The organism is Tardiphaga sp. (assembly GCF_044336785.1).
Taxonomy (GTDB): Bacteria; Pseudomonadota; Alphaproteobacteria; order Rhizobiales; family Xanthobacteraceae; genus Tardiphaga.
On the sequence record NZ_JBIIOT010000006.1, the window covers coordinates 57672 to 102685 of the forward strand.

The following is a 45014-nucleotide window of genomic DNA, read 5'->3' on the forward strand; positions in this document are numbered from 1 at the left end:
GCAGAATCTCGCCGTCGTGCCCGACATGGGTGAAGCGACCGTCCTTGATGGCGACTGCATTCGCGACCGGATTGGAGCGATCGAGCGTCGTGAACAAGCCGCGGTGAAGAATGAGATCGGGGGTCTGCGGCTCGGTCATGGAGTTCTCCTTGAGTGCGGGAATATCGAAGTCATCGTAACGGCGGCTGTACTATCCGCCGGCAGGCGGCTGCGGCGTCTTATCGGCAGCGATACGCGCATCGGAGCGCTGGCCTTTCGGCAGATGGCCGAACATGTGCGGCTTGACCTGATCGATCCACGAATGAATCACCGGCTCTTTCTGCCAGAGGCTCCGCACCAGCGGCGGCAGCTGCTCGCCGACAAGAATGCCGAGCAGACCGACCAGCGCCACCACCGGTGGCGCCGGAGAGCGCACATTGATCAGACTGTAGATGACGCCAACCAGCAGGCCTGCGCCCAGCGAGATCATGTGCGCTTTCATGTCATTGTCCTGTTTTGAATAACGTGGCGGCTTACTTGGCCGGACCGCCTTCAGAGGCGTGCTCGCCCAGTGCCCACTTCGAGAAGCGGATCTGGATGCCGTAAGGCGAATGCGCCTTCTGGATGTCCATCATGCCGTCATAGGTCTCGCTGCGGGCCCAATCCTGCTGCAGCTCATAGGCATATTGCGACGACGTGATCGGCACGGCGCCGGCCTGGATCGCACGCTGCATCGATCGCTCGTGCGCCTCGGGCGAAAGATCACCGCAGGCATCGGCGGCGATATAGATCTCATAGCCTTCGCGCAGCATATCGAGAGTCGGGAAGATCACGCAGGCTTCGGTCCAGAGACCGGCGATCACGAACTTCTTGCGGCCAGTGGCGGCAACAGCCTTGCGAAAGTTCGGATCGAGCCACGAATTCATCGAGGTACGATCGATGATGTCGTGGTTCGGAAACAGCTCGGTGACTTCCGGAATGAACGGACCAGAGAACGAGTCCTTCGCGACAGTCGTGAGCACGGTCGGAATGTTGAAGAGTTTTGCAGCCTTGGCCAGGATCTGCACATTGTTCATCGTCACCAGACGGTCGTGCGACTGCACGCCTTGGAACATAGCCGGCTGATAGTCGATCAACGCAATGGCACTGTTCTGCGGCGTGAGCATCTCTAGGAACGACATCGTTAAATTCTCCGTGGAAGGTTGTGACGACTGCAAGACCGCTCGCAGTGCTGTGGCTGTGATGTGAGCTGCTGGGCAATGATTGTCGTTGGCGACCAACGGGCCCGCAGACCACGAAGCCGCGCGGCTAGGTGCACCCAAACCAAGGGCGGCGTCTTGTCGGGAAGTCACTGGCTTTGAATGATCGGCCACCGCGGGCCATGCCACGCGATTTGCCGCAGCCGGAGTTCTTTGCCGAACTTCACAGCTCGATATCTCGCAATCGAACTGTCGTGGTCCGCACCTGCGTGGACCTTATTGGCAGACTTGCCCGTCAGGCGGAGGAGGGCGCTGATCCAATGGCGCTTTGAGACAGCAGCTTGAAGGGCGATTTTTCGCCATGAGCTGCTATCTCCAAAATTTGCTACAGCGATGAAGCCCTGATTTCAGTCACCGAGAAACGCGGACAACTCGGCGAGGGTTTCTTCAGGGTTTTCTTCTTGAAGCGTGTGCCCGCAATCGAATGCGCGGCCCGAGACATTGGTCGCCTTTTCGCGCCACGTCTCCAGAACGTCGTACAGCGCGCCAACCGTCCCCTTGCCGCCCCAGATCGCCAATAGCGGACAGTCGATGCGCTGCTCCGCATCAGATGCATCGTGCTCCAGATCAATGGTCGCCGCCGCCCGATAATCTTCACAGATGGCATGGCGCGTGGCCGGATCGCGATAGCAGCGCAGATATTCCTCGAACGCCTCCCGCTCAGTTGCGCCGGGCGTCTTGGTCTGGCCATCGATATGGGTGCGCAGAAAGAATTCCGGGTCGGCGCCGATCATCCGTTCCGGCAGTGGCGCCGGCTGAATGAGAAAGAACCACCAGAAGTAACGGGTCGCAAATTCCTTGTCGGTGCGGGCATACATGGTCGCGGTCGGCGCGATATCGATGACGGCGACTTTGGAAACCGCTGCCGGATGATCACGCACCAATCGGTGCGCAACGCGTCCGCCGCGATCATGCCCGACGAGGCTAAACCGTGAATGACCGAGCGCGCGCATCACCTCGACCTGATCGAGCGCCATGCTGCGCTTCGAATAGGCGGCGTGATCGGGTCCACCATCCGGCTTGCTGCTGTCGCCATAGCCGCGCAGGTCGGTCGCAACCACGGTGAAACGCCTTGCCAGTCCCGGCGCGATCTTGCGCCAGGTGACGTGCGTCTGTGGGTGGCCGTGCAACAACAGGAGCGGCGGCCCTTCGCCGCCAACCGCTGCCCGGATCGTGATCCCGCTCGGCAATGCGACATCGATCAAGCGGAAGCCTGTCAGAAATGGCGAGCTGCCGCGTTCCACAATGGCGGCGTCGTGTTCGGGGACAGTCGGATGGGCCATGGAGTGCTACCGCAGTTCAGTTTGGAGAGAGCCAGGGGTGATCTTCCCAGTGGCGCGTCTGGAATTTTCGTATCTCGCCGGCCTGACCGAGCGTCACGCCCACGGCATCCAGCCCCTGCAACAAGGCGGCCTTGCGCAACGGATCGATCGCAAACCGGATCGTCTCGCCGCTCGCATCGAGAGTCAAACGCTCCGACTCCAGATCGATCGTCATGCCGTTCGTCTCGGGTCGCCCGATCACGTCGGCAATGTGAGCGATGGTGTCGCGATCCAGTGTAACGGTGAGCACGCCGTTGTTGCGACAGTTGTCGTCAAAAATGCCGGCGAAAGAGGTGCCGATCAGTGCCCGGATTCCCAGTTGGAACAGCCCCCATACGGCATGTTCGCGGCTGGAGCCGCAGCCGAAATTCGGTCCAACGACGAGGAAACGGGCATGCGTACAGCCGGGCTGGTTGAGTACGAAATCGGGATCCGGCTGCCCGTCCCGGAAGCGCAGCAGATTGAACACGCCGACATCGAGGCCCTTGCGATTGATACCTTTGAGGAAAGCCTTCGGCATGATGACATCGGTATCGATATTCGGCGCCAAGAAGGGTGCCGCCGGTCCCGTGACCCTGACGAACGTTTCCATGGATCAGCCCTCCTTTGAAAGGTTACGGACATCGACGATATGGCCCCGGATGGCTGCGGCCGCGACCATGGCGGGACTCATCAGATGGGTTCGGGCTCCAGTCCCCTGCCGTCCTTCAAAGTTGCGGTTGGTCGACGAGGCGCAACGGTCACCCGGAGCGAGGACATCGTCGTTCATCGCGAGGCACATGGAGCAGCCAGACTGACGCCATTCGAAACCCGCCGCACTGAATATCGCAGCAACACCTTCCGCCTCCGCCTGATCGCGCACCTTGGTCGAACCCGGCACAACGATCGCCCTGACGCCGGGCGCGATTTTACGGCCGGTCAGGATACGCGCCGCGTCGCGCAGATCCTCGATCCGGGAATTCGTACACGATCCGATAAAGGCATGGCTGATCGGGATGGCATCAAGCGGTGTGCCGGCGCCCAGTCCCATATAGTCAAGCGCCCGCCTGGCGGCGCGCTCCCGGTTCGGATCGGTCTCGGTGGAGGGATCAGGAATGAGCGACGTCACGCTCGCGGCCTGATCCGGGCTTGTTCCCCAGGTTACCATGGGAGCGACCTCCGAGACGTCCAGCGCAAATTCGCAATCAAACACGGCATCCGCATCGCTGCGGAGGCCGGACATCCTGGTGACCATCGCGGACCACATTTCGCCTTTGGGGCTCCGCGGACGCCCCTCGATATAGGCAAAGACTTTCGCATCGGGAGCGATCACCGCGCCCCGGGCGCCTGCTTCCACGATCATGTTCGAGATCGTCATGCGCGCTTCCACGCTCATCGCGGCCACCGCGTCGCCGGCGAATTCGACCGCATGCCCTGCCGCGCCGTCAGCGCCGATGCAGCGAATGACCTCGATCACGCAATCCTTCGCCGTCACCCCCAGCCCCAAGTGTCCGGTCAGGGTGATCCGCATTGTCTTCAGCCTACGATAGACCAGGGTCTGCGTCGCCAGGTAGTGCTCGATATCGGATGTGCCGATACCAAAACCGAGCGCGCCGAGCGCCGCGTAGGAGGTCGTGTGGCTGTCGCCGGCGGCGACGACCATGCCGGGCAGCACCAGCCCCTGCTCCGGTGCCACCACATGCTCAATGCCTTGGCGCGGATCCAGAACGTCGAATATTTCGATGCCGAAATCCTTCGCGTTCTCGGCAAAATAGGCGACCTGTTGCGCTCCACCGGGATCGGACATTGCGGCGACACGCCGCTGCGCCGTCGGATTGACGTGATCGACGACCATCAAGGCCGCGTCTGGATTCCAGACCTTGCGCCCGGCTTCACGCAGCGCGGTAAAGGCCTGCGGACTGGTGTATTCGTTGAGGATGGTTCGATCGATGTAAAGCAGGACCTGCCGATCGCCGAGATCGCGGACCGTGTGGGTGTCGATGATCTTGTCATATAGGGTTCGGGACATAACCGTGCCGCTCAGCATGCTTTGCAACTGCGGATCCACCATCGGAGGCTCCCGCCGCGACATCCAATGCTGTATGAGAATATCGTTATGCCGTCGCGCTATAAGCAGCGTCTGCCGGAGACGGCGTCCCATCGGATGGAGTGTTCGTGGAAATCGATTGGCTCAAGGATTTCCTGGAGGTCGCGGACAGCGGCAGTTTCTCGCGCGCAGCCGAGTCTCGCCACATCACACAGCCCGCATTGAGTCGCCGAATCCGTGCACTCGAGGAATGGGTCGGGGTCCAGCTGTTCTTTCGAACGACGCATCGTGTGACGCTATCGCCTGCCGGCGAGGCTTTCCGGCTCACCGCAGAAGAGGTCTTGAGGCGACTGGAGGCAGGGCGCTCGGAGGCGAAGGATCGGGCAAATACAGACATTGAAGAGCTACAATTCGCATCCACCAACGCGTTGGCGCTGACATTCTTCCCGGAATGGCTACAGCGGATCGAAGAAGCGCTTCCCTTCGTCGCCAATATTCAACTGGTTGCCAATCACTGGGACGCCTGCGAGCGATTCATGCTGCAGGGGCGCACGCAATTTCTTCTTGGTCACTATCATCCGGCGGCGGAGACCTTGCTCACGCCTGGTCACTTCGTCTCTCATCCGGTCGGCAGGGACGTGCTGATACCAGTCGTCGCCAAACAGGCCCGAGCAGATGCAAGCTCCGCTTTCCCGGGCCTCCCCGGATCCGAAGAAGAGCCCGTGCCGTATCTGTCGTATCGCCCGGAATCGGGTATGGGCAGGATCATTTCGGCTGTGAGGAGCACCTCTGCGGACAAGGCGTGGTTGAAGCCGACATTCAACTCACATCTTGCAAAGCTGCTCGTGACCATGGCCCTCGATGGGCGAGGCATGGCCTGGCTGCCGGAAAGTCTGATCGGAGCCTCCCTTTCAAACGGCCAGCTTGTCAGGGCGGGCGCCGAAAAATGGGATATCCCGATCGAGATCCGCCTGTTCCGTGCCCGCGCACGGCTATCCACAACAGCAGAGCGCTTCTGGAGCGCCGTCACGAAAACCTGACTGTCGTGATTGAATGCCCTTTTCGCGCAGGAGCAGCCATTGACGATCAGTCAATGGGTCACGGCAGTATTCACGGAGGTAGCAATATGGCGCGCCCGAAAGGATTCGAACCTCTGACCCCCAGATTCGTAGTCTGGTGCTCTATCCAGCTGAGCTACGGGCGCGTGCCGCGATGTGGGACATGACCAGCAAGGGTGATACCGCCGACATCGGATGCGTTTCGGAAACGTTGTTTGCGAAAGCGCGCGATCTCTAACGGGTTGGCGGCGGCTTGGCAAGCGCCCGAGGGTGGATATTTCACTCTCGTGACACCCGCCCCCGAACCAGGTCAGGCGCGCGCCCGCTCGCTGCGGATGCTGAGCAGTTCCACCGGGCGATCCGGCAATGTGATCCGGAACGTGGCGCCGATGGTGCCCTCCACCAGCGCGATATCGCCGTCATGAGCGCGCACCAGTTCGGCCGCAATAGCGAGGCCAAGTCCGCTGCCACCCGGCCGTGACGAGCCCTGGAAGGCCTCGAACAAGTGGTCTTTTGCCCTTTGTGGCACGCCGGGGCCGGTATCGGAGACTTCCAGAATGGCCACCGCGCCTTCGCGACGTCCGGTGATGCGGATCTGCGGCGGCGCGACGTCGTCACCGGTCTGGCCTTCCAGCGCCTGGGCCGCATTGCGCACCAGATTGAGCAGGATACGGAAAAGGTGGTCCGGATCGGCATCGATCATCAGGCCGCGCTCGATGGCGCTGACCCAGCCGATGGCCTCGTCGGTGCCGAGACCCGCGGATTCGCGGACCTCGCTGGCCACCTGTTCCACGGCGATCATGCGGCGATCGGGCGGCGCTTCCTGCGCGCGGCCGTAGGAGAGCGTTGATTGGCAGAAGGCGATGGCGCGCTCCAGCGAACGCATCAATTTCGGCGCAAAGCGCTGCACCCGCGGATCAGGCACGCTGGCAAGCTGGTCCGACAACAATTGCGACGAGGCGAGCAGATTGCGCAAGTCGTGATTGATCTTCGACACGGCAAGGCCGAGCGCTGCGAGCCGGCTCTTCTGATGCAGCATGGAGACCAGATCGCGCTGCATGTCGGACAATTCGCGCTCCGCAACGCCGATCTCGTCGGCGCGTGCGCTCGGCACGATGATGCGCGCGGGGCTTTCCGGGTTTTCGTGGAACGCGACCATATTCGCCGTCAGCCGCCGCATCGGGCGGACGAACAGATAATGCAGCGTGATGTAGACGATGCCGGCAGACAGAATCGCGAGCCCGAGCGACACCCACAGGAGGTTGCGCGAGAAGCGATACATCGCCTGCCGCAGCGGCAACTCATCCACCACCACTTCGATGAATTGCGCCCCGCCCGGCGATGGGCCGATAATGCGCATGGTCTGGTTGCCGCGCTCGAACATCAGCTCGAACGCATCGACCATGGCCGACCAGACGGTCATCTCACGCATGTCGATATCGTGATCGATCTGCGCCGGCAGATCGGCGCTGGCGAGCAGGCGGCGCTGCTGGCCCCATTTGATGGCGACAGCGCGGGCGCCGATGCTGCTGAGAATCTGGCGCGACAGCGATTCCGGCACCATGCCGAGCGGCGCTGCATCCAGCACCAAAGCTGCGGTGTTGGCGGCGGCCAGCTTGTCGTTCAGCCGGTTGATGCGGAAATTCGCGATGGAGGGCACATAGATCAGAATCTGCGCCGCCAGGACCAGCGGAATGGTCAGCAGCAGCAGTTTGCCGGACAGGCCGAGCTTACGCAGCGGGCCGAGCCGTAGCAGGGGGGCAAGGGGCTTTTCGTCCGCCGATGACACGCGATGAGCCTCAGATCTCTCTGACTGGACGCTGAACTATAAGGAGATACGGGTCCAACGACGATTCGTTACGCACAGTAACACGGCCGCAGCATCGTCCGCCCAGCGAACGTCGCCAGATCAACATACAACAAGGCTGCATCGCCTGACTTGTCGGAAAATGCGGTATTATCGTCTACCCAAGGATCGCGGCTGATTTGTGGGCTGATCCCGCAAGTTATTACCGGGCAAGATTGACGAAAACAGGACGCTCGCTTATAAGCCGCGCCAACTGTCCGCGATGGTCCAGCCCATGCTGGATCGGCCTTGAGGGGCCGAACGCGCTTGCAGCCGGAAACGGCTCGCGAAGTCAACGTCTTAGGGCACACCTCATTCAATTGGTGATCGATTGCCAGCACGGCGATCTATTGCCCGGTCATCGGAGTACGACCCGTGAAGCGCACTTATCAACCGTCCAAACTGGTGCGCAAGCGCCGCCACGGCTTCCGTGCCCGTCTCGCCACCGTTGGCGGCCGCAAGGTTCTCGCTGCGCGCCGCGCCCGCGGCCGCAAGCGCCTCAGCGCCTGATCGGATCTCCTTCCGAGACATCGTCATGGAGCGGCTAAGGCAGCGAGCGGACTTCCTCGCTGCCGCCGCTTCAACGCGCGTGAACGCCCCCGCTTTTGTCCTGCAGCGGCGACACCGTGATGACACCGGCCCGGTTCGCGTCGGTTTTACAGTGACCAAGAAGAACGGAACCGCGCCCGAGCGGAACCGGATCAAGCGCCGGCTTCGCGAACTGGTGAAGCGCGTCGATCCATTGTCTATGCGCGCCCACAGCGATTATGTGCTAGTCGGCCGTCGCACTGCGCTGACGCGCGATTTCAATACCATGCTCGACGACCTCCGCTCGGCGCTCCACCGCCTCGAACGGGCACCATCGAAAACTGCATCAAAAACGACGTGACCTGACGCCTCCAGCCTGCCACAAGCAGCGCGCAGCCGGCCATTTGCCGCCGCACATGCATTCGGATGACGAGACCTGAACGATGACCGACAATCGCAACACCATCATAGCCGTCGTTCTGTCCGGCCTGGTGCTTCTTGGCTGGCAATATTTCTACAACATCCCGCAGATGGAAAAACAGAAGGCGCAGCAGGCCACGCAAGCCCAGCTCGCCAATCCGGCGCAGCCCGCTGCAGGCAGCAACGCGCCGCAGCCGGGCTCGGCAACTCCGACGCCAGGTGGCGCTCCGGTCAATGCCGCGCCCTCCAATGCGCCGATCAGCCGTGAAACCGCCATCTCGTCCTCCAAGCGCGTGAAGATCGACACGCCGCGCCTGGCCGGCTCGATCTCGCTGAAGGGCGCGCGCCTCGACGATATCGCGCTCACAAAATTCCGCATGACGGTGGACCCGACCTCGCCGCCGATCACGCTGTTCTCGCCCTCGGGCACCGCGGCGCCTTACTACGCCGAGTTTGGCTGGGTCGGCGCCGCCGGCACCAATGCGAAGCTGCCGGATGCCAACACCGAATGGACGCAAGAAGGCAGCAATGCCCTCACCCCGTCGTCGCCGGTCGTGTTGAAGTATAACAACGGCGAAGGCCTCACCTTCACCCGCACCATTGCGATCGACGACCGCTACCTGTTCTCGATCAAGGATGATGTCGCCAATTCCGGCAGCAATCCTGTCACGCTGTATCCGTTCGCGCTGATCTCGCGCCACGGCACCCCGCATGTGGAAGGCTACTACATCCTGCATGAAGGCCTTGTCGGCTATCTCGGCGATCAGGGCCTGCAGGAATACGGTTACAAGAAGATCGAAGAGTCCAAGTCGGTGAACTTCAACGTCACCAATGGCTGGCTCGGTATCACCGACAAATACTGGGCCTCGGCCCTGCTGCCCGACACCACGGCCAAGCTCCAGGCACGCTTCTCGTCGAACCTCGCCGGCACCGTTCGCACCTATCAGACCGACTATCTGCAGGATGCGCAGACCGTGGCACCGGGCGCGTCCACATCGGCCAACGCCCGCCTGTTTGCCGGCGCCAAGGAAGCCGCCACCGTCGGCATCAACTTCCCGCTCGCGGTCGGCCTCGGCGGCTACAACCAGTCGCTCGGCCTCAACCACTTCGATCTGCTGATCGACTGGGGCTGGTTCTACTTCATCACCAAGCCGATGTTCCTGGCGCTCGACTGGTTCTTCCACCTGTTCGGCAATTTCGGCGTCGCCATTCTGCTGGTGACGGTGCTGGTCAAGATCATCTTCTTCCCGCTGGCCAGCAAATCCTACGCCTCGATGGCGAAGATGAAGGCGATCCAGCCGCAGCTCGCGCTGCTCAAGGAGCGCTATCCGGATGACCGGATGAAGCAGCAGCAGGAGATGATGGAGATCTACAAGAAGGAGAAGATCAATCCGGTTGCCGGCTGTCTTCCCGTCCTGCTGCAGATCCCGGTGTTCTTCTCGCTCTACAAGGTCCTGTTCGTCACCATCGAAATGCGCCACGCGCCGTTCTTCGGCTGGATCAAGGATCTGTCGGCGCACGATCCGACCAACCTGTTCAACCTGTTTGGCCTGCTGCCCTTCGATCCGACAGCAATTCCGGTTCTCGGTCATTACCTCGCGCTCGGCATCTGGCCGATCATCATGGGCATCACGATGTGGTTCCAGATGAAGCTGAACCCGACTCCGCCGGATCCGACCCAGAAGATGATCTTCGACTGGATGCCGCTGATCTTCACCTTCATGCTCGCGGGCTTCCCGGCCGGTCTTGTGATCTACTGGGCCTGGAATAACACCCTCTCGGTGCTGCAGCAGGCCTACATCATGAACAAGAACGGCGTGAAGGTTGAGCTGTTCGACAACGTCAAGGCGACCTTCGGCAAGAAGCCGGCGCAAAAGACCTAAACCAACGACGCCCTCATCCTGAGGAGCAGCCCTCTTGGGCTGCGTCTCGAAGGATGAGGCAGGCACTCCGGGCTCTCATGGTTCGAGACGACGCTCACGCGCCTTCTCATCATAAAGGGACCGAGTTCAACAGAAAGCACCTTCGCATGACGACCGAACCCGATGCGGAGCTGATCGAACAGGGTCGCCTGATGTTTGCAGGCGAGTGGAAGTTCATCTGGGCTTCCCCCTCGATCGAGACCCTGCCGCCGATGGCCGGCATGGAAGTCGCCTTTGCCGGTCGCTCCAATGTGGGCAAATCCAGCCTCATCAACGCCCTCACCGGCCGCAATGCGCTGGCGCGCACTTCGCACACGCCGGGCCGCACCCAGGAGCTGATCTTCTTCGAAAGCCCGAAGGGCAGCGAGTTTCGCCTCGTGGACATGCCGGGCTACGGCTATGCCTCGGCGCCCAAGGTCAAGATCGCGTCCTGGACCAAGCTGATCTATTCGTTCCTGCAAGGCCGGGCGACGCTGGCCCGCGTCTATGTGCTGATCGACAGTCGCCACGGCATCAAGGATGTCGATCTCGACGTGCTGAAATCCCTCGACCGCTCCGCCGTCAGCTACCAGATCGTGCTCACCAAGGCCGATCAGGTGAAGAAGTCCGAGCTTGAGAAGGTGATGGAAGAAACCCAGGCGACATTGCGCAAGCACCCCGCCGCGTTCCCGGAAATCCTGGTGACCTCGTCGCGCGATGGCGAGGGCATGGTCGAATTGCGCGCCGCCATGATGCGGCTGTTCAACGAGCGTCAATAATGACCCGCACCGCGCTGTTCCGCATCGCGATCATCTGCGCCGGCATCATGGGCGCCGTTGGCGTCATCCTCGCCGCCGCCTCCGCGCATCAGCCCGACGCCACGCGCCTCGCTTCCGCATCCTCGATGCTGCTGTTTCATGCCGCGGCCATTCTCGGCGCCGTGGCACTGATCGAGCGCGGCACAGTGCATCTGCAGATCGGCCTTACAGCCGCATTCGGCTTTGTCATCGCAGCGTCATTGTTCGCCGGCGACCTGACCATGCGCCAATATGTCGGCCACGGCCTGTTTCCCATGGCTGCCCCGACCGGCGGCACGCTGCTGATCGTCAGCTGGGTCGCGCTGGCGGTATCTGCGGCATGGCCGAGGCGCGCGTAACGCTCTTTGCGCAGGCACCACCAATCAGCTAGAACGCGGCGCAGATTGCTCACCGTGAGATCCGCTTCATGACCGACGCCATCAGTGCTCTCGACCAGGCCCGCATCCTCTCCGAGGCGCTGCCGCACATGCAGCAATATGACGAAGAAACCATCGTCATCAAATATGGCGGCCACGCCATGGGCGCCGAGGATACCGCCCGCGCCTTTGCCCGCGACATCGTGCTGCTCGAGCAGACCGCCATCAATCCGGTGGTCGTGCATGGCGGCGGCCCGCAGATCGCGCAGATGCTGACGCGTCTCGGGATCAAGTCGGAATTCGCCGCCGGACTGCGCATCACCGATGCCGCCACCATCGAGATCGTCGAGATGGTGCTGGCCGGCTCCATCAACAAATCGATCGTCAGCTACATCAACGAAGCCGGCGGCAAGGCCGTCGGCCTCTGCGGCAAGGACGGCAACATGGTCACCGCGTCGAAGGCGACGCGCACCATGATCGATCCCGGCTCGAATATCGAGAAGGTGGTCGATCTCGGCTTCGTCGGCGAGCCCGAGAAGGTCGATCTGACGCTGCTCAACCAGCTGATCGGCTATGAGCTGATTCCGGTGCTGGCGCCGCTGGCCGCATCGAAGGAAGGCAAGACCTACAACGTCAATGCCGACACCTTCGCCGGCGCCGTTGCCGGTGCACTGAAGGCCAAGCGCCTGCTGCTGCTCACCGACGTGCCGGGCGTACTCGACAAGTCGAAGAAGCTGATCCCGGAACTGTCGATCAAGGATGCCCGCCGGCTGATCGCCGACGGCACCATTTCCGGCGGCATGATCCCGAAGGTCGAGACCTGCATCTATTCGCTCGAACAGGGCGTCGAAGGCGTGGTGATCATCGACGGCAAGACTCCGCATGCGGTGCTGCTCGAGCTGTTCACCAATCAGGGCACGGGCACGCTGATCCACAAGTGATGGGCCAACAGGCAGAGGCACTTTCCTCCGCCCTCATCCTGAGGAGCCGCGCAGCGGCGTCTCGAAGGATGGTCCGGAGCTCCACCCGCTCATGGTTCGAGACGGCGCGCTTTGCGCGCCTCCTCACCATGAGGGCCGGAGTTTTCCTCGGCCTCCTATTCCTCGCATCGCCCGCATCTGCCGACCTCAAGCTCTGCAATCGCATGAGCTATGTCGTCGATGTCGCCATCGGCATCGACGACAAGGCAGCCACCGCCACCCGCGGCTGGTTCCGCATCGACCCCGCACAATGCAAGGTCGTGGCGCAAGGCACCATCGCCGCCGACCGCCTGCTGCTGCATGCCCGCGTGCTGCCCCTTTACGGCGCCGCGCCCGCGCAGACGGGCACCGATAATCTCTGCATCGCTTCAGATAACTTCGTTATTGCCGCCGCGCGCCAGTGCCGCCCCGGACAGACGCTCGCCCCTTTCAGCACCATCCAGCCGTCGCAGACCGAAGACGGCAACATGGTCGCCTATCTCGCGGAAGACAGCGAATATGACGACGAGCAAGCCAAACTCGCGGCGATCCAGCGCTTGCTGCTGATCGCCGGCTATGACACCTCGCCTATCGATGGTGTCGATGGCCCGAAGACGCAGAACGGCCTCTCCGCATTCCTGAAGAGCCGCGGCCTGACCAATGACACCGTCAATGCGCCGAATTTCTTCGAAGCCATGGTCGCTGGCGTACAGGCGCCTTCGGCCACGGGCCTGACCTGGTGCAACGACACCTCCTACAAGGTGATGGCCTCGGTCGCGACCGATGACGGCAAGGGTGTCATCGCCCGCGGCTGGTATCGCATCGAGCCCGGCAAATGCCTGCGCCCGGATGTCACCGGCCAGCCGAAGCAGATCATGTCGTTCGCCGAAGCCGTAGATGACACCGGCCGCGCCATCCGCATTGCCGACAAGCCGCTGAACTGGGGCGGCCCGCGCACGCTGTGTACGCGCGAGAGCAAATTCGAAATCCGCGAACACAGCGACTGCGCCGCCCGCGGCCTCACCGCATCGGGCTACGCCACCATCGACATGACCGGCGGCGGCAAGACGCTGCGCTTTGCTGTGCCGTGATCCCAACAGAAGTGTCCCCTCTCCCGCTTGCGGGAGAGGGGACAGGGAGAGGGCTCCCCATGTGACGTCAGAGTGTGTGGTGGCCCCCACCCCGGCCCTCCCCCGCAAGCGGGAGAGGGAGAAGAGCCAATAGCCATTACCTCGAGCCGAGAACTCAATGACCAAATCGCCGCGCGCCTTCGATCATGTCGAGACCTGGGTGTTCGATCTCGACAACACGCTGTATCCGCATCACGTCAATCTGTGGCAGCAGGTCGATGTCCGCATCCGCGATTTCGTGGCGAATTATCTCAACATCACGCCCGACGAAGCCTTCCGCATCCAGAAGGACTATTACAAGCGCTACGGCACCACGATGCGCGGCATGATGACCGAGCACAAGATCAGCGCCGATGACTTTCTCGCTTACGTGCACGAGATCGATCACTCGCCGCTGGAGCCGAACCCGGTCATGGGCGCCGCCATCGCGGAGCTGCCCGGCCGCAAGCTGATCCTCACCAATGGCTCCGTCGCCCATGCCGGCGCCGTGCTGAAACGGCTCGGCTTTGCCGATCAGTTTGAAGCCATCTTCGACATCGTCGCCGCCGAACTGGAGCCGAAGCCGGCGCAGCGCACCTATGACAAGTTTTTGCGCGACCACGACGTGAACCCGGCCAAGGCCGCGATGTTCGAGGACCTGTCCCGCAATCTGGTGGTGCCGCACAGCCTCGGCATGACGACGGTGCTGGTGGTGCCGGACGGCGCCAAAGAGGTGGTCCGCGAGGACTGGGAACTGGCAGGCCGCGAGGACGTCCATGTGGATCACGTCACGGATGATCTGACTGGGTTTCTGGTGAAGATGAACGGGACGCGGTGACGCTTCTCCTTGTCGTCACCCGGCTCGACCGGGTGACCCAGTAAACACCACCAGCAGAGCCAGAATCGGACCGCCGCCGCATTCTGCATCACCCGCTTTCGCGGATGATGACAGGTGGAGTTTCAGGCTCTGTTCTTGACTCCCCGCCCCCAAATCCCGACAAAAGCTCCAACTTTTCACCTGCCGACCCAAGGATCCCGCGATGTCGCATTCCGCCCTCGAATCCATCATCAATGCCGCCTTCGAAGCGCGCGACACCGTCAATGCATCGACCAAAGGCGAAGTCCGCGAATCCGTCGAGACTGCGCTCGACCTGCTCGATCAGGGCAAGGTTCGCGTCGCCACCCGCGGCGATGATGGCACCTGGACCGTGAACCAGTGGCTGAAGAAGGCCGTGCTGCTGTCGTTCCGCCTCAACGACATGACCACCATTGCCGGCGGCCCCGGCGGCGCGCCGTGGTGGGACAAGGTGCCCTCGAAGTTCGAAGGCTGGGGCGACAGTGCCTTCCGCGACGCCGGCTTCCGTGCCGTCCCCGGCGCCATTGTCCGCAAGTCGGCCTTCATCGCCAAGAACGTCGTGCTGATGCCGTCTTTCGTCAATCTCGGCGCCTATGTCGATGAGAGCTCCATGGTGGACACCTGGGCCACTGTCGGCTCCTGCGCCCAGATCGGCAAGCGCGTGCACATCTCGGGCGGGGTCGGCATCGGTGGCGTGCTGGAGCCGCTGCAGGCAGGTCCCGTCATCATCGAGGACGACTGCTTCATCGGCGCCCGCTCCGAAGTCGCCGAAGGCGTCATCGTCCGCAAGGGCGCGGTGCTGGCCATGGGCGTGTTCCTGGGCGCATCGACCAAGATCGTGGATCGCGCCACCGGCGAGGTCTTCATCGGCGAAGTGCCGGAATATGCCGTGCTGGTCCCCGGCAACCTGCCGGGCAAGCCGATGAACAATGGCGAGATTGGCCCCTCCACCGCCTGCGCCGTGATCGTGAAGCGCGTCGACGAGCGCACCCGCTCCAAGACCAGCATCAACGAGTTGCTGCGCGACTAAGTTGCGTTTCCGGCTGTTTGCAGGGATGATCCGGTAGGATGATCCGGCAAACAGCTGGCGACAACGTCGGGGGCGGCGATGGATTGGACAACACTCTTTTTCCGCTTCAACGGCCGCATCAATCGCGCAAAATTCTGGCTGGCCTCGCTGGTCTACACCACCATCATGATCGCGCTGGTGGCCGCCTTCATCGTGTCCATCGGCGAGTTCGACAAGGACCGGATCGGCGAGATGGTCGGCACCAGCCTGCTGTTCATCGCCATCGGCGGCGTCGTTTTCCTCATCATGGTGTGGTCAAGCTTCGCCACCGCCATCAAGCGCCTGCATGACCGCAACAAGAGCGGCTGGTGGATGCTGCTATTCTGGGTGCTGCCAAGCATCATTGGCATCGCCGCCGATTCCATATCCGGCATCGGCTCCTTCGTGCTGAACGCTGCCAGCGTCTTGCTGAGCATCTGGGGGTTCGTCGAAGTGGGTTGCCTGCGCGGCACGCAGGGGCCAAATGAATATGGCCCTGACCCGCTTGGGGCCCCCACTATCGCCCCTGCCGTCTCGTAAGGATCCGATGTCCGCCGACGTTGTCTCGATCGCCCGCGATCTCATTCGCTGCCCTTCCGTCACCCCGCTCGATGCCGGCGCACTCGGCGTGCTGGAGCGCTTGCTTGGCGATGCCGGCTTCACCGTGCATCGCGTCACCTTCAGCGAGGAAGGCCACGCCGATATCGAGAACCTCTATGCCCGCATCGGCACGGAAGCCCCCCATATCTGCTTTGCCGGCCACACCGATGTGGTGCCGCCCGGCGATGAAGCCGCTTGGTCGCACGGCGCCTTCGCCGGCGAAGTGAAGGACGGCCTGCTCTATGGCCGCGGCGCGGTAGACATGAAGGGTGGCATCGCGGCGTCTGTCGCTGCCACCCTCGAATATCTCGCGGCGAATGACGGCAAGCCAAAGGGCTCGATCTCCTTCCTCATCACCGGCGATGAAGAGAGCGTAGCCGTCAACGGCACCATCAAGCTGCTGGCCTGGGCTGCCGAACGCGGCGAAAAGTTCGACCACTGCATCGTCGGCGAGCCCTCCAATGTCGAGACGATGGGCGACACCATCAAGATCGGCCGCCGCGGCTCGCAGTCGGGCACGCTGGTGGTGGACGGCGTGCAGGGCCATGTCGCCTATCCGCATCGTGCATCGAATCCGGTGCCGGATATCGCCGCGCTGATCGTAGCGCTGAGCGGCGATCCGCTGGATCAGGGCAATGCGCAGTTTCAGCCGTCCAATCTCGAATTCACGTCGGTGGATGTCGGCAACACGGCCACCAATGTCATCCCCGCGCAGGCGAAGGCAAAGTTCAATATCCGCTTCAACGATCACCACACGCAGGAGAGCCTGCGCGCACTGATCGATACGCGCGTGGCTGCAGCCGCGGGCAATCGCATCAAGGCGCATGTGATCTGGGAGCCAAGCAATTCGGATAGCTTCGTCACCAGGCCTGGCGCCTTCACCGATACAGTCGTGGCCGCCATCACGGAGATCACCGGCCGCGTGCCTGATCTCAACACCGGCGGTGGCACATCCGATGCGCGCTTCATCAAGAACTATTGTCCGGTGATCGAATTCGGTCTCGTCGGCCAGACCATGCATCAGATCGACGAGCACACGAAGGTCGCCGATCTCGAGCAACTCACCAAAATCTATCGCGGCGTCCTGGATCGGTATTTCGCATGAGTGACGGCATTCTGGTTCTCACCGCCCTCGACAGCGAGCTCGACGTCGCCCGCGCACCGCAGGGTTTTCGCGTCGTCTTCACTGGCGTCGGCAAGATCAACACCACCATAGCGACGCTACAGGCGATCGCCGCCGATAAGCCGAAGCTGATCGTGAATTACGGCACCGCCGGCAAGCTCAACACGACGCTCAACGGCCTTGTCGAGATCAGCGACGTGATCCAGCGCGACATGAATGCCGAGCCCCTGGCACCGCGCGGCACCACGCCCTATTCGCCAGAGCTCGATCGGTTGACGTCAGGTCAATCGGGCTTCATCTGCGGCACCGGCGATAGCTTTGTCACCGCCACCGATCCATGGCTCGTCGCAAACAAGGTCGATGTCGTCGATATGGAGTTGTTCGCCATCGCGCAGGTGGCGCTGCGCAACACCATCCCGTGGCGCGCATTCAAATTCATCACCGACGATGCGAACGACTTCGCGCATGAACACTGGACGGCGAATGTCGCCAATGGCCAGGACCTGTTCTGGGACGCCATGAAGAGCGTGCGGGTGTAGCAGCGTTGTGCTGCTTACTCCCTTCTGTTTCGTCCACGACACATTCCTGAAACCAAATAGTTCAAACCGGCCTCGAACCCGCCTCCGACATCCTCCGACTGATGGACATGCAAGCCAATGATGGCTGCACCCAAACAGGATGGAGTTTCTCATGTCGATCAAGTCCAAGATTGCCGCCGTCGCCCTCGTTGCCATGACCGCCGCTGGCGCCATGGCGTCCACCACCCAGCAGGCTCAGGCGAAGGGCCCAGGCATCGGCTTCGGCATCGCGGCCGGTGTGGTTGGCGCCGCTGTTGTCGGCAGCGCCATCGCTGCCAACAATTATGGCTACGGATATGGCTACGGTTATCGCTGCGGCTACACCCGCCAATACGATATCTACGGCAACTATGTGGGCCGCGTCCGCGTCTGCAACTATTGATCCGGCTCTGATCGGCTAAGTGGAGTTGCGTCCGGCACGGGCGCCTCATCCACCCCGTGTCTGACCATCGACCCGCCCGGCTGTCCCCCCGGGCGGGTCTTCTTTTTGTGTAATCGAGCCGTCATAAAGCGGTGTCAGATAACAGCGGAGCCTGGCGACGAGGCCGCTCCTATTGCGAACAACAACATTGCGACTGTGGCCGTCCCGTCCGGACGAATCGGCCGCTTTCATGGAATATCGACTGGCCGTTATCGGCGATGAGTAAGGGTGACGCTGAGTGACGAGCCGGTATTTTTTGCGAGATTTTGCCACGACGCGGGCGCTAGCCGGCGCCGCGCTTGGCATCCTCGCGCTCGACGGTATCGCCGTAGCTGCCGACCTGCCCGTGAAAGCGCGACTTGCTCCGGCCTATGACTGGAGCGGCTTCTATCTGGGCGCCCATGTGGGCTATGGCGATGCGCAGATCGGCCCCAATGCCAATCCGCTGCCGGCGCAAGGCGTGTTTCTGCCGCCGTCGCCGACCGGTATCCTCGGCGGCTATCAGGCCGGCTACAACAGGCAGTTCAGCAACAAACTCGTACTCGGCGTCGAAGTGGATGCGACCTTCATCAGCCCGACCGATACCGCACGGCTCGGCAACGATCCGTATCACACCACCTTCGATTACTTTGCCACTGCGCGCGGTCGCGTCGGCTACGCCATGGGCACCTGGCTGCCTTATGCCACTGCCGGTTTTGCCTGGGGCAAGACCAAGCTCAATGTGATGGATGCCGACGGTAATATCTTCTCGACCGACCAGAAGGACCATATCGGCTGGACCGCAGGCCTAGGTGTCGAGACCGCAGTCGGCGGCAATTGGACTGCCAAGCTCGAATACAATTATATCGACCTGTCCCGGCAGACTTATGGGCTCGCCGGCTTTGGCCTGCCCCCCGTCGAAGTCGATCCCAAGATTCACGCGATCAAGCTCGGCATGAATTATCGGCTCGGCGATACACCGGCATGGTCGCCGGCAACGCCGGTCGCCACCCGTTGGTCGCTGCCGCAATCCAACGACTGGAATATCCACGCCCAGACGACGCTGATCGGCTCCGGCTATCCGAGCTTCCGCTCGCCTTATGAAGGCGCCAACAGCCTGTCCGGCAGCAACCAGTTCCGCGAAACCTTTACCACCACAGCCTTCCTTGGCTGGCGTTTGTGGGATGGCGGCGAGTTGTATTTCAATCCAGAGATCGCCCAAGGCTTCGGCTTCAACGGAACGCTCGGCGTGGCAGGCTTCCCCAATGGCGAAGCGCAGAAGGCCGGCGGCGCCTATCCGAAAATCCGTCCGCAGCGCTACATGTTCCGCCAGACTTTCGGTCTCGGCGGCGAGCAGGAAGAGGTGCCGGACGCGGCCAACCAACTCGCCGGCAAGCGCGACATCGATCGCGTGACGCTGACCGTCGGCCGTTTCTCGGTGGGCGATTTCTTCGATGGCAACAGTTACGCGAAAGACCCGCGCGCCGATTTCATGAACTGGGCGATGTGGGCCTCGGCCGCCTATGACTTTCCGGCCGACCTGCCCGGTTTTACCCGTGGCGGCGTGCTGGAATTGAACCGCAAGGACTGGGCGGTGCGCGCCGGCGTCTTCCAGGTGCCGTCGCAGCCGAACAGCGACATCCTCACTTTCAAGTCCGGCGGCGCCGTCATCGAATTCGAGGAACGGCATCAGATCTTCGATCGACCCGGCAAAGTGCGCGTCGGCGCCTTCATGAACCGTGGCAACACCGGCAGCTATCGCGGCGCGCTGGCGATCGCAGCCACCGATCCGCTGCTTGAGATCAATGACGTGATGGCCTCGATCCGCAGGCCGCGCGACAAATACGGTTTCTATCTCAATGGCGAGCAAGAGATTGCCGACGAGATCGGCCTGTTCGGGCGCTATAGCTGGAATGACGGCCAGAACGAGATTTTGTCATTCACGGATATCGACCGCAGCGTCTCTGGCGGCCTGTCCATCAAGGGTGGGCGCTGGGGCCGCGCGAGCGACACCATCGGCATCGGCGGCGCCATCAACGGCCTGTCGGCCGCGCATCGCGATTTCCTCGCCGCAGGCGGCAATGGCTTGCTGATCGGCGACGGGCGGCTCAACTACGGGACCGAGCGGATCCTCGAGACGTTTTACGCCTATGCGATCGACAAGAACTTCACGTTCACGGCGGACTACCAGCTGATCGTGAACCCCGCCTACAATGCGGATCGCGGGCCGGTGTCGATCTTCTCGGGGCGGCTGCACGGGGAATTCTGAGACTGTTATGTGCCGCTGGGTCTATGTCGCCCGCGGCCCCCCCATCCCCGGCCCTTCCCCGCAAGGGGGAAGGTAGAAGAGGCTGCGAGCTCGAGCAAATGCTACGAACTCAAATTTGAGTATCAGTACTTAACCAAAAGCACCGCATGTCGTCCCCCCTTCCCCCTTGCGGGGAAGGGCCGGGGATGGGGGTCCCCACACTCCGAAACATCAGTAACGCTCCGACAAACTACGCCGCGCCCCGCACCTCTGCCGGCTGGAATGTGTCCGCCTGCGCCATCGCCCAGGCAGCGCGAAAGCGCTTGTCGTTCGTCCCGTGGATCAGCTCGTTCACCTGCAGCTGCGGATAGAGTTTGGTGAACGACATCACGTCATTATCTGCCGACCGGTGCGAGAAATGCATCGCGCGGATATCCTGCGGATGATCGAGGCCGGCCGCGGCGATCAGCTCCGCCAGCGCATGCAGCGTCGCTTCGTGAAAGTTCAGCACGCGGTCGGTCTTCTGCGGCACTGCAAGCGCACGTGCACGGGTCGGATCCTGCGTCGCCACGCCGGTGGGGCAGCGATCGGTGTGGCAGCTCAGCGACTGGATGCAGCCGAGCGCGAACATGAAACCGCGCGCCGAATTGACCCAGTCGGCGCCGAGCGCCATCGCACGCGCAATGTCGAACGCTGTCGCGATCTTGCCCGAAGCACCGAGCTTGATGCGATCGCGCGCACCGATGCCGATCAGCGCGTTGTGCACGAAGTTCACACCCTCACGCATCGGCATGCCGAGATGGTCCATGAATTCCAGCGGCGCCGCACCCGTACCGCCTTCATTGCCATCGACCACGATGAAATCCGGATAGATGCCGGTTTGCAGCATGGCCTTGCAAATGGCGAGGAATTCCCAGGGATGGCCGATGCACAGCTTGAATCCGGTCGGCTTGCCGCCGGACAGCCGGCGCATCGTCGCGATGAATTGCATCATCTCGATCGGCGTGGAGAACGCCTTGTGATAGGGCGGCGAGATGCAGTCCTCGCCCATCGCGACGCCGCGAATGCGTGAGATTTCTTCCGACACCTTGGCGGCCGGCAGCACGCCGCCGTGGCCGGGTTTAGCGCCCTGGCTGACCTTGAGCTCGACCATCTTGATCTGGTCGAGCGCAGCGCGGGCGGCGAATTTGTCGGGATCGAAATTGCCGTCGCGGGTTCTGCAGCCGAAATAGCCGGAGCCGATCTCCCAGATCAGGTCGCCGCCTTCCTGCTCGTGATAGGGGCTGACGCCGCCCTCGCCGGTGTCATGGGCGAAGTTGCCCCTCTTCGCGCCGGCATTCAGCGCACGGATCGCATTCTGGCTGAGTGCGCCGAAGCTCATCGCAGAGATGTTCAGCACGGAAGATGAATAAGGCCGCAGGCAATCTGGGCCACCGATGGTGATGCGAAACTGCTCGGTCGCATGCGGCTTCGGGGCAACCGAGTGATTCATCCACTCATAGCCCTCTTCATAGACATTCTTCTGGGTGCCGAAGGGACGCTTGTCGAGCACCATCTTGGCGCGCTGATACACGACAGCACGCGTATCGCGACTGAACGGCATGCCGTCCTTCTCGCTCTCGAAGAAATATTGCCGCATCTCCGGGCGGATCTCTTCGAGCAGGAAGCGGATATGCGCCGAGATCGGGTAATTGCGCAGGACCGCATGATCTTTCTGAAACAGGTCGTGGAAGCCGAGCGCGGCAAGACAACCGAACACCGTGGCGGGGATGATCACCAGATGGATCAGCCGTGTGTCCCAGAAACCCATCCCGATCAGAAACAGGGTGGCCACGCTGCAGATCGTCAACACGATGTAGCGCGGCGTGAACGGTAGCATCAGGGTTTGCATGGACCTGCTCGCAAGTGGTGGGCGTTCAGCCTTACGAAGTTCGGATGACGCAGAGATCACAGATGGACCGCCAGCCTAGCGCATCAAGCTCTCTCAAGTCTTGCGCGATGCCTGAAACGACAAAACCCGCGCCAGGCGCGGGTTTTGCAATGCGGTGGATTTCCACTCCGCCCTCATGGTGAGGAGGCGCGGAGCACGATCTCGAACCATGAATGGCCTGGCTCTGGAGCTTGCGGCCATCCTTCGAGACGCCGCTACGCGGCTCCTCAGGATGAGGGACCGCATGCGCCGGCGCTTAGCGCTCCACGAACGCCTTTTCGATCACGAAATGACCGGGCTTGTTGCCGGCGCCTTCGATGAAATCGCGCTTTTCGAACATGTGCTTGAGATCCTCGAGCATCGCCGGGCTGCCGCACAGCATGACGCGGTCGGTGGCGATGTCGAGCGGACCCTGGCCCATGTCCTTGAAGATCTGGCCGGACTCGATCAGGTCGGTGATGCGGCCGCGATTGCGGAACGGCTCGCGGGTCACGGTCGGATAATAGGTGAACTTGTCCTTCATCAGCTCGCCGAACAGCTCGTCTTGCTGCAGGCGCTCGACCAGGCGCTCGCCATAGGCCAGCTCGGAGACCTGGCGGCAGCCATGCACCAGCACGACCTGCTCATACTGCTCATAAACTGCGGGATCCTTGATCAGGCTGGCGAAGGGCGCGAGACCGGTGCCCGTGGACAGCATCAGCAGGCGCTTGCCCGGCAGCAGGCTGTCGGTGACCAGCGTGCCGACGGCCTTGCGAGCGACCAGAATGGTGTCGCCTTCCTTGATCTTCTGCAGGCGGGAGGTCAGCGGGCCATCCGGCACCTTGATGCTGAAGAATTCCAGCTCTTCCTCGTGATTGGCGCTGGCCATCGAATAGGCGCGCAGCAGCGGCTTGCCATCGACTTCGAGGCCGATCATGGCGAACTGGCCGTTCTGGAAGCGGAACGAGGTGTCGCGCGTGGCGCGGAAGGAGAACAGCGTGTCGGTCCAATGCTGGACGTGGGTCACGGTTTCGCGGTGAAAGGCGCTCATGGGATATGATTTTCCGGTGCGGGCTTAGCTTAGAACGATTACATTCCGGGCCGCTTCAGACGCTGAGAAACCCTTGCGGCAATTAGCTAAATCGGGTTTTCGCAGATGCGAATGACATCTATTCAAAGACGCCAGAAAGTGCAATTGCGGATTGACCGCGGCGGGTCACAAAATTGCAAATCAGGTTACCGGCCGGCAAGGGCCAAATTTGATCTGGGACATTTAATTTCTCCAAATTGTCTTTCTCGGACCGATGCTTGCGAATGGCCGGTGCTGGATTGCGCAACCCGGTTCCGGTAATTTCCGGCTTTCTGGGAGTCGCCACGGGCGGCTTCCACGTTCAATCACCGGCGCAAGGCCCCGATGACCCCGTTTCGCGCCCTTCGAGCCGGCAAGCCGGCCTGTTACCCCGACCAGACGATCTATGCGGAATATGCCGCAAGCGAGCTGGGGCTGGGCTTTGCCGAACTCGACGGCGGCACCGGGCTCATTTTCGAGATCGCTGGCGCCGGCCGGAGCGCCGTCTTCGGCGCCGGGCGTGGCTCCTTTTTTCCGCAGAACACGGCGACCGCAGCGACCCTCGCCAATGACAAGCACATGGCCAATGTGCTGATGGCCCGCATCGGCAGCGCCACATTGGGCGGCGACTATTTCTTCCTGCATGACCGGCATCGCAAGCATCGGCCGCCCGGGCATGAACGCGAGGATGCCGTCGCGCTGTTTCGCAAGCTTGGCGGTTCGGCTTTTGTGAAGCCGCTGAACGGCTCGCGCGGTGACTTTGCGCAACTGGTTGCCGGCGACAGCGCTCTTGCCGACTATCTCGATCAGGTCGCGCATCACTACGATGCCATCCTCATGCAGCGCGTGATCACCGGGCAGGAATATCGCGTCTTCGTGCTCGACGACGAGATCGTCTACAGCGCCCGCAAACTGCCGCCCTCCCTCACCGGCGACGGCGCGCGCTCGCTGCGCGCCTTGCTGTCGGCGCAGGAGATGACGCTGAGCCACCACGGCATTTCGTCCGCAACAGCGAAACAGGCGGACACGGCGCTCGACTCGGTGCCGCCCGCCGGCGCGCGCATCGAGCTGGCCGGGCGTATGAATCGCAGCGCCGGCGGCGGGATGGAATTCGCGGAACCCGACAATACCGACGCTGTATTTGCCACGGCACGCAACGCGCTCAAGGCGCTGGGTTTGCGCGCTGGCGCGGTCGATCTGTTCACCGATGTGGATGGCGACGCATCGGCATTGCGCGTGATCGAGGTCAATGCCAATCCCTCGATCCGCTTTCTCGAAGACTCCGGCCGCGCGGACCTCATCCTGCGCATCTGGCGCCACACCTTCAGCTCGCTGGGCCTGATCGATGTTTAACCTGCCCAAATACGGCACCGGCGGCATCGGCCTGGCGCGGCTGGCACTGCTGCTCGATGCGCTGAGCATCGATCGCACGCGCCTGCAGCAACACTCCATCGTCATCACCGGCTCCAACGGCAAGGGATCGACCGCCGCTTTCTGCGCCTCCATCGGCCGTGCCTTCGGCCTGCGCACCGGGCTGTTCACCTCGCCGCATCTGTATCGCTTTAACGAGCGCTTCCAGATCGATGGCGAGCCGGTCGATGACGAACTGCTCGAAGCCCTGGTGCTGCGCGTCGCCACCGCCATCACCGACCTCGGGCATCATGGCGTGCTTGAGACGTTCGGTGCGTTCGAGGCGCAGTTTGCGCTGGCCTGCCTGTATTTCCAGGAGACCGGCTGCGACCTCGCGGTGTTCGAAGCCGGCATCGGCGGTCGCTACGACCCCGTCCGCCTGATCGGCGCCACGCTTACTTGCGTCACCTCGGTGGATCTCGAACACACAGCACTGCTCGGCAATTCACTGGCGCTGATCGCCTCCGACAAGAGCGATGCCTGCGCCAGCCATGGCACCGTGATCTATGGCGAGAACTGCCTGCCGTTGCGCGCGCATCTCGCGGAGTATAACCGCAGCCGGCATGTCAGCGGCCTGCATGTGGGCGACGGCATTGTCATCAGCAATGTGGTGACCTCGGCCAAAGCGCAGAACTTCAACTGCCGTGTCGGCGAGACGATTTTGCGCGGGCTGGAGATCACGCTGCACGGTGAATTCCAGCTCAACAACGCGGCCATTGCGGCGGCGCTGTTCCTGTTGTGGATGCGCCGCATGCATCCGGATGCTGAAGTCACGCAAGTCGATCACGCCATTCGCACCGGCTTGCGCGAGACCCGGTGGCCCGGCCGCCTCGAAGTGATCCAGCGTGATCCGCTGACGGTGATCGATGTCGGGCATACGCCGGACGGCGTGATGCAGGCGCTGCGCGGGCTGCATGCGGTGCATGGCAAGGATGACTGGCTGCTGGTGCTTGGCGTGTCCGCCGACAAGAATGTGGAGGAGATCGCGCAACATCTGGTGCCGCATTTCGGCGTCATCGTCTGTACCCGCGCGCATCACAAGGGCGCCGATGCGCGCCTGGTCGGCGGGGCCGCGCGCAAGGCGCATCCGACGGCGCGCATCCATGTCGCCAACGCGATGGAGGATGCGGTGAAGCTGAGCCAGCAACTGGCGCGCAGCGTGCCGCGCAAGGTCTATGTCGCCGGCGGGCTTTTTGTCGCGATCGAATATGCGACGGTGTTGAGGGGCGGCAAGGCTGAGGAATTGCAGTTTTTCTAGCTCGGAGCCGCAGGATGGGTGGAGCGAAGCGATACCCATCACGCCATGCGCTGGTGGTGATGGGTATCGCTTCGGGGCTGTCGCGCCTGCGCTCAACCCATCCTACGGCCTAATTCGTCCCACCCGCGGAATCATCCAGCGCCTTGAAACTCTCTTCCAGTTGCGGCGAGATGGAGATGCCCATGCGCTCGCCGGTCGGCAGGCGGGCGACGAACCACTTGTTGTACAGCGGGATCAGATCGCGGTTCGAGCCAAGCCGGCGGAAGGCGCGTTCGACCACGGCGGTGAGCTGCGGATCGCCCTTGCGAAACATGATGCCGTAGGGATCGTAGGACAGGAAATCGCCGACCACGCGAAACCGGTCCTGCGACTTGTGGCGCGCGATCAGGCCGGACAGCAGCACGTCATCGGTGGCAAACGCATCGGCCTTGCCGTCGGCCAGGATCTGGTAGCTCTGCTCGTGATCGGGCGAGACGACGAAATTCAGGCCGAGGCCGAATTTCGCATCCACCACATGCATCGCCTGCTCATTGGTGGTGCCCTTGGTGACGACGATGGTCTTGCCCTTGAAATCCGCGGGCGCGGTGCCGGTGCTGGTCTTCGGCACCATCAGCTTGGTGCCGGCGACGAAGATCAGGGGCGAGAAGGCCACCTGCTTGCGGCGTTCCACATTGGCCGTGGTCGATCCGCATTCGAGGTCGATCTTGCCGTCGGTAATGGCCTGGAAGCGATCGTCCGAGGTCACCTTCACATAGTCGATGCGCAGATCAGGTACATCGACCTCGACGCCGATATCCTCCACCACGGCCTGGCACAGTTCGAGGCTGTAGCCGATCGGCCGCCCGGCCTGATCCAGGAACGAGAACGGCGGCGAGCTTTCACGGTAGCCGAGCTTCACGACCTTGGCCGCCTTGATGGCCGACAGCGTGGGGCTGAGCCCCTCGCCCGCCGTCTGCGCAAACGCACCGGGGGACAGCAACCAGGCGGCCCACCAGCCGACGCTCGCGACGAGAAAGAGCGCGCGCAGCATGGCCAGCCTCACCCATGTCCGAGCGCAGGGATCTCGCCGCTCGCCACCACATCGTCAGGCCCGAGCTCATGTTCCGGCGCCAGCTCGCCCTCCCATTTCGCCACCACGGCCGTGGCCAGCGAATTGCCGATCACATTGGTGGCGCTGCGGCCCATATCGAGGAAGGTGTCGATGCCCATGATCATCAACAGTCCGGCTTCGGGAATGTTGAACTGGCTGAGCGTCGAGGCGATCACCACCAGTGACGCACGCGGCACGCCGGCAACGCCCTTCGACGTGATCATCAATGTCGCGAGCATGGCGAGCTGGGTGCCGAGCGACATCTCGATATGATAGGTCTGCGCGATGAAGATGGCTGCAAAGGTGCAATACATCATCGTGCCGTCGAGATTGAATGAATAGCCGAGCGGCAGCACGAAGCTGGAAATCCGCGACGACGCGCCGAAGCGGTTGAGCCCTTCCAGCGTCTTCGGATAGGCGGCCTCCGAACTCGCGGTGGAGAAGGCGATCATCAGCGGCTCGCGGATCAGCCGCAGCAGATGGCTGTAGCGCGGCCCGATGACGATGAAGCCCACCGTGATCAGGATCGCCCACAGGATCGCCAGCGACAGATAGAAGCCGCCCATGAAGACGATCAGCTTCCACAAGACGCCGAGACCGTTCTTCGATACCGTGGCCATGATCGCCGCCCACACCGCCAGCGGCGCGAACAGCATCACATAGCCTGTCACCTTCAGCATGATGTGGCCGAGATCGTCGATCAGCGCCAGCATCGGCTTGGAGCGTTCGGGCATAGCCCCCATCGCCACCGCGAAGAAGATAGCGAAGATCACGATCTGCAGAATCTCGTTCTGCGCCATCGCATCCGCGATGGAGACGGGAATGAGATGGGTGAGGAACTTCTCGATCGAGAAGGCCGAGGTCTGCAGGCCCGTCGATTGTCCCGCAGCCGGCAGCGTGCCGGGAAAATTGGCGCCAGGCTGCAGCAGGTTGACCATCACCAGGCCGAGCAGCAGCGAGACGAACGAGGCGGTGACGAACCAGCCCATGGTTTTTGCGAAGATGCGGCCGAGCTTGGAGCCGGACCCCATATGGGCGATGCCGCCGACCAGCGTGGCGAAGACGAGAGGCGCGATGATCATCTTGATCAGGCGCAGGAACAGCATGGCGATCAGATTGACGTCGGCGGCGATCTCGCCGCGGCTGTCGGGCAGATAGTTGAAGACCAGCGATCCCATCACGATGCCCAGAGCCATCGCGATAAGAATGTATTGCGTAAACCTGTTCGACATTCTGTCCCCCGTCACACACATCCCGACTGCGACAGTCTGTCATATTGATCACCGCGCGCAACAGCTTCGTTGCGACGGAACCGAATTGGTATCATCGGCGGGTATTGGCCATTGTGCGATGCCACGTCACGGCTTAGCGTCGAACTACAAAAACTGTGCAGAGTGATTGCGCTTTGCGCAGCGACTGCAACAAACAACGACAGTCACGGGAGCGATGACCATGAATGACAGCATCAATCGACAGGTTCTTCTGGTGGAGAAGCCGGCGGGCAAGCTCGGTGCCGAGCATTTCAGGCTGATCGACGGCCGCATGCCGGAGCCGAAGGATGGCGAGGCATTGCTGCGCGTGCGCTACATCTCGCTCGATGCCGCCAACCGCGCCTGGATGCATGGGGCGACCTATCGCTCGGCCGTGGAAGCGAACAGCGTGATGGCCGGCGGCGGCATTGCCGAAGTTGTGTCGTCGAAATCGGATACGCTGAAGCCGGGTGATATCGTGTTCGGCGATACCGGCTGGCAGAACTATGCCGCCGTGGCTGCAAAGCACCTGACGAAGATGCCGCGCATGGAGCCGCTGACGCATCTGCTGTCGATCTATGGCATTGCCGGCCTCACCGCTTATTTCGGCCTGCTGCATGTGGGCAAGCCGCAGGAGGGCGAGACGGTGGTGGTGTCTGCTGCCGCCGGCTCGGTCGGCTCCATCGTCGGCCAGATCGCCAAACTGAAAGGCTGCCGCGTGATCGGCATCGCCGGCGGCGCCGACAAGTGCCACTGGCTGACCTCCGAACTCGGCTTCGATGCGGCGGTCGACTACAAGGATGGTGCGGTGTTCAAGGCCCTGAAAGCGGCGGCTCCGAATGGCATCGATGTCTATTTCGACAATGTCGGTGGCGACATTCTCGAAGCCTGTTTGCCGCAGATGAATCTCAACGGCCGCATCGCCTGCTGCGGCGCCATCTCGCAATATGACGGCGCGCCTTCCGCGACCGGGCCGCGCGGCGTGCCGGGACTGATCGTGGTGAAGCGTCTCACCATGCAAGGCTTCATCGTGATGGACTACATGAAGCAGCGCGACCAGGCGCTGAGCGATCTGCAGGGCTGGGTGTCGTCGGGCAAGATCAAGGTGCTGGAGGATGTGATCGACGGGATCGAGAACACGCCGCAGGCGCTGATCGGATTGCTCGCGGGAGAGAACAGGGGGAAGAGGATGGTGAGGGTGTAACTTTTCCCGGCCAAGCGCTGATCTTTTCCCTCCCCGCTGCGCGGCTGCGCCGACTGAGGGAGGGAGCACGACGTTCGGCGCGTCGTTGATATACGAATGTCAAACAGCCCCGTCATTCCTTCACCCACGCGATCCCGTTCTCGCGACGCTTGCGCGTCCGAGTTTTGCGCATTCCCTTCGCCCTCCCGAAAGAGGGCGCGCGGAACGCCGGGTGCTCATGCACCCGTTGGTGCCTGATGCCGATGCGGTACTCCGCAAGGATATGCATCAGGACTTTCCGGAATGCAGAGCAAGTGCCCAGCGTTCCGCACGCGGTGTTCGGGGGCTGCTGCCTGCCCAGGGAGCGGTCAAATCCCGTTATTTGGCCCAAGGCGAAGGGCCGGGGGACGCAGCAGTAAGAATCCCAGACGCCTCGGCCACGGTCGTCCGTCATGCGATCGACGAGATCGCCCTGCCGTCCTTGGTCGAGCCGTCTCATTGCCAGTGGCAGGTCTGGCGCCGAGCCGTCCCTCCCGCGGATGGCGGAGGTCACCCTTCTTTCGCGTGACGCCGCAACTCCGGCATCCACCGCATCCAGCCCCGCGAACGTGACGATCGCGCTCGCCCCTCTCACCGGGGCCGGACGACAGGGACAATAATCCTCATACGGATTTCGTCAAGAACAAAATAGGAACATTCTCGCGCATTGCCCTGCCTGTCATCCCCGCGAAAGCGGGGCTCCAGTGGATACCGGCGTTTCGAGTTGATCCCGGCCGTCAGAGTTTACTGGATTGCCCGGTCAAGCCGGGCAACGACAAAGGCCGTCACGCGACGAAACAAAACTCTGCCGGGAAGAAACACATTTCTACACGGACGCCATCGGTTGGAAACTTGCCAGGCCTACAACGCGACCTCAACAGGTTGCCGCGTAAGACGGCAGGAGGCCGTTATGAACAACCACTCGATCCACAGCGCAGACCGCAGCACGCATCTGAAGATCGTCGTCGTCGCGCTCATTGCCGGCATCGCGGTCATGAGCCTCGGCATATTTTCGCGCGGCGGAGGCGACGTGCAGACGGCACGCGTCATGAAGGCCGGACAGCCGACGGCGTTTACCAGTTCGAATACGTCGGCCGTGCGCTGAGCTCAACCGTAGGGCGGATGACGCGAAGCCGTCATCCGCCGCGGAGTTTCAGCTTTGGATTCGGCCGACGGATGACGCTTCGCTCCTCCGCCCTACGGCACAGCATCACAGCCATCGCACAGACAATCTCGACACCCCATCACCCCTGCCCTATCCCATGACAGGCGCAACGATGCGCCTGTCATCAGCAGGTAGAGCCTTGACCGACACAAAACTTCGCGCCGACAGCGACGCCATCGTCCGCTCCTATGCCGGCAAATCCATGCCAAGCGAGCATCAGCGCACTTTCGTCACCCCCGACATGAATTTCGCCACCCGCACCGTCAAGGCGGGCGCGCCGGTGCGGCCGCTGGCCTACAGTAACCGCTCGCTGCCGGATTTCCCGATCCCATGGAACGGCGCGACCTACGACATCTACGACTATGTCTCGCGCAACCGCGTGGCCGGGCTGCTGGTGATGAAGAATGACGAGGTGCTGCTGGAGCACTACGATCTCGGCATCACCGAACAGACCCGCTGGCTGTCGATGTCGATGGCGAAATCCTTCAGCACCACGCTGATCGGCGCTGCGATCCAGGATGGTTTTATCAAGAGCGTCGACGAGCCGCTGACGACCTATCTGCCGGAATTCAACGGCACCGCTTTCGACGGCGTGACGGTGAAGACGCTGATGCAGATGACATCGGGCGTGAAATGGAGCGATGACCAGACCGACGCTCAGTCAGAACGCAGGCACATGCTGGAGATCCAGATCGCCCAGCAGCCCGGCGCCGTGATGCGCTACATGGCCGAGCGTCCGCGCGTCGCGGAGCCCGGCACGCAGTTCTGCTACTCCACCGGCGACACCCATGTGGTCGGCGCGCTGGTGAAGGCCGCCACCGGCAAGTGGCTGAGCGATTATCTGTCGGAAAAGATCTGGTCCAGGCTCGGCATGGAGCAGGACGGCGCGTGGTGGCTGGAAGCACCGAACGGGCTCGAAGTGGCCGGCAGCGGGTTCTTTGCGACATTGCGCGACTATGCGCGGTTCGGGCGCTTCATTCTCGATGACGGCGTGATCGACAGCGAGCGTGTGCTGCCGGAAGGCTGGATGCGCGAGGCCGGCTCCGCGCGCATGATCAGCGGCAAGCGCGTCGATTACGGCTACATGTGGTGGATTGTGCCCGGCGCGGATGGCTCGCTCGACGACGGTGCCTTCACCGCGCGCGGCATCTTCGGGCAGCTGATGTATATCAATCCGAAGCAGCGCGTCATTTGCGTGGTGCTGGGGTCGCGCGCGAAGCCACCGACCATGGTCAATCCGGCGGTGTCGGATAATGCATTCTTCAATGCGCTGGTGGGGGCGGTTGCTTAGCCACTTTCTGTCGTCACCCGGCTTGACCGGGTGACCCAGTATTCTCCGAAGTAGCCGTGTGTACTGGATCGCCCGGTCAAGCCGGGCGATGACAGAGAGGATGTCGTCGCCTTACGCGAAATCCTTCGGCTCAAGCTCAATCGGCTGGCCATGCGGCGTCCGGTCCGCCGCATGATCCCAGGCATCGCGGTAGCGATGCAGATCGTCGCGCGTCGTGACGCCCTTGTCCGCGATCAAATTCTCCAGCGTGGCCAGCCAGTGCTGGTAATAGGTCTCGCCCGTATCGGGATCGCCGTCCGCCTGCGCGCGCTTGATCTGCGCGGACAAAGCTGCGGCCCATTCCGCCCAGGTAAAGACGCCGCGCTCATGCAGCGTCACCGTCATGGCAAAGGCCTGCGCTTCCCACGGCGCGCGAAACACGGGCCCATCGATATCGCGCGGGATTGTCGGGATAGATGCAACGGCCACAATGGCCGCTGCGCGATCGTCGGCCATTATGCGGGCTCCAGATAGGAATCCCAGGCGTCCACGGACACCGTCACATCGGGATCGCCGTCGGCGCCCCACAGCTCGCTGCCGTCGAAGCGCACGGTATAGAGCCATTGCGGCGCTTCGCCCTGGCCCATGGCATTGCTGTCGGGGAACACATGCGCGCCGTGCAGCAGCTCGATGGTGCCGACATGGCCGCGCACATAGCGTGGCAACCGCGTATGGGTCACGGGCGCCATCACCTTGGCGCGCACGCGGTCGCCGACGGCAAAGCGCGCAGGCGTGTTGGTGGGGCGCTCGGTGGGGCCGCCGCGGCGGAGCATGGCATCGACTTCGTCGGGCTTGAGCACCGGCACATCTTTATGCGGCAGCAACACCTTGCCACTGTCGAGTTCCTCGCGCGAAACGAGGCCCCTCTCCTCGAGCAGTTTCTCGACGCCGCCGAGCCAGACTTCGTAATAAGTGCGGTTGAGATAATCGCGCGGCGAGCGGTTCTCGCGGGCATATCGCGACATGTCGATATTCCACTGGCCCGGCTTTGCCGTCGCCAGCGTGATCGCCATCATGCGGCGCTCCCATTCGCCGTGGAAGATCGGCTCGTTCACCTCGGGCTCGACTTTGCCAAAGCCCTGATGGCCGCCCATGTCATGCGCGCCGTCCATCAGGCGACCTCCACCGGCTGTCGCGCCACGCCGGTGCCGATCATGCTGTCACGGCTGACGAGATCAGCGAGCTGTTCCTCGCTCCAGCCTTCGGTGCCCTTGGGACGCATGGGGACGACGAGATAGCGGATCTCGGCGGTGGAATCCCACACCTTGATCTTTGTTTCCTTCGGCAGTGCCACGCCAAAGTCGTCCAGCACGCCGCGCGGATCGCGCACCGCCTTGGAGCGATAGGGCGCCGCCTTGTACCAGACCGGCGGCAGGCCGAGCACCGACCACGGATAGCAGGAGCACAAGGTGCACACGACCATGTTGTGGGTGTCGGGCGTGTTCACCACGGCGACGATGTGCTCGCCCTGGCGGCCTTCATAGCCGAGCTCGGCGATGGCCGGGGTCGCGTCCTTCAGCAGGCGGTCGTAGTAAGCTGGATCGCTCCAGGCTTTGGCGATGACGCGGGCACCGTTGCGCGGGCCGACCTTGGTCTCGTAGGTCTGGATCAATTCATCCAGCGCTGCGGGATCGACATAGCCTTTCTCGACCAGAATGCTTTCCAGCGCGCGCACGCGCAGCTCGGTCTCGGACAACTCCGAGTGGTCATGGTCGTGATGATGGCCGTGGTCATCGTGATCGTGCCCGCTCATGGCGCTGATCTCCTTTTCAATTCCGGAATCCACCACAGATGCGCCGCGCAGGCAACATGCGACGCCCTGCCGAAACTGCAGGCGCGCTGCCCACTCTACAATCTTGCAGCGGCGGCGGAATTCCGTCATTCGACCGGCGTCAATGACGACAAAAGGTTACCCATGTCCAAGCCCAGCCTGATCCTCACCGGCGGTCGCATCTTTTGCGGCCTGAATGAAGGTTTTGCCGAAGCGATCGCGCTTGCCGGCGACCGCGTGCTCGCCACCGGCAGCGCCGAAGAGATCGCCGAGATGGCTGGTCCGGACACCCGTATCATCGAACTGGCCGGCCGCACGGCGATCCCCGGCCTCAACGACGCGCATATGCATCTGCTGCCGCTCGGCCTGACGATGACCGAGATCAATCTGCGACCGGAGACCGGCGCCAATTCGATCGGCGAAATCCTGCGCCGCGTCGCCGAGAGGGCGAAGACCGCGAAGCCCGGCGAATGGATCAATGGCCGCGGCTACGACCACAACGAGCTGGCCGAGGGCCGACATCCCACCGCCGAGGAAATCGACTCGGTTGCACCGAACAATCCGGTCTATCTGAAGCGGACCTGCGGCCATGTGGCCGTGATCAATACCGCCGCGATGCGCGAGGCCGGAATCGGCCACAACACGCCACAACCCGATGGCGGCCTGATCGAGCGGCGCGACAACAAGCTGACCGGCCTGCTGGCGGAACGCGCGTTGCGCCTGATCGTCGATGCCGCGCCAAAGCCGAGCCCCGAGCGCCTGCGCGACGCCATCGACCGCGCAAGCAAATTCATGCTGTCGCAGGGCTTTACCGCTGTCATGGATGCCGCTGTCGGCATGGCGGCAGGCATGGACGAGATCGAGGCCTATGAGGATCTCGCCAAGGCCAACACGTTGCCGATCCGCACCTGGGTCTGCATCTACGGCAACACCGACGGCATCGGCGACCAGGCTTATGACGCGGGCTATCGCTTCGGCCGCGAGGTCGGTCGGCTACGTTACGGCGCCATGAAAGTGTTCGGCGACGGCTCGGCCGGCGGCCTCACCGCGGCGATGAGCGAGCCTTATCTGGTCGGCGATCCCGAAAATCGCGGCATCTTCTGCTACACCGACAAGGAAATGCACGACTATCTCGCGCATTATCACAATCGCGGCTACCAGCTCGCCATCCACGCCATCGGCGATGCCGCCATCGAGCAGGTGCTGTCGGGCATCGAGAAGGCCGGCACCGCGGAGAAGCCGATCCTCGGCCGCCGTCACCGCATCGAGCATTGCGGCTTCCTCTCGGACAGCCAGATCGCGCGCATGGCGGCTGCTGGTATCGATCCGGTGCCGCAGCCGGTCTTCATGTATGAATTCGGTGATCTCTACATCACCAATGTCGGCCAGGCGCGCACCGATGTCGCCTATCCCATGCGCAAGTGGATCGAGGCCGGGCTGCATCCGGCCGCAAGCTCGGACGCACCGGTGTCGACGACCGATCCGTTCAAGAACCTGTTCACGATGACGACGCGGATGTCGAACCGGCACACGGTGCTGGGCGAAGGACAGAAGCTGTCGATGGCAGAGGCGATCCACGCCTACACCTATTACGGCGCCTATACGCAGTTTGCGGAGAATAATGTCGGCCGGCTGGTGCCGGGCCAGCTCGCGGATATCGCGGTGCTGAGCCATGACGTGTTCAGCGTGACGCCGGAGGTGGTGGAGATGGATGCACGCTGCGATCTCACCATTCTTGGTGGCGAGGTGGTGTTCGACCGGCTCGGGCAGGTGGCGCAGGCGGCGGAGTAATCACGGCTTACTCCGCCCTCATGGTGAGGAGGCGCGGAGCGCCGTCTCGGACCATGAAGAAGCCGTGCACCGCGTGCGCGGCCATCCTTCGAGACGCCGCGCAACAGCGCGGCTCCTCAGGATGAGGGTCGAGTAGATGGCGTCGGCATCGAGATGCTTACCGCAGCCGCTCGGCAAACCGACGCAACCTGTTCTTCAGCGGCTTGCTGCGATGATACACGGTCGTCATCAGCAGACCTGCCGGCGAGCGCGATACGCTGAAATTGTCGAGCAACGTTTCCTCGACACGGAAGCGCGACTTGTAGCCGCTGTTACCCAGCCCGAAATCGAGCCGCTGAAGGCCTGCTTCGAAACGCTGCTTGATCACCGCATGGTAGATCTGCAAGCCGAGCGAGAATTTACCCATGCGATCCATATCCGAACCGATCAGCATCATGTGACATTGATCGCCATGGGCGATGCCGAACAGCACCGCCATCGGCTCGTCCTTGACATAGAAGACATTGGTCTGCGCCTGCCCGCTCGCGGCGCCCGCGATGGCGTAGTTGCGGTAGAAATCGGCGAAGACGGGATCGTCGAGCAGGCTGGACTCGAAACGCCCAGTATTGACCCGCTGCAGCAGTGCGAAAGCGTCTTTGATTTCGCCCTCGGTCCGCGCGAGCCGTATGTCGTACCCGCCGAAATCGCGTTCGATTTGCCGCCTCAGCTGGCCCAGTTTTTTCGTGAACTGGCTGTTCAGCTTCTTGCGCTCCCAGTGTTCGAAATCGTCCCCGGTATCGCTGTGATATCCGGCATTCTCCCCAACGCTCGTGGCCACGCCATCGAACAGCCGGCGGACGTCGAACCCGTCCCGGCGAACCTTGCGGAACAACAGAGCGCCTGCTCCTTTGAGACTCGCTCTCAATTCCTGACGCAAGCGCGGATCGCGCGCGAGCGCCTCGAGAACAACGGTTTCACCGACGACCGCATTGGCGTCGCAAACGCCGAAATCGGCCGGCTGGATCACTTTGAGAAGACCGAGCCTCTGGATCACCAGTGGCAATACTGCGAGCAGCTCCCGGCTGGCGCGATCGCGCACCGTCACCGTGTGCTGGCGGGCACCCAGCGCAGGCGCAAGGTCACGATGGATCGATGCGAGCCAGAGTGGTGATTGAAACGGCGTCAGATCCGACCGCGCGAACAACGCGCAATATTCGGACGATTGGAAATCGAAATCCGGCTCGACGGCGACGACGCCATCACGCGCGAGCCCCGGGGTCTTGGTGATCATCATATTCATGGCGGTACAATCCGTGAAACGATTGAAGCGGCCGCAAATCCGGCGTCGACACCGCGCAAACGTCGCTCGGCGGCTGCTATCTACAAGTCTCAGCGTTATTGAGTATCCTTGTAACGGGATTGCGTTGCGCACGACACCGCGCAAATATAACAAGCGATATCAAGGTTAAGCCGATCTCATCGCATCGCCGGCGTTTTGGATAGCAACACCTGACCGCGATCGTTACGATTTGAACAAGTACGAAAAGATCTTCGGCTGGATCCGCGTGCCATCAATGAGCTCCAATCGACCGAGGCGATTGAGCGTATGCAGCTTGCGACCGGGCCAATGCGATGACGGCGTCACGTGGTGGCGCCTGATCTGTTCGAAGCGGGTCGGCGACAATTCGATGATCTCCACCAGCGCCATTGCCGCACCATAGCCGTGGGTGCAATCCTGAACCGGCCGCCAGAGACGACCATCGCGCATGACAAAATGGCCGGCCGGCCGCGCATTGGCGCGGTCGAGCAGCACGGGATTCTGCGCATGCGGCAGCCACGGCCCCGTCAGGCTGTCCGCGTGATAGATCGACAGCGTGTCGGAATAGCCGCCGGAGCCTTCGCGGGTGACGCCGAACAGATAATAGCGGCCGTCATGCTGCGTGACGGTCGCATCGCTGAGTTCAACGCCGGACAACAAGGTGGCGTGCCGCTCCCATTGGTCCGGGAAGCGCTTGCAGCGATAGAGGATGACCTCATTGGTGGCGGAGCATTCGGGAATCATCCAGAGCTCGCCGCCGTCCTCGATCAGGAACGGATAAGAGAGATGCCACGGCTCGTCGAGTACGGTGAAGATATCTCCGACCGGTCCCTGCTCATTGAATTCGATCGCCGAGATGATGCCCTTGCCGACGCGGTGATCAAGCTCCTCGAAGAACACCGCCGTGCGGCCCTGCCAAGACACGGGAAAGGGATCAGCCGCGAAGCGATGCGGACGTTCCTTCAGGCGTTTCCAGGGCGCGCCGGTGAGGTCATGCGTCTGCCATACATCGGCGTCATCCGTGAAGCGCCAGCCGACATGCCATTGCGGCGCGTAGCACAGGAAACGATAGACCTTGCGCAACAGGTGACGGGCAATGCCGCCCAGCACGACGCACGCTGCTGCATCGATGTCGCGGTGCGCTGTCTGGGGCTGGATGTGGATGGGCGGCCGCGGAGCACCGTTCAGATTGGCCTTGATCAACGTGATCGTGCGGGCCATCAGCGACGCCAGCCCGCCGCTCAGCCCGCTGGCGACTTCTGACGACGGATGCCCGCGATCAACGATCTCGCCGCTGATCTCGTTGCGCAGCTCGATGACGGGCATGTCGCCGGCGAGCAACGCCGTGAGGGCCCCCAATTCGCCGGCCTGGCCATTATAGAGCGGGCGGAGATAGGACGGCGCCGCAGCGTCGCGGGCCGGTGCATCGGTGAAATCGATGACGATCTCCGCCGCATTGGCGGGTGCAGCCGCAAGCGCCGAGCGTTCGACGGAATCCACGGCGCTGGCCTGTCCGCCATGGAGCGCTCGCTTTTCCAGCGCGAACAGCCAATCGATGCTGCGTGGCGTGGATGTGGCTGCCTCGACCCATCGCAGGCCCACGCTGTGACCAGCCCCCTGCAGCGACCGAACCGCATCTGCGATCCAGGCCCGCGGGCGCTTCGGATCGCAGCGCAGTTCAATGATCATGGCTGCGGCGCAAGTTGGTGAGCTGGCGCGAGGACGCTGCGAAGCAGCTGTTCATAGTCATCGACCATGCGCGCGACGGAGTAGCGCGCATGCAAGCCACGCCCGGCCGAGATGAGATCGGTACGGAGCGCGTCATCATGGAGCGCACGGGAAATCGCGTCGGTGAACGCGCGATGATCCGCCGCATCGACGAACAGGGCAGCAGGCCTGCCATCGGAGGCGAGCACTTCGCGCAGCACGGGCAGATCATTGGCGACGACAGGCACGCCCGCCGCCGCGGCCTCCACGGCCGCGAGGCCGAAAGTCTCTGCTTGCGATGGGAAGACGAAAACATCGAGCGCCGCCAGAAAATCGCCGATCCGTTCGGGCGGCATTTCACCGGTAAAATATACACGCATTTCTAAATGTTTCTCAACGACGAGTTGACGCAGTGACATTTCATCCGGCCCCTGCCCGGCCAGCACGAGATGCCAGTCCGGAGAGTCGGTTAGCGCACATATCGCCGCATCGAGGCGCTTGCCGGCGTTCAAACGCGCGACGGAACCCAGCAGCGGAACATCTGGCGGGAGCCCGAAAGCAGCACGGGCCTGCTGCCTGGAGAGTGTTGTTGTCTTCAGATCGAAGCCGTGCGGAACGTAGCGCAGACGCCTGCTGTAGCGCTTCGGATAGCGCGAATAATCCGCGAGCATGTCCGAGGAATTGACGGTGATCGAATCGAACGCACCGAGCAGGCCGAGCATCAGATCGGCTGACCGGACCAGCGGATTCATCAGCATCCGTGCCGAGACCTGGTTGGCAATGATCGGAGCCGAACAGGCAAGCCGCGCGGCGAGGCCGCCGACGGTATTGCCATAATGCTGGAAGGTGAGGATGACATCCGGCTCTGCCGCGCGGATTTCACGCAGCAGCTGCGCCGGAAATGCCAGCGCACCGGTGAGACCGCGCGGGCGATCGAGGCTGCAATAGCGCGTATTGGGCGGCGCATCGAAGCTCGGCGACTTGCGATAAAAGAAAAGGTGGCTGACGTCGTAGCCGCGAGACCCAAGTCCGGCGCCGACCAGGCGCGAGATTTCCTGCGCACCGGCATTCTCGCCCTGGGTCTGGATGATGAGGATACGCGGTGACATGGATCAGGACGCGCGCGAGGCGGCGTCGCGCAGTGCCGCCGGCGGTTTGCGGAACAGGAACAGCACCGACGGATCAAGGCCAAGCCAGCGCCGGCACAGCACATTGAGCACGATGGTCACGATGGCGAGGCTGGTGGAGGCGGCGAGCGCTGCCCCCCACAGGCCGAACAGCGGGATGAAGATCGCAAAGCCGATGAAGCGCAGCACGATATTGGAGGCGACGATGAACGGGTAACGCCGCTCCTGGCCTGCGATCTGCAGCACCGATGGCGCGGGGCCGCCGGCTGCATAGAAGGCGGTGCCGAGCGCCAGCGTGATCAGCGTCCATTTCTGGGCAACGAAATCAGGCCCGAACAGCGCGAGGATATAGTCGGCCCCGAGCAGCAGCAGCGCGATGCCGACGGCGACGCAAAGCAGCATCATCTCGGCCATCAGCTTCAGCGTCTTGTTCAGCTCGTCGGTCTTGCCGGCGAAATACAGAGGGGGAATGCGGCGCGTGGAGATGTTGTGCAGGGCGCCAAGCGGCACCGCGAACATGTTGGCGACGCGCGAGGCGACGAAGTAAGCGCCGGCGGAGACGGGATCGAGGAACCAGTAGACGATCACCACATCGAAGAACTGGTTGATGGTCTCCAGGATGGACGACGCCCAGAAGCCGGACGACGCCTTGATCCAGTGAGGGAAATGCCAATGCGGACGGGCGCGCAGCACATCGCGCGGCAGCCGTCGCAGGATTGCCGTGACCTGGATGCCGAGCGCCAATGCGACGCCCACCGAGCACAGCAGGAAGAACTGATGGATCTCGATGATGGTGCTGCTGACGATCAGCGCAATCATCACCCCGACCACGATGCTGCGCCAGAAGAAATCGCGCATGCCTTCGGCCAGCAACACGCTGATGGTGGAGCGGCCGATATGGCTGGACAGCGAGATCGACGAACAGGCGATCAGGAACAGGCCGGTGGCGATCATCAGACGCGGCGTTTCGCCGAGCAGGAACACGCCGACGCTGCCAATGATGGCGGCCAGCAACAGCGGCACCAGAGCGACGATGCCGACCGAGAACAGCAGCGCGCCCTTGGCAAGCTCCGGCTGTTTGGACACGGCATATTCGTTGAGCGAGCGCAGGATGAACATCTCCTGCCCGAGCATCGCTATGACGCTGCCCATCTGGCAGACGCACAGCCACATCGCGAGATGGCCGAAATCCTCCGGCGAGAGGATCCGCGCCGCCAGCGAATACATGGCGAAGGAGACGATGGCGCCGCCGAATTGCAGGCCGATCGTCAGCACCACCCCCTGATTGAGATGGCGATCGACGAGCGAGCCGAGCAGGCTTCTGGCTTTGTGAATGGCGGACAATATCATTTTCGCGGCAATGTCGGAGCGACTGGAATCCGGGCCTGACTAGCACGCCGCGCCCGGCCTTTCATCGATCACCTGCACGCATTCGGCGTGCGGGCGGATTTATTTGTTCAAACCCTGCTTCTTCAGCAGCAGATAGAAGGCGAGCGGATTGGTCTTCAGATAGCGCCAGCCGAGCCGGCGCGGCTCCAGCAGCATGCGCCAGAGCCATTCGAGGCCAACCGCCTGCATCCATGCGGGCGCCCGCCTCTTCAAGCCCGCAACGAAATCGAACAACCCGCCCGATGTCTTGATGACACCGACCGCGGTGAGACGATGGCGATGGCGGACGATGAAGCGCTGCTCGCGCGGCACGCCCATGGAGATCCACAGAATGTCGGGCTGCGCCGCGCAAATCTCGGCGCAGACCGCGATCTCCTCGGCCTCGTCGCGGAAGAAACCATGACGATGCCCGGCCATCTTGATGCCGGGATATTTCGCCTTCACGGCAGCCACGGCAGCAGCATTGGCGGCTTCGGTGGCGCCCAGCATATACATGCTGGCGCCGCGTGCAGTGGCTTCCGCTGCCACATCATAGAACAGATCGGAGGTGGCGACGCGCTCCGGCAATCCCTGCGCGTCGTGCAGCTTCGAGGCGAACACATGCGCCATGCCGTCGGCATGGATGGCATCGGCCTGCATGAACAGATCGCGCTCGGTGCTGTCCACCGCGCAGCGATAGGTCACTTCACCATTGGTAGAGGTGAGATAGGCGGGAAAGCGCCACAGCGCGCTGCGCCGTAGCGCTTCGTCGACCATCACGCGTGCCGTCTCTTTGCTGTCGGCAGCCACGACCGGCAATCCGCCAAGCGACAGGCGACGCCAGCGATGAAACACGCTGCCGCGACGATCCGGCGACAGGCGACGCTCTTCGAGACCGAGCTTCGCGAGATTGGCCTGCGTATCGGTATATGAAGATGTGCGCCGGTCCAGCGCCTCACGGCGTTCGCCCGCTGCATCGGCTGCATCGCGCGCATCTGGTGCAGCGATATCGTGGTGCTGTCCAATCATGCGCGTATCCTTATACGCATATGATTACATGTGTAGTAAAACTGGATCGCACTTTGGCGCAGGCTTAAGCGCTGGTTAACCGCTGTAAAGAAACTCGCAATTGCAGGTGCCGCGTTAACCGATCGTTATGCTTTGATGTTGCGGCATGCGAGTAACCGGCGATTAACCCTACTTATTTACGATGAGGACGATCGGCAAATTCAGCGTAGCTGCCGATCGAGTTGGAGTGAGACATGTCGGTTCAGCGTGCGGAGAGTAGCGGATCAGCCGCGCGCGGCGTCTCCGGCGGCAGCAAAGTCTCCGACGGCATCGACCTCAAGGACGTGGTCGGCATCCTGGGCCGCCGCAAAGTCTGGATCATCGGCACGACCGCCGCATTCTGCGCGCTCGCAGCCACCTATATCCTCATCGCACGCCCCGCTTACACTGCCACCGCGCAGGTCTATGTCGATCCGCGCGACCGACAGACGCCGAAAGAAGAAGCGGCGATGCAGAATTCCGTGCCGGGCGATGGCCTGCTGCTGGTCGAGAGCCAGTTGAAGATCATCACGTCGGGCGAAGTGCTGTCGCGCGTGGTCACGGAGACCAATCTCGCCAAGGATCCGGAATTCAACGGCGCCGGCGGGCTCGGCGCCAATATCAAGGCGCTGTTTGGCATCAGCCCATCGGAAGATCCCGCACAGGTCGCCATGCGCAACCTGCGCCTGAAGACGACGGCCAAGCGCAACGACCGCTCCTTCGTCATCGACATTTCCGTCACCGCCGATACGGCGGCGCGCGCAGCCATGCTCACCAATGCCGTGGCCAATGCCTATCTCGAAGAGCAGGCCAATGCGAATGCTGGCTTCAATCGCCGCGTCTCCGAGGCAATTACCGCGCAGCTCGAGCGCATGCGCAATGCGGTGAGCCAGTCGGAACAGGCGGTGACGGCGTACAAGTCGGCCAACAACCTGATCGGCGCACGCAACCGCCTGGTGACCGAGCAAGAGCTGGATGAAGCGAACACACAGCTGACCACCGCGCGGGCGCGGCTGACCGACGCGCAGTCGCGTGTCAAACTGATCGAGCAGATCGAAGCCGGCGGTGCCTCGATGGATTCGCTGCCGGAGGCCGTGCAGTCGCAGACCATGGTGCAGCTGCGCACCCAGGCCGCAACCGCCTCGCGCGAGGAAGCGCAGCTGGCGCAGATCAACGGGCCGAGCCATCCGCTGCTGCAGGCGGCGCGCGCGCAGGTGCGCGACGCACAGGCGGCGATCAAGAGCGAGGTGAAGCTGATCGCCCAGGCCGTGCGCAATGCGGCGGCGAGCGAGCGCACCAATCTGCAGAACCTGCAGACGCGCTTCGACACGCTGAAGAAGCTGTCGCAGACCAATGAAAAAGCCATCGTGCCGCTGCGCGAGCTGGAGCGGAAAGCGGATTCCGATCGCGCGATCTACGAGACGTTCCTTGCCAAGGCGAAGACCGCCAGCGAACAGCAGGTGATCGACACCACCAATATCCGCCTGATCTCGCGCGCCTCGCTGCCGGATCGCAAGAGCTGGCCGCCGACCGCCATCATCATGGCTGCGGCCCTGTTCGGTGGCCTGTTCCTCGGCATCGTCGCTGCACTCGCACGCGAGAGCCTGGCCGCACGGCCGGTGACATCGCCGGAGCCCGAGGCGCCGCCGCAATTGACTCCACCGGCACCGCCGATGGCGCCGCCGCCCGCGCCCGCACCGCTCAAGCCACAGGCGCCATTGGCGCGTGTCACTGCAGAATTGCTGGCTGCACCGAAAGGGCATTCCGTGCTGCTGGTGCGCGCGTCGAATGACCCATCCCTCGGCCTCGTCGCGCTGGAACTGGCGCGCGCGGTGGAGGAAGCCGGCCGCAATGCGCTGATCATCGATGCCGACCTGCAGCGCCATCGCGTCACCTCACGCCTGCGCTTCGACGGCCGCGCGGGCCTGCGCGAATTGATGACGCATGTGGCATCGATGACGGACGCCGCGCACCGGCTCGGCAAGACCAATATCCATATCGTGCCGGCAGGCATTGTCGGCCTGCGCGCGCCGGATGCCCAGATGCGCGAAGCCCTGTCCGCGGCGCTGCGCGATGCGCGCCGGTTCGATCGCGTGATCATCGATGGCGGCGAGCTCGGCACCACGTCATCGGAATACGGCCTCTATGCCATGGTGGATGAAGTCATCCTGCTGGATACCAGCCACGGCACACGATCCGACGACGTGCAGGTGGTCGCCGATCTGCTGCAGCATCGCCGGATCAAGGCGCGGACGGTGCTGGTCGATCCCGTCCCGGATGCCGTCGCCGCATGAGCATGGACGGGCGCATCGCCGGCGATGCGGTTCCGGCGTCGCGCGACGCGTCCGCCGGAACGATCCGGCTGTGCCTGCCTTATGCCGGCCCGCGCATCCAGACCATGATGGCGATCTATGCCGTGCTGCTGTTCCTCGTGCCGGGAACCATGCTCGACCTGGTCGGCTATGATTATTCGGCCATCGCGGGATCGCCGGTCACGAAGATCCATCCGGCGACCTATTTCCTGCTGATCATGTCGGCGACATTCTTGCTGACTTATCCGGCGAAATACGACCTGCTGCGCTACTATCTCGCCACCAAACTCGGCACGATCTATTTCTTCTGCGCGGCGATGTTCGCGGTGACCAATATCGTGCTCGGCGGCCGCAACGGCTTTGGCATGTTCTTCGACACCGACCTGCATCTGTTTCTTGTCGGCATGCTGCTGCCTTTCGTGCCACCGAACCAGATGGACCGGCTCGAACGCTTCAT

41 protein-coding genes, 1 tRNA gene and 1 pseudogene (1 of these 43 only partly in view) are annotated in these 45014 nt (G+C 62.7%); 23 read left to right on the forward strand and 20 right to left on the reverse strand.

The window, feature by feature from the left end:
• The 6 genes from ACIQ2A_RS03300 to leuC all read right to left on the reverse strand — a co-directional run.
• Positions 1-139, reverse strand: the start of a protein-coding gene (locus tag ACIQ2A_RS03300) for an amidohydrolase (RefSeq protein ID WP_398475715.1). The gene continues 1748 nt to the left of window position 1, outside the view; 139 of the gene's 1887 nt are visible here — the first part of the coding sequence; it begins with the start codon at positions 137-139; its stop codon lies beyond the left edge, outside the window.
• 51 nt (positions 140-190) lie between these two features.
• A complete protein-coding gene (locus ACIQ2A_RS03305; protein ID WP_398475718.1) occupies positions 191-481 on the reverse strand; it encodes a XapX domain-containing protein in 291 nt (96 codons plus the stop codon).
• 31 nt (positions 482-512) lie between these two features.
• Entirely contained in the window at positions 513-1160 is a 648-nt protein-coding gene (locus ACIQ2A_RS03310; RefSeq protein WP_398475720.1) for a hydrolase, read from the reverse strand.
• 425 nt (positions 1161-1585) lie between these two features.
• Positions 1586-2521 carry an alpha/beta fold hydrolase gene (locus ACIQ2A_RS03315; RefSeq protein ID WP_398475722.1) on the reverse strand — a complete coding sequence of 312 codons (936 nt, stop codon included), beginning with the start codon at positions 2519-2521 and terminating at the stop codon, positions 1586-1588.
• 16 nt (positions 2522-2537) lie between these two features.
• Entirely contained in the window at positions 2538-3152 is a 615-nt protein-coding gene (gene leuD / locus ACIQ2A_RS03320; RefSeq protein ID WP_398475724.1) for a 3-isopropylmalate dehydratase small subunit, read from the reverse strand.
• 3 nt (positions 3153-3155) lie between these two features.
• Positions 3156-4610, reverse strand: a complete 1455-nt coding sequence (gene leuC, locus ACIQ2A_RS03325) for a 3-isopropylmalate dehydratase large subunit (RefSeq protein ID WP_398475727.1) — start codon at positions 4608-4610, stop codon at positions 3156-3158.
• A gap of 104 nt (positions 4611-4714) precedes the next feature.
• Between leuC and ACIQ2A_RS03330 the strand changes: the two genes are divergently transcribed.
• Positions 4715-5626, forward strand: coding sequence for a LysR family transcriptional regulator (locus tag ACIQ2A_RS03330; RefSeq protein ID WP_398475729.1), 912 nt, complete (start codon positions 4715-4717; stop codon positions 5624-5626).
• 87 nt (positions 5627-5713) lie between these two features.
• On the opposite strand, the gene ACIQ2A_RS03335 is transcribed toward ACIQ2A_RS03330, so the two are convergent.
• Together ACIQ2A_RS03335 and ACIQ2A_RS03340 are read right to left on the reverse strand one after the other, a co-directional pair.
• A tRNA-Arg gene (locus ACIQ2A_RS03335) sits at positions 5714-5790 on the reverse strand.
• Between the two features lie 164 nt (positions 5791-5954).
• On the reverse strand, positions 5955-7433 hold the full coding sequence (locus ACIQ2A_RS03340) for an ATP-binding protein (RefSeq protein WP_398475731.1): 1479 nt from the start codon (positions 7431-7433) through the stop codon (positions 5955-5957).
• A 432-nt stretch (positions 7434-7865) separates the two neighbouring features.
• Here ACIQ2A_RS03340 and rpmH point away from each other — a divergent pair, with 432 nt between their 5' ends.
• From rpmH to ACIQ2A_RS03410, 14 genes are all read left to right on the forward strand, one after another.
• Positions 7866-8000, forward strand: a complete 135-nt coding sequence (gene rpmH, locus ACIQ2A_RS03345) for a 50S ribosomal protein L34 (protein ID WP_011471298.1) — start codon at positions 7866-7868, stop codon at positions 7998-8000.
• Positions 8001-8025: 25 nt separating this feature from the next.
• On the forward strand, positions 8026-8379 hold the full coding sequence (gene rnpA, locus ACIQ2A_RS03350) for a ribonuclease P protein component (RefSeq protein ID WP_398475734.1): 354 nt from the start codon (positions 8026-8028) through the stop codon (positions 8377-8379).
• A gap of 82 nt (positions 8380-8461) precedes the next feature.
• Positions 8462-10321 (forward strand): membrane protein insertase YidC, encoded by a 1860-nt coding sequence (gene yidC / locus ACIQ2A_RS03355; RefSeq protein ID WP_398475736.1) that lies wholly within the window; start codon positions 8462-8464, stop codon positions 10319-10321.
• Positions 10322-10467: 146 nt separating this feature from the next.
• Positions 10468-11118, forward strand: coding sequence for a ribosome biogenesis GTP-binding protein YihA/YsxC (yihA, locus tag ACIQ2A_RS03360; protein WP_398475738.1), 651 nt, complete (start codon positions 10468-10470; stop codon positions 11116-11118).
• The gene (locus ACIQ2A_RS03365) at positions 11118-11495 is read left to right on the forward strand and encodes a DUF423 domain-containing protein (protein WP_398475740.1); all 378 of its coding nucleotides are present in this window, start codon (positions 11118-11120) and stop codon (positions 11493-11495) included. The genes yihA and ACIQ2A_RS03365 overlap by 1 nt, the downstream gene beginning before the upstream one ends.
• Before the next feature lie 68 nt (positions 11496-11563).
• Positions 11564-12454 carry an acetylglutamate kinase gene (argB, locus tag ACIQ2A_RS03370; protein WP_398475742.1) on the forward strand — a complete coding sequence of 297 codons (891 nt, stop codon included), beginning with the start codon at positions 11564-11566 and terminating at the stop codon, positions 12452-12454.
• A gap of 128 nt (positions 12455-12582) precedes the next feature.
• Positions 12583-13563: a DUF1036 domain-containing protein gene (locus tag ACIQ2A_RS03375; RefSeq protein WP_398475744.1), complete on the forward strand. Its 981-nt coding sequence runs from the start codon at positions 12583-12585 to the stop codon at positions 13561-13563.
• A 157-nt stretch (positions 13564-13720) separates the two neighbouring features.
• Positions 13721-14419: a pyrimidine 5'-nucleotidase gene (locus ACIQ2A_RS03380; protein ID WP_398475746.1), complete on the forward strand. Its 699-nt coding sequence runs from the start codon at positions 13721-13723 to the stop codon at positions 14417-14419.
• A gap of 202 nt (positions 14420-14621) precedes the next feature.
• Positions 14622-15467, forward strand: a complete 846-nt coding sequence (gene dapD / locus ACIQ2A_RS03385; RefSeq protein WP_398475748.1) for a 2,3,4,5-tetrahydropyridine-2,6-dicarboxylate N-succinyltransferase — start codon at positions 14622-14624, stop codon at positions 15465-15467.
• 78 nt (positions 15468-15545) lie between these two features.
• Positions 15546-16025, forward strand: coding sequence for a DUF805 domain-containing protein (locus ACIQ2A_RS03390; protein ID WP_398475750.1), 480 nt, complete (start codon positions 15546-15548; stop codon positions 16023-16025).
• 7 nt (positions 16026-16032) lie between these two features.
• The gene (gene dapE, locus ACIQ2A_RS03395; RefSeq protein WP_398475752.1) at positions 16033-17190 is read left to right on the forward strand and encodes a succinyl-diaminopimelate desuccinylase; all 1158 of its coding nucleotides are present in this window, start codon (positions 16033-16035) and stop codon (positions 17188-17190) included.
• Positions 17187-17747 (forward strand): 5'-methylthioadenosine nucleosidase, encoded by a 561-nt coding sequence (locus tag ACIQ2A_RS03400; protein WP_398475754.1) that lies wholly within the window; start codon positions 17187-17189, stop codon positions 17745-17747. Before dapE ends, ACIQ2A_RS03400 begins: the two co-directional genes overlap by 4 nt.
• 151 nt (positions 17748-17898) lie before the next feature.
• Complete coding sequence (locus tag ACIQ2A_RS03405) at positions 17899-18168, forward strand: hypothetical protein (protein ID WP_398475756.1); 270 nt, start codon at positions 17899-17901, stop codon at positions 18166-18168.
• 277 nt (positions 18169-18445) lie between these two features.
• Positions 18446-20455: a carbohydrate porin gene (locus ACIQ2A_RS03410; RefSeq protein ID WP_398475758.1), complete on the forward strand. Its 2010-nt coding sequence runs from the start codon at positions 18446-18448 to the stop codon at positions 20453-20455.
• A 229-nt stretch (positions 20456-20684) separates the two neighbouring features.
• Here ACIQ2A_RS03410 and ACIQ2A_RS03415 read toward each other — a convergent pair whose 3' ends face one another.
• On the reverse strand, positions 20685-22325 hold the full coding sequence (locus tag ACIQ2A_RS03415) for an FMN-binding glutamate synthase family protein (protein ID WP_398475760.1): 1641 nt from the start codon (positions 22323-22325) through the stop codon (positions 20685-20687).
• 295 nt (positions 22326-22620) lie between these two features.
• Complete coding sequence (locus tag ACIQ2A_RS03420; RefSeq protein WP_398475762.1) at positions 22621-23394, reverse strand: ferredoxin--NADP reductase; 774 nt, start codon at positions 23392-23394, stop codon at positions 22621-22623.
• Positions 23395-23757: 363 nt separating this feature from the next.
• On the opposite strand from ACIQ2A_RS03420, the gene ACIQ2A_RS03425 reads away from it, so the two are divergent.
• Both ACIQ2A_RS03425 and ACIQ2A_RS03430 read left to right on the forward strand, forming a co-directional pair.
• Positions 23758-24765, forward strand: a complete 1008-nt coding sequence (locus ACIQ2A_RS03425; protein WP_398475764.1) for a RimK family alpha-L-glutamate ligase — start codon at positions 23758-23760, stop codon at positions 24763-24765.
• Complete coding sequence (locus tag ACIQ2A_RS03430; RefSeq protein ID WP_398475766.1) at positions 24758-26080, forward strand: bifunctional folylpolyglutamate synthase/dihydrofolate synthase; 1323 nt, start codon at positions 24758-24760, stop codon at positions 26078-26080. Before ACIQ2A_RS03425 ends, ACIQ2A_RS03430 begins: the two co-directional genes overlap by 8 nt.
• A gap of 109 nt (positions 26081-26189) precedes the next feature.
• Here ACIQ2A_RS03430 and ACIQ2A_RS03435 read toward each other — a convergent pair whose 3' ends face one another.
• A complete protein-coding gene (locus ACIQ2A_RS03435) occupies positions 26190-27110 on the reverse strand; it encodes an amino acid ABC transporter substrate-binding protein (RefSeq protein ID WP_398475768.1) in 921 nt (306 codons plus the stop codon).
• 8 nt (positions 27111-27118) lie between these two features.
• Positions 27119-28402, reverse strand: a complete 1284-nt coding sequence (locus ACIQ2A_RS03440; protein ID WP_398475770.1) for a dicarboxylate/amino acid:cation symporter — start codon at positions 28400-28402, stop codon at positions 27119-27121.
• Between the two features lie 220 nt (positions 28403-28622).
• Here ACIQ2A_RS03440 and ACIQ2A_RS03445 point away from each other — a divergent pair, with 220 nt between their 5' ends.
• The 3 genes from ACIQ2A_RS03445 to ACIQ2A_RS03455 all read left to right on the forward strand — a co-directional run bounded on the left by ACIQ2A_RS03445 (position 28623) and on the right by ACIQ2A_RS03455 (position 32098).
• Positions 28623-29624 carry an NADP-dependent oxidoreductase gene (locus ACIQ2A_RS03445; RefSeq protein ID WP_398475772.1) on the forward strand — a complete coding sequence of 334 codons (1002 nt, stop codon included), beginning with the start codon at positions 28623-28625 and terminating at the stop codon, positions 29622-29624.
• A 928-nt stretch (positions 29625-30552) separates the two neighbouring features.
• The gene (locus tag ACIQ2A_RS03450; RefSeq protein WP_398475774.1) at positions 30553-30747 is read left to right on the forward strand and encodes a hypothetical protein; all 195 of its coding nucleotides are present in this window, start codon (positions 30553-30555) and stop codon (positions 30745-30747) included.
• 199 nt (positions 30748-30946) lie between these two features.
• The gene (locus tag ACIQ2A_RS03455) at positions 30947-32098 is read left to right on the forward strand and encodes a serine hydrolase domain-containing protein (protein ID WP_398475776.1); all 1152 of its coding nucleotides are present in this window, start codon (positions 30947-30949) and stop codon (positions 32096-32098) included.
• Between the two features lie 111 nt (positions 32099-32209).
• Here ACIQ2A_RS03455 and ACIQ2A_RS03460 read toward each other — a convergent pair whose 3' ends face one another.
• The 3 genes from ACIQ2A_RS03460 to nthA are packed head-to-tail and all read right to left on the reverse strand — an operon-like array spanning position 32210 to position 33890.
• On the reverse strand, positions 32210-32593 hold the full coding sequence (locus ACIQ2A_RS03460; RefSeq protein ID WP_398475778.1) for a nitrile hydratase accessory protein: 384 nt from the start codon (positions 32591-32593) through the stop codon (positions 32210-32212).
• Positions 32593-33249, reverse strand: a complete 657-nt coding sequence (gene nthB, locus ACIQ2A_RS03465) for a nitrile hydratase subunit beta (RefSeq protein ID WP_398475780.1) — start codon at positions 33247-33249, stop codon at positions 32593-32595. The genes ACIQ2A_RS03460 and nthB overlap by 1 nt, the downstream gene beginning before the upstream one ends.
• Entirely contained in the window at positions 33249-33890 is a 642-nt protein-coding gene (gene nthA, locus ACIQ2A_RS03470) for a nitrile hydratase subunit alpha (protein ID WP_398475782.1), read from the reverse strand. The genes nthB and nthA overlap by 1 nt, the downstream gene beginning before the upstream one ends.
• 162 nt (positions 33891-34052) lie before the next feature.
• Here nthA and ACIQ2A_RS03475 point away from each other — a divergent pair, with 162 nt between their 5' ends.
• Entirely contained in the window at positions 34053-35699 is a 1647-nt protein-coding gene (locus tag ACIQ2A_RS03475) for an amidohydrolase (protein ID WP_398475784.1), read from the forward strand.
• Between the two features lie 157 nt (positions 35700-35856).
• On the opposite strand, the gene ACIQ2A_RS03480 is transcribed toward ACIQ2A_RS03475, so the two are convergent.
• The 5 genes from ACIQ2A_RS03480 to ACIQ2A_RS03500 all read right to left on the reverse strand — a co-directional run bounded on the left by ACIQ2A_RS03480 (position 35857) and on the right by ACIQ2A_RS03500 (position 42227).
• The gene (locus ACIQ2A_RS03480) at positions 35857-37122 is read right to left on the reverse strand and encodes a GNAT family N-acetyltransferase (protein WP_398475786.1); all 1266 of its coding nucleotides are present in this window, start codon (positions 37120-37122) and stop codon (positions 35857-35859) included.
• A gap of 78 nt (positions 37123-37200) precedes the next feature.
• Positions 37201-38685, reverse strand: coding sequence for a hypothetical protein (locus ACIQ2A_RS03485; protein WP_398475788.1), 1485 nt, complete (start codon positions 38683-38685; stop codon positions 37201-37203).
• Positions 38682-39812 carry a glycosyltransferase family 4 protein gene (locus ACIQ2A_RS03490; protein WP_398475790.1) on the reverse strand — a complete coding sequence of 377 codons (1131 nt, stop codon included), beginning with the start codon at positions 39810-39812 and terminating at the stop codon, positions 38682-38684. Before ACIQ2A_RS03490 ends, ACIQ2A_RS03485 begins: the two co-directional genes overlap by 4 nt.
• A 3-nt stretch (positions 39813-39815) precedes the next feature.
• Positions 39816-41174 carry a lipopolysaccharide biosynthesis protein gene (locus ACIQ2A_RS03495; protein WP_398475792.1) on the reverse strand — a complete coding sequence of 453 codons (1359 nt, stop codon included), beginning with the start codon at positions 41172-41174 and terminating at the stop codon, positions 39816-39818.
• Between the two features lie 105 nt (positions 41175-41279).
• The gene (locus ACIQ2A_RS03500) at positions 41280-42227 is read right to left on the reverse strand and encodes a WecB/TagA/CpsF family glycosyltransferase (RefSeq protein ID WP_398475794.1); all 948 of its coding nucleotides are present in this window, start codon (positions 42225-42227) and stop codon (positions 41280-41282) included.
• A 233-nt stretch (positions 42228-42460) separates the two neighbouring features.
• Here ACIQ2A_RS03500 and ACIQ2A_RS03505 point away from each other — a divergent pair, with 233 nt between their 5' ends.
• Together ACIQ2A_RS03505 and ACIQ2A_RS03510 are read left to right on the forward strand one after the other, a co-directional pair.
• Positions 42461-44539, forward strand: a complete 2079-nt coding sequence (locus tag ACIQ2A_RS03505; protein ID WP_398475796.1) for a GumC family protein — start codon at positions 42461-42463, stop codon at positions 44537-44539.
• A pseudogene (locus ACIQ2A_RS03510) lies at positions 44536-45014 on the forward strand (hypothetical protein); the annotation flags it as partial. The gene ACIQ2A_RS03505 and the pseudogene ACIQ2A_RS03510, both read left to right, overlap by 4 nt.

What these genes read in the sequence shown, in the direction of transcription:
- ACIQ2A_RS03305 (WP_398475718.1), bottom strand. Translation starts at nt 481, where the DNA reads ATGAAAGCGCACATGATCTCGCTGGGCGCAGGCCTGCTGGTTGGCGTC.
- ACIQ2A_RS03310 (WP_398475720.1), bottom strand. Translation starts at nt 1,160, where the DNA reads ATGTCGTTCCTAGAGATGCTCACGCCGCAGAACAGTGCCATTGCGTTG.
- ACIQ2A_RS03315 (WP_398475722.1), bottom strand. Translation starts at nt 2,521, where the DNA reads ATGGCCCATCCGACTGTCCCCGAACACGACGCCGCCATTGTGGAACGC.
- leuD (WP_398475724.1), bottom strand. Translation starts at nt 3,152, where the DNA reads ATGGAAACGTTCGTCAGGGTCACGGGACCGGCGGCACCCTTCTTGGCG.
- leuC (WP_398475727.1), bottom strand. Translation starts at nt 4,610, where the DNA reads ATGGTGGATCCGCAGTTGCAAAGCATGCTGAGCGGCACGGTTATGTCC.
- rnpA (WP_398475734.1), top strand. Translation starts at nt 8,026, where the DNA reads ATGGAGCGGCTAAGGCAGCGAGCGGACTTCCTCGCTGCCGCCGCTTCA.
- yidC (WP_398475736.1), top strand. Translation starts at nt 8,462, where the DNA reads ATGACCGACAATCGCAACACCATCATAGCCGTCGTTCTGTCCGGCCTG.
- yihA (WP_398475738.1), top strand. Translation starts at nt 10,468, where the DNA reads ATGACGACCGAACCCGATGCGGAGCTGATCGAACAGGGTCGCCTGATG.
- ACIQ2A_RS03365 (WP_398475740.1), top strand. Translation starts at nt 11,118, where the DNA reads ATGACCCGCACCGCGCTGTTCCGCATCGCGATCATCTGCGCCGGCATC.
- argB (WP_398475742.1), top strand. Translation starts at nt 11,564, where the DNA reads ATGACCGACGCCATCAGTGCTCTCGACCAGGCCCGCATCCTCTCCGAG.
- ACIQ2A_RS03375 (WP_398475744.1), top strand. Translation starts at nt 12,583, where the DNA reads ATGAGGGCCGGAGTTTTCCTCGGCCTCCTATTCCTCGCATCGCCCGCA.
- ACIQ2A_RS03380 (WP_398475746.1), top strand. Translation starts at nt 13,721, where the DNA reads ATGACCAAATCGCCGCGCGCCTTCGATCATGTCGAGACCTGGGTGTTC.
- dapD (WP_398475748.1), top strand. Translation starts at nt 14,622, where the DNA reads ATGTCGCATTCCGCCCTCGAATCCATCATCAATGCCGCCTTCGAAGCG.
- ACIQ2A_RS03390 (WP_398475750.1), top strand. Translation starts at nt 15,546, where the DNA reads ATGGATTGGACAACACTCTTTTTCCGCTTCAACGGCCGCATCAATCGC.
- dapE (WP_398475752.1), top strand. Translation starts at nt 16,033, where the DNA reads ATGTCCGCCGACGTTGTCTCGATCGCCCGCGATCTCATTCGCTGCCCT.
- ACIQ2A_RS03400 (WP_398475754.1), top strand. Translation starts at nt 17,187, where the DNA reads ATGAGTGACGGCATTCTGGTTCTCACCGCCCTCGACAGCGAGCTCGAC.
- ACIQ2A_RS03405 (WP_398475756.1), top strand. Translation starts at nt 17,899, where the DNA reads ATGTCGATCAAGTCCAAGATTGCCGCCGTCGCCCTCGTTGCCATGACC.
- ACIQ2A_RS03415 (WP_398475760.1), bottom strand. Translation starts at nt 22,325, where the DNA reads ATGCAAACCCTGATGCTACCGTTCACGCCGCGCTACATCGTGTTGACG.
- ACIQ2A_RS03420 (WP_398475762.1), bottom strand. Translation starts at nt 23,394, where the DNA reads ATGAGCGCCTTTCACCGCGAAACCGTGACCCACGTCCAGCATTGGACC.
- ACIQ2A_RS03425 (WP_398475764.1), top strand. Translation starts at nt 23,758, where the DNA reads ATGACCCCGTTTCGCGCCCTTCGAGCCGGCAAGCCGGCCTGTTACCCC.
- ACIQ2A_RS03430 (WP_398475766.1), top strand. Translation starts at nt 24,758, where the DNA reads ATGTTTAACCTGCCCAAATACGGCACCGGCGGCATCGGCCTGGCGCGG.
- ACIQ2A_RS03435 (WP_398475768.1), bottom strand. Translation starts at nt 27,110, where the DNA reads ATGCTGCGCGCGCTCTTTCTCGTCGCGAGCGTCGGCTGGTGGGCCGCC.
- ACIQ2A_RS03440 (WP_398475770.1), bottom strand. Translation starts at nt 28,402, where the DNA reads ATGTCGAACAGGTTTACGCAATACATTCTTATCGCGATGGCTCTGGGC.
- ACIQ2A_RS03445 (WP_398475772.1), top strand. Translation starts at nt 28,623, where the DNA reads ATGAATGACAGCATCAATCGACAGGTTCTTCTGGTGGAGAAGCCGGCG.
- ACIQ2A_RS03450 (WP_398475774.1), top strand. Translation starts at nt 30,553, where the DNA reads ATGAACAACCACTCGATCCACAGCGCAGACCGCAGCACGCATCTGAAG.
- ACIQ2A_RS03460 (WP_398475778.1), bottom strand. Translation starts at nt 32,593, where the DNA reads ATGGCCGACGATCGCGCAGCGGCCATTGTGGCCGTTGCATCTATCCCG.
- nthB (WP_398475780.1), bottom strand. Translation starts at nt 33,249, where the DNA reads ATGGACGGCGCGCATGACATGGGCGGCCATCAGGGCTTTGGCAAAGTC.
- nthA (WP_398475782.1), bottom strand. Translation starts at nt 33,890, where the DNA reads ATGAGCGGGCACGATCACGATGACCACGGCCATCATCACGACCATGAC.
- ACIQ2A_RS03475 (WP_398475784.1), top strand. Translation starts at nt 34,053, where the DNA reads ATGTCCAAGCCCAGCCTGATCCTCACCGGCGGTCGCATCTTTTGCGGC.
- ACIQ2A_RS03485 (WP_398475788.1), bottom strand. Translation starts at nt 38,685, where the DNA reads ATGATCATTGAACTGCGCTGCGATCCGAAGCGCCCGCGGGCCTGGATC.
- ACIQ2A_RS03490 (WP_398475790.1), bottom strand. Translation starts at nt 39,812, where the DNA reads ATGTCACCGCGTATCCTCATCATCCAGACCCAGGGCGAGAATGCCGGT.
- ACIQ2A_RS03500 (WP_398475794.1), bottom strand. Translation starts at nt 42,227, where the DNA reads ATGATTGGACAGCACCACGATATCGCTGCACCAGATGCGCGCGATGCA.
- ACIQ2A_RS03505 (WP_398475796.1), top strand. Translation starts at nt 42,461, where the DNA reads ATGTCGGTTCAGCGTGCGGAGAGTAGCGGATCAGCCGCGCGCGGCGTC.